The organism is Cystobacter fuscus (assembly GCF_044360685.1).
Lineage (GTDB): Bacteria > Myxococcota > Myxococcia > Myxococcales > Myxococcaceae > Cystobacter > Cystobacter fuscus_C.
In genome coordinates this window covers 4315098-4371762 of sequence record NZ_CP043491.1, presented here as the reverse complement: position 1 = coordinate 4371762, position 56665 = coordinate 4315098, and the positions used below count along the sequence as shown (strand labels likewise).

At 68.8% G+C, this 56665-nt stretch carries 51 protein-coding genes, 1 tRNA gene and 1 pseudogene (2 of these 53 only partly in view); 19 read left to right on the top strand and 34 right to left on the bottom strand.

All coding sequences use genetic code 11. The features are described 5' to 3' along the window. The 5 genes from F0U63_RS18030 to F0U63_RS18010 all read left to right on the top strand — a co-directional run. Positions 1-1268: the 3' portion of a sigma 54-interacting transcriptional regulator gene (locus tag F0U63_RS18030; protein ID WP_395847153.1), read on the top strand. The gene continues 73 nt to the left of window position 1, outside the view; only the last 1268 of its 1341 coding nucleotides appear in the window; the start codon falls outside the window, past its left edge; it ends in the stop codon at positions 1266-1268. A 43-nt stretch (positions 1269-1311) separates the two neighbouring features. Beyond that, entirely contained in the window at positions 1312-2820 is a 1509-nt protein-coding gene (locus tag F0U63_RS18025; RefSeq protein WP_395847152.1) for a serine/threonine-protein kinase, read from the top strand. Between the two features lie 7 nt (positions 2821-2827). Then, the gene (locus F0U63_RS18020; RefSeq protein ID WP_395847151.1) at positions 2828-3700 is read left to right on the top strand and encodes a PEGA domain-containing protein; all 873 of its coding nucleotides are present in this window, start codon (positions 2828-2830) and stop codon (positions 3698-3700) included. Position 3701: 1 nt separating this feature from the next. Next, entirely contained in the window at positions 3702-4790 is a 1089-nt protein-coding gene (locus F0U63_RS18015) for a hypothetical protein (protein WP_395847150.1), read from the top strand. Positions 4791-4939: 149 nt separating this feature from the next. Continuing rightward, a complete protein-coding gene (locus tag F0U63_RS18010; protein ID WP_395847149.1) occupies positions 4940-5926 on the top strand; it encodes a hypothetical protein in 987 nt (328 codons plus the stop codon). Between the two features lie 175 nt (positions 5927-6101). On the opposite strand, the gene F0U63_RS18005 is transcribed toward F0U63_RS18010, so the two are convergent. Together F0U63_RS18005 and F0U63_RS18000 are read right to left on the bottom strand one after the other, a co-directional pair. Continuing rightward, entirely contained in the window at positions 6102-6689 is a 588-nt protein-coding gene (locus tag F0U63_RS18005) for an imm11 family protein (RefSeq protein ID WP_395847148.1), read from the bottom strand. Between the two features lies 1 nt (position 6690). Beyond that, positions 6691-7995, bottom strand: a complete 1305-nt coding sequence (locus tag F0U63_RS18000; protein WP_395847147.1) for an AHH domain-containing protein — start codon at positions 7993-7995, stop codon at positions 6691-6693. 546 nt (positions 7996-8541) lie between these two features. Between F0U63_RS18000 and F0U63_RS17995 the strand changes: the two genes are divergently transcribed. From F0U63_RS17995 to F0U63_RS17985, 3 genes and pseudogenes are all read left to right on the top strand, one after another. Beyond that, on the top strand, positions 8542-8799 hold the full coding sequence (locus F0U63_RS17995) for an aldo/keto reductase (protein ID WP_395847146.1): 258 nt from the start codon (positions 8542-8544) through the stop codon (positions 8797-8799). 61 nt (positions 8800-8860) lie between these two features. After that, the gene (locus F0U63_RS17990; RefSeq protein ID WP_395847145.1) at positions 8861-9568 is read left to right on the top strand and encodes a putative quinol monooxygenase; all 708 of its coding nucleotides are present in this window, start codon (positions 8861-8863) and stop codon (positions 9566-9568) included. Between the two features lie 51 nt (positions 9569-9619). Further along, positions 9620-9787: pseudogene (locus tag F0U63_RS17985) on the top strand (DUF1330 domain-containing protein); the annotation flags it as partial. A 143-nt stretch (positions 9788-9930) separates the two neighbouring features. On the opposite strand, the gene F0U63_RS17980 reads toward F0U63_RS17985, so the two are convergent. Next, positions 9931-10006: transfer RNA gene (locus F0U63_RS17980), tRNA-Thr, on the bottom strand. A 297-nt stretch (positions 10007-10303) separates the two neighbouring features. Here F0U63_RS17980 and F0U63_RS17975 point away from each other — a divergent pair. Continuing rightward, the gene (locus tag F0U63_RS17975) at positions 10304-11854 is read left to right on the top strand and encodes a Glu/Leu/Phe/Val dehydrogenase (protein WP_395847144.1); all 1551 of its coding nucleotides are present in this window, start codon (positions 10304-10306) and stop codon (positions 11852-11854) included. Positions 11855-11958: 104 nt separating this feature from the next. Here the strand turns inward: F0U63_RS17975 and F0U63_RS17970 are convergent, their stop codons facing one another. Next, the gene (locus F0U63_RS17970) at positions 11959-12321 is read right to left on the bottom strand and encodes a PilZ domain-containing protein (protein WP_002626313.1); all 363 of its coding nucleotides are present in this window, start codon (positions 12319-12321) and stop codon (positions 11959-11961) included. 186 nt (positions 12322-12507) lie between these two features. Here F0U63_RS17970 and F0U63_RS17965 point away from each other — a divergent pair, with 186 nt between their 5' ends. Continuing rightward, entirely contained in the window at positions 12508-13146 is a 639-nt protein-coding gene (locus tag F0U63_RS17965; RefSeq protein WP_395847143.1) for a DUF6066 family protein, read from the top strand. Between the two features lie 12 nt (positions 13147-13158). Here F0U63_RS17965 and F0U63_RS17960 read toward each other — a convergent pair whose 3' ends face one another. The 7 genes from F0U63_RS17960 to F0U63_RS17930 all read right to left on the bottom strand — a co-directional run bounded on the left by F0U63_RS17960 (position 13159) and on the right by F0U63_RS17930 (position 20683). Then, positions 13159-14613, bottom strand: a complete 1455-nt coding sequence (locus tag F0U63_RS17960) for a trypsin-like peptidase domain-containing protein (RefSeq protein ID WP_395847142.1) — start codon at positions 14611-14613, stop codon at positions 13159-13161. Positions 14614-14744: 131 nt separating this feature from the next. Continuing rightward, positions 14745-15404 carry a nucleotide exchange factor GrpE gene (grpE, locus tag F0U63_RS17955; protein ID WP_395847141.1) on the bottom strand — a complete coding sequence of 220 codons (660 nt, stop codon included), beginning with the start codon at positions 15402-15404 and terminating at the stop codon, positions 14745-14747. A 51-nt stretch (positions 15405-15455) separates the two neighbouring features. Then, positions 15456-15701: a hypothetical protein gene (locus F0U63_RS17950; protein ID WP_395847140.1), complete on the bottom strand. Its 246-nt coding sequence runs from the start codon at positions 15699-15701 to the stop codon at positions 15456-15458. A 121-nt stretch (positions 15702-15822) separates the two neighbouring features. Next, entirely contained in the window at positions 15823-17886 is a 2064-nt protein-coding gene (gene ftsH / locus F0U63_RS17945) for an ATP-dependent zinc metalloprotease FtsH (RefSeq protein WP_395847139.1), read from the bottom strand. 207 nt (positions 17887-18093) lie between these two features. Next, positions 18094-19047: a hypothetical protein gene (locus tag F0U63_RS17940; RefSeq protein ID WP_395847138.1), complete on the bottom strand. Its 954-nt coding sequence runs from the start codon at positions 19045-19047 to the stop codon at positions 18094-18096. Position 19048: 1 nt separating this feature from the next. Then, positions 19049-19456 carry a (deoxy)nucleoside triphosphate pyrophosphohydrolase gene (locus tag F0U63_RS17935; protein WP_071904318.1) on the bottom strand — a complete coding sequence of 136 codons (408 nt, stop codon included), beginning with the start codon at positions 19454-19456 and terminating at the stop codon, positions 19049-19051. A 78-nt stretch (positions 19457-19534) separates the two neighbouring features. Beyond that, positions 19535-20683 (bottom strand): serine/threonine-protein kinase, encoded by a 1149-nt coding sequence (locus F0U63_RS17930; RefSeq protein WP_395847137.1) that lies wholly within the window; start codon positions 20681-20683, stop codon positions 19535-19537. A gap of 240 nt (positions 20684-20923) precedes the next feature. Between F0U63_RS17930 and F0U63_RS17925 the strand changes: the two genes are divergently transcribed. The 4 genes from F0U63_RS17925 to F0U63_RS17910 all read left to right on the top strand — a co-directional run bounded on the left by F0U63_RS17925 (position 20924) and on the right by F0U63_RS17910 (position 24614). Then, entirely contained in the window at positions 20924-21343 is a 420-nt protein-coding gene (locus F0U63_RS17925) for a helix-turn-helix transcriptional regulator (protein WP_395847136.1), read from the top strand. Between the two features lie 142 nt (positions 21344-21485). Next, positions 21486-21974, top strand: coding sequence for a cytochrome c-type biogenesis protein CcmH (locus F0U63_RS17920; protein WP_395847135.1), 489 nt, complete (start codon positions 21486-21488; stop codon positions 21972-21974). Continuing rightward, positions 21971-22906 (top strand): tetratricopeptide repeat protein, encoded by a 936-nt coding sequence (locus tag F0U63_RS17915; RefSeq protein WP_395847134.1) that lies wholly within the window; start codon positions 21971-21973, stop codon positions 22904-22906. Before F0U63_RS17920 ends, F0U63_RS17915 begins: the two co-directional genes overlap by 4 nt. Positions 22907-23024: 118 nt before the next feature. Next, positions 23025-24614: a chitinase gene (locus F0U63_RS17910; RefSeq protein WP_395847133.1), complete on the top strand. Its 1590-nt coding sequence runs from the start codon at positions 23025-23027 to the stop codon at positions 24612-24614. A 94-nt stretch (positions 24615-24708) separates the two neighbouring features. Here F0U63_RS17910 and F0U63_RS17905 read toward each other — a convergent pair whose 3' ends face one another. The 5 genes from F0U63_RS17905 to F0U63_RS17885 all read right to left on the bottom strand — a co-directional run bounded on the left by F0U63_RS17905 (position 24709) and on the right by F0U63_RS17885 (position 30469). Beyond that, complete coding sequence (locus tag F0U63_RS17905) at positions 24709-25965, bottom strand: imm11 family protein (RefSeq protein ID WP_395847132.1); 1257 nt, start codon at positions 25963-25965, stop codon at positions 24709-24711. 15 nt (positions 25966-25980) lie between these two features. Then, positions 25981-27321 (bottom strand): AHH domain-containing protein, encoded by a 1341-nt coding sequence (locus F0U63_RS17900; RefSeq protein ID WP_395847131.1) that lies wholly within the window; start codon positions 27319-27321, stop codon positions 25981-25983. A gap of 528 nt (positions 27322-27849) precedes the next feature. Then, positions 27850-28584, bottom strand: a complete 735-nt coding sequence (locus F0U63_RS17895; protein ID WP_395847130.1) for a hypothetical protein — start codon at positions 28582-28584, stop codon at positions 27850-27852. Positions 28585-28697: 113 nt separating this feature from the next. Beyond that, a complete protein-coding gene (locus F0U63_RS17890; protein WP_395847129.1) occupies positions 28698-29339 on the bottom strand; it encodes a response regulator in 642 nt (213 codons plus the stop codon). Then, positions 29336-30469 carry a sensor histidine kinase gene (locus tag F0U63_RS17885; protein WP_395847128.1) on the bottom strand — a complete coding sequence of 378 codons (1134 nt, stop codon included), beginning with the start codon at positions 30467-30469 and terminating at the stop codon, positions 29336-29338. The genes F0U63_RS17890 and F0U63_RS17885 overlap by 4 nt, the downstream gene beginning before the upstream one ends. 137 nt (positions 30470-30606) lie before the next feature. Here F0U63_RS17885 and F0U63_RS17880 point away from each other — a divergent pair, with 137 nt between their 5' ends. Together F0U63_RS17880 and F0U63_RS17875 are read left to right on the top strand one after the other, a co-directional pair. Then, a complete protein-coding gene (locus F0U63_RS17880) occupies positions 30607-32295 on the top strand; it encodes a GH3 auxin-responsive promoter family protein (RefSeq protein WP_395847127.1) in 1689 nt (562 codons plus the stop codon). Positions 32296-32412: 117 nt separating this feature from the next. After that, a complete protein-coding gene (locus F0U63_RS17875; protein WP_395847126.1) occupies positions 32413-34101 on the top strand; it encodes a GH3 auxin-responsive promoter family protein in 1689 nt (562 codons plus the stop codon). Positions 34102-34113: 12 nt separating this feature from the next. On the opposite strand, the gene F0U63_RS17870 is transcribed toward F0U63_RS17875, so the two are convergent. The 13 genes from F0U63_RS17870 to F0U63_RS17810 all read right to left on the bottom strand — a co-directional run bounded on the left by F0U63_RS17870 (position 34114) and on the right by F0U63_RS17810 (position 49912). Then, on the bottom strand, positions 34114-34758 hold the full coding sequence (locus tag F0U63_RS17870) for a hypothetical protein (protein ID WP_395847125.1): 645 nt from the start codon (positions 34756-34758) through the stop codon (positions 34114-34116). A 90-nt stretch (positions 34759-34848) separates the two neighbouring features. After that, complete coding sequence (locus F0U63_RS17865) at positions 34849-35484, bottom strand: hypothetical protein (RefSeq protein WP_395847124.1); 636 nt, start codon at positions 35482-35484, stop codon at positions 34849-34851. Between the two features lie 210 nt (positions 35485-35694). Then, positions 35695-36333 (bottom strand): hypothetical protein, encoded by a 639-nt coding sequence (locus F0U63_RS17860; protein WP_395847123.1) that lies wholly within the window; start codon positions 36331-36333, stop codon positions 35695-35697. A 158-nt stretch (positions 36334-36491) separates the two neighbouring features. Continuing rightward, complete coding sequence (locus F0U63_RS17855; protein WP_395847122.1) at positions 36492-39134, bottom strand: CARDB domain-containing protein; 2643 nt, start codon at positions 39132-39134, stop codon at positions 36492-36494. A gap of 409 nt (positions 39135-39543) precedes the next feature. Beyond that, positions 39544-40755, bottom strand: coding sequence for a GNAT family N-acetyltransferase (locus tag F0U63_RS17850; RefSeq protein WP_395847121.1), 1212 nt, complete (start codon positions 40753-40755; stop codon positions 39544-39546). Positions 40756-40786: 31 nt separating this feature from the next. Further along, entirely contained in the window at positions 40787-41962 is a 1176-nt protein-coding gene (locus tag F0U63_RS17845) for a DegT/DnrJ/EryC1/StrS family aminotransferase (protein ID WP_395847120.1), read from the bottom strand. Next, complete coding sequence (locus F0U63_RS17840) at positions 41950-43068, bottom strand: GNAT family N-acetyltransferase (protein ID WP_395847119.1); 1119 nt, start codon at positions 43066-43068, stop codon at positions 41950-41952. The genes F0U63_RS17845 and F0U63_RS17840 overlap by 13 nt, the downstream gene beginning before the upstream one ends. 141 nt (positions 43069-43209) lie before the next feature. Continuing rightward, positions 43210-44283, bottom strand: coding sequence for a uridine diphosphate-N-acetylglucosamine-binding protein YvcK (yvcK, locus tag F0U63_RS17835; protein ID WP_395847118.1), 1074 nt, complete (start codon positions 44281-44283; stop codon positions 43210-43212). 85 nt (positions 44284-44368) lie between these two features. Next, positions 44369-45754: a sugar transferase gene (locus tag F0U63_RS17830; protein ID WP_395847117.1), complete on the bottom strand. Its 1386-nt coding sequence runs from the start codon at positions 45752-45754 to the stop codon at positions 44369-44371. 98 nt (positions 45755-45852) lie between these two features. Then, positions 45853-46596, bottom strand: coding sequence for a CpsD/CapB family tyrosine-protein kinase (locus F0U63_RS17825; protein WP_395847116.1), 744 nt, complete (start codon positions 46594-46596; stop codon positions 45853-45855). A 41-nt stretch (positions 46597-46637) separates the two neighbouring features. Next, a complete protein-coding gene (locus tag F0U63_RS17820; protein ID WP_395847115.1) occupies positions 46638-48056 on the bottom strand; it encodes a GumC family protein in 1419 nt (472 codons plus the stop codon). A gap of 26 nt (positions 48057-48082) precedes the next feature. Then, positions 48083-49270 carry a hypothetical protein gene (locus F0U63_RS17815; protein ID WP_395847114.1) on the bottom strand — a complete coding sequence of 396 codons (1188 nt, stop codon included), beginning with the start codon at positions 49268-49270 and terminating at the stop codon, positions 48083-48085. A gap of 60 nt (positions 49271-49330) precedes the next feature. Then, on the bottom strand, positions 49331-49912 hold the full coding sequence (locus F0U63_RS17810) for a polysaccharide biosynthesis/export family protein (RefSeq protein WP_395847113.1): 582 nt from the start codon (positions 49910-49912) through the stop codon (positions 49331-49333). Positions 49913-50272: 360 nt separating this feature from the next. Between F0U63_RS17810 and F0U63_RS17805 the strand changes: the two genes are divergently transcribed. Then, positions 50273-50470 carry a hypothetical protein gene (locus tag F0U63_RS17805; RefSeq protein WP_395847112.1) on the top strand — a complete coding sequence of 66 codons (198 nt, stop codon included), beginning with the start codon at positions 50273-50275 and terminating at the stop codon, positions 50468-50470. Between the two features lie 263 nt (positions 50471-50733). Here F0U63_RS17805 and F0U63_RS17800 read toward each other — a convergent pair whose 3' ends face one another. The 5 genes from F0U63_RS17800 to F0U63_RS17780 form a co-directional block, all read right to left on the bottom strand. Next, complete coding sequence (locus F0U63_RS17800; RefSeq protein WP_395847111.1) at positions 50734-51204, bottom strand: NUDIX hydrolase; 471 nt, start codon at positions 51202-51204, stop codon at positions 50734-50736. 22 nt (positions 51205-51226) lie between these two features. Next, the gene (locus tag F0U63_RS17795) at positions 51227-51697 is read right to left on the bottom strand and encodes an NUDIX hydrolase (RefSeq protein WP_395847110.1); all 471 of its coding nucleotides are present in this window, start codon (positions 51695-51697) and stop codon (positions 51227-51229) included. 22 nt (positions 51698-51719) lie between these two features. Then, entirely contained in the window at positions 51720-52190 is a 471-nt protein-coding gene (locus F0U63_RS17790) for an NUDIX hydrolase (protein ID WP_395848381.1), read from the bottom strand. After that, a complete protein-coding gene (locus F0U63_RS17785) occupies positions 52190-53530 on the bottom strand; it encodes a DUF2380 domain-containing protein (RefSeq protein ID WP_395847109.1) in 1341 nt (446 codons plus the stop codon). Before F0U63_RS17785 ends, F0U63_RS17790 begins: the two co-directional genes overlap by 1 nt. A gap of 256 nt (positions 53531-53786) precedes the next feature. After that, positions 53787-54353, bottom strand: a complete 567-nt coding sequence (locus F0U63_RS17780) for a VOC family protein (RefSeq protein WP_395847108.1) — start codon at positions 54351-54353, stop codon at positions 53787-53789. A gap of 207 nt (positions 54354-54560) precedes the next feature. On the opposite strand from F0U63_RS17780, the gene F0U63_RS17775 reads away from it, so the two are divergent. Then, the gene (locus F0U63_RS17775) at positions 54561-55121 is read left to right on the top strand and encodes a TetR/AcrR family transcriptional regulator (protein WP_395847107.1); all 561 of its coding nucleotides are present in this window, start codon (positions 54561-54563) and stop codon (positions 55119-55121) included. A gap of 100 nt (positions 55122-55221) precedes the next feature. Then, positions 55222-56665 carry the 5' portion of an amylo-alpha-1,6-glucosidase gene (locus F0U63_RS17770; protein WP_395847106.1) on the top strand. The gene runs 593 nt beyond the window's last position, so the window shows 1444 of its 2037 coding nt (coding positions 1-1444); the start codon lies at positions 55222-55224; the stop codon falls past the right edge of the window.

The window sequence follows — 56665 nt, the reverse complement described above, 5'->3', positions numbered from 1 at the left end:
AGGTGTCGGCCGGCCCGGACGCGGGCACCACGGTGAGCAGCTCCGCCGAGAAGCTCACCCTCGGCACGGCCCCGGGCAATGATCTGGTGCTCACCGACACCACCGTGTCGCGCTTCCACGCCGAGCTGGTGCGCGAGCGCGGCGGCTACCGGGTGAAGGACCTGGGCAGCACCAACGGCACGCGGGTGGACCACGTGCGTGTGCAGGACGCCTATGTCGCGGACGGCTCCACGCTGACCTTCGGCGGCACCACGGTGCGCTTCTCCCTGGTGGCCACGCGGGACGTGTTGCCCCTGCACCCCGAGCCCCGCTTCGGCGGGCTGGTGGGCGAGAGCGCCGTGATGCGGGCCCTGTTCGCCCAGCTCGCGCGCCTGGCCGCCACGGACGCCACGGTGCTCATCGAGGGCGAGAGCGGCACCGGCAAGGAGCGGGTGGCCGAGGCGCTTCACCAGGCCAGCCCGCGGGCCCCGGGCCCCTTCGTGGTGGTGGACTGCGGCTCCATCCCCGCCGATCTGGTGGAGAGCGAGCTGTTCGGCCACGAGAAGGGCGCCTTCACCGGCGCCACCCACGAGCGCCGGGGTGCCTTCGAGGCCGCCCACGGGGGCACCCTCTTCCTGGACGAGCTGGGCGAGCTGCCCCTGGCCGTGCAGCCCAAGCTGCTGCGCGCGCTGGAGCGCCGACAGGTCAAGCGCGTGGGCGCGGATGGGTACCGGAGCGTGGACGTGCGCTTCGTGGCCGCCACGCACCGCGACCTGCGCGAGGCCGTCAACCGCGGGCAGTTCCGCGAGGATCTGTACTTCCGGCTCGCCGTGGGCATGGTGCGCGTGCCCCCGCTGCGCGCGCACCTGGAGGATCTGCCGCACCTGCTCGAGCACCTGTGGGCGGACACGTTCCGCTCGCTCGGCCTGCCGCCCCGCCCCTTCACCGCCCCCAGCCCCGAGACGATGCTCCAGCTGTCCACCCTGCCCTGGCGCGGCAACGTGCGCGAGCTGCGCAACTTCGTCGAGCGCAGCGTGGCCCTCTCCGGCGCGCTGGATGCCTCGTTCCTCCAGGCGGCCAGCGCCCCGGCGGCGCCGGGCGGGGCCCCCACCGTGCGCGTGGAGCTGCCCTACAAGGAGGCCAAGGAGGCCTGGCTCGCCCACTTCGAGGAGACGTACCTGCGCCAGCGCCTGGCGGCCTCGGGCGGCAACGTGAGCCAGATGGCGCGCGAGGCCGAGGTGGACCGGGCCCACGTCATCAAGCTGTTGCGCAAGCACGCGGTGCGCTGACGTCCATGCTCTCTCCTTCCCCCGTGCCATGAACCCAGCCTCCATGCCGCGCTGCCCGACGTGCCAGAGCGAGTACGCGGAGGACGTCTCGTACTGTCCCCGGGACGGCGCGGCGCTTTTGCCCGCCGTGCTCGAGGGCCGCTACCGGTTGCTGTCCCCGCTCGGCGCGGGAGGCATGGGCGTGGTGTACCTCGCCGAGCACCTGGGCCTGCGCAAGAGCGTGGCGGTGAAGCTCTTGCGCGGTGAGCTGTCGAGGGATCCCACCTTCGCCCGCCGCTTCGAGCAGGAGGCCATCGCCGCCAGCCAGATCGGCCACGAGCACATCGTCAACGTGACGGACCTGGGCCGCACCCCCACCGGGGAGCTCTTCTACGTCATGGAATTGCTGGAGGGAGAGAGCCTCGGGGCGCTGCTGCTGCGCGAGCACTTCCTCCCGCTGTGGCGCGCCGTGCCCATTGTCACGCAGGTGTGCCGGGCGCTCGAGGCGGCGCACGCGCGTGGCATCGTCCACCGGGACGTGAAGCCACAGAACGTGATGCTCCTGCGGCGCCAGGGGCAGGCGGACTTCGTCAAGGTGGTGGACTTCGGCATCTCCAAGGTGATGCAGGGGCAGCCGGGCAGCGGGCTCACCGAGGCGGGCGCCATCCTCGGCACCGCCAGCTACATGGCCCCGGAGCAGGCGGCGGGTGGGACGGTGGATGCCCGGGCGGATGTGTACTCGTTGGGGGTGCTCACCTACGAGGTCTGCACCGGCTCGCTCCCCTTCCGCGGGGACAACACCTTCACCACGATGCTGCAGCACCTGGAGGCCACCGCCGAGCCCCCCAGCCAGCGCCGTCCGGACCTCGGCCTGCCGCCGGAACTGGACGCGCTGGTGATGAGCACGCTCGTCAAGGATCCGGCTGCTCGCCCCACCCTGGAGACGTTCCGCGCCGGGCTGGAGGCCCTCAACTCGGGCCGCGTGCCCCTCCTGCTCACGCCGGCCATGGCCACCGGCCCCGTGTCCGCGCTCCCGCCCGCCGCACCGCTCGCGGCTCCGCCCGCCGTCGCCGAGCCCCTCGAGCCCACCGTGGTGTCCACCCGGAGCCTGGAGCCGGTCCACCCACGCAGGCGCGGTGGGCTCCTCGTGGGAGGCGTGGGCGCGCTGCTGCTCCTCGGCGGCGCGGGGCTGTGGGCATTCACCTCGCGCGGCCCGGCCGTGGAGCCTCCCGCCGGCCCGGCGCCGGTGGTGGCTCCCTCGCCGGTTCCCTCCGTGGAGCCCCCGAAGCAGTCCGCTCCCCCGCCGGCCCCGGCCCGTCCCCGCCTGTCCATCGCCTCGCGGCCCGAGGGCGCCACGGTGACGCTGGGCGGGCGGGTGCTGGGCGTCACGCCCCTGGAGCTGGAGCGTCCGGACGGAGACGCCGGTCCCCTGCGCCTCACCCTGAAGGGCCATGTCCCCGAGGTGCTCGAGCACCTACCCGAAGGCGAGCGGCTGGACGTCACGCTGAAGAAACCACAGTCGCGCGCGCAGCCCGACAAGCCCCGGACGGGCCTCAAGCCCAACCCCTTCTGAACCAACGATGACCACCCGTCACCGCCGTATGTCCTTCCCGGCGCTCCTCGTCGCGCTGCTGCTCGCCCTGGGCGGTACTGGGGCGAGCGCCAGCGATCCCGGAGCCGCCCGCGCCGCCGCTCGCAAGCATTTCGAGCGCGGCACCACCCTCTACCAGGAGGGCCACTACGCCGAGGCCGCCGCCGCCTTCGAGGCCGCCTACCAGACGCTCGCCAACGGCGTGGTCCTCTACAACCTGGGCCAGTGCTACGAGAAGCTCGGCGATCTCCAGCGGGCCATGGGCTACTACCGCGACTACCTGCGCATGGTGCCCAACGCCGAGGACCGGCCGCTCGTCGAGTCGCTCATCACCCGGCTGGAGAAGCGCTACGAAGAGGAGCGCCGTCCCCAGGTGACCCTCTCCAGCGAGCCCACGGGGGCGCGAGTCCAGGTGGATGGCAAGGCGCGGGGGGTGACGCCCTGGCGCGACAGGCTGGAGGTGGGCCCGCACCAGCTCGAGGTGACACGCGAGGGCTACCAGCCGCTGCGGCGCGACGTGGAGCTGCGGCCGGGCGAGCCGCTCAAGCTCCAGTTGATGCTCACGCCCCTGTCGAAGAGCGCGGGAGGGATTGATAGCCACCTGGGACAACCCCGGAAGCGCGTCTGGACGTGGGTGGCCGCGGGCGCGGCGGGGGTGGCGGCGGCGGGGGCGGTGACGCTCGGGCTACTGGCGCGCTCGGACTCGCGGGAGCTGCTGGCCCGGCCGCACGAGCGCGCCGAGGCGCAGCGGCTGCACGACTCGGCCCTGGGCCGGGCACGGGCCTCCAACGTCCTCACCGGCACCGCGGGCGTGGCCCTGCTGGCGGGCACGGCCCTGTTCTTCTTCGAGGGGAGCTTCTGACGTGCGCGCATGGCTGGTGGTGATGATGGCCCTGGTGGGCTGTGGCGTGCAGGTGACGGGCGCGCCGTGCCAGGACGACCTGCAGTGCCCGAGTGCCCAGCGCTGCACCTCCGAGGGGCGCTGTGTGGCGGGCGCCCGCTCCGGGGAGCACCTGCTGGAGTCCTGCCGCACGGCGATGGAGACGCTCGCCCGGCGCGCGGACCAGTGCCACGGAGGGAAGACACCGGAGAGCTACCATCGGCTGGCGGACACGGAGTCGGTGTGCGCCTCGATGGAGGTGAGCGTCCAGGCGGGCCGGCAGGCCTTCGTCCCGGAACGCTTCGGCGCGTGCGTCCGCCAGCTGAGAGACCTACCCTGCGGCGCGCTCACGCTCGACGACTTCAGCCAGGGCAACCTGCTGGCGCGCTGCGAGGCCCTGGAGCCCCAGGCGGCGGAAGGCGGCGCGTGTGGCGGCAACCTGGACTGTCGGGGCGGCTGGTGTGACACGAGCGCGGGCTGTCCCGGCGTGTGCAAGCGCTACGTGCCCGCGGGGAGCGCCTGCAACGGCTCCGTCCCGTGCCAGCCCGGCTCCACCTGCTCGCTCAACGTGTGCCGCGCGTACGCGAACCTGGGGGAGTCCTGCGCGTGGGGGGTGCGCTGCGCGCCCGAGGCCAATGCCGCGTGCGTGGGCAATGTGTGTGTCGCGCGCAAGGAGGCCGGCGCCTGCACGAGCGCCGACGAGTGCGCGCCCGGCCAGGCCTGCGTGAAGCTGACCGCGAACGGGGGGGCGAACACCCCGCGCGAGTGCCGCCCGGCCCGGAGCCTGGACGAGGCCTGCACGCCTGGGGCCCTCGAGTGCGGTGGCCCGCTCTACTGCGAGGCCGCCTCCGCGCGCTGCCGCCCGTGGAGGGAGCTCGGCCAGACGTGCTTCAACCCGGGCGGTACGGACGAGCTGGCCCTGTGCCTCGGCAGCCGATGCGCCTTCGGTCCCTTCGCCCAGCTCGTGTGCCAGCAGTACGTCGCCCCCGGAGCGGCCTGCGTGACCAACGGAGACTGCGGCCCCACGGGCGCCTGTCGCGACAACGTCTGCGTCACCACCTGGTGCCGGTGAGGGGTGTAGGGCGCGCCCTACAGCGCGAGGGCCCCCTATAGGGCGCGGCCTACAGGCGCGGCGGGGGCAGCCCGTGTTTTCGCGGGGTTGGCGTTGGTCCGTCCCTTGCTCATGGGGATGGCACAACTCTCCCCACCCGAGGAAACCCCATGAAGAAGATGTTCGGCGTCCTGGCTTCGCTCTCCCTTGTCGCTTGTGGCCCCCAGATCGAAACGGTGTCCTTCAAGGACGGCCTGCCCGCCCAGGAGATGGCGAAGCTGGAGGTCCCCACCGAGAGCGAGCAGCGCCTCGACGATGGCCTGGCCCGCGTGCAGCAGACGCTGCGGGGCGAGCTGTCCCGCACCTGGCTGGTGACCGGGAGCACGGTGGTCTTCGTCAACGGAGTCACCCTGTGGTCGCTCGGCGCGCTCAACTTCGTGGCGGGCTTCGAGCCGACGTCGGATGACGGCAACACCGCGGTGTGGGGTCCGCACAACAACGACTGGGAGGGCACCACCTGGAAGCTGACGGCCGTGCGCACCGCGCCCAATGCCTTCAAGTACACCCTGGAGGCCAAGCCCCGGGGCAGCGCCGACAGCGAGTACGCCGCCGTCATCACCGGCGCGCACACGGTGGCGGTGGATGACAAGGGCAAGGCCATCAAGGGCTACGGCGAGGGCCGCTTCGACATCGACTACGACAAGGCCGCGCGTCTGCCATTCCAGGACAGCAAGCGGGGCCGCATCAGCTTCCACTACGCCCGGCCGAGCCCCACGGCCGCGGCCACCGTGGACGTGGACCTCGAGCAGTTCGTCAACGACGCGACCGTGCCCGACACGGCCGCCTACCGCTACAGCCAGGTGCCCGGGGGCGAGGGCTCGTTCGAGTTCGCCGTCGACTCCAACATCCACTGGTTCGATCTGACCAAGGTGGCGCTGGAGCGCTGGAGCATCAAGAGCCGCTGGACGGCCACGGGCGAAGGCCGGGCGGACGTGCGGGCGACCGGAGGCGACCTGGCCAGTCCCGTGACGCTGAACGAGTGCTGGAACCGGGCCCGGCGCTCGACCTTCCTGGACGGCAACGGGGACTTCCAGCAGCGCTGGGGTCGCGAGTCCACGGACTGCGCCTTCATCGGCGCGTCCTACTCCACGCGCTGAGGCTTCTTCAGCCCTCGTTCGACGCGTGAGGCCCCGTTCAGTCATGCGAGCGGGCTCGTCACGCGCTCGGGAAGGCCGTGCGCCTCGCGTAGGTGCATGGCTCCGCCGCCCTTCAGCCAATCGCCCGGGTAGCAACGACGCGAACGGAGGACCGGTCCAGGTCTCGTCACAGCGACTACCTCGGGTCGTGAGGTCCCGTCACGCGCTCGAACGACAGTCCCAGATTCCCGACTCGTTCGAGTGCGATCTTGACCTCCTCCGACACGATGAACGCAACCTTGAACTTCTTCAGCCGAAAGACCTGGGCGCCTTCAGTCTTCGAGGGGTCGATTCGCAGTCCGTAGATCCAGTTGTACTCCCCTTCATAATACGGGGAGGGGTCGTCCTCGTCATAGTGATGCACCTCCCGGCACCGGGCCTCGTCTATGGCATCAACCACCTTGGTTGCGTTGACGACGAAATACCGCTCAGACTCTCCCTCCACCGTCACCGGAAAAAGCTGCACGTCACCGGGAGCCAGTGTTCGGAAGACGTTCGCGACTGCTTCGCTACCAATGGGAGTTTCCTCTACCCCCGCGAACACGAACGTGCGCTTCTCTCCAGGATGTGAGACCTGGGCCTTGATGGGGCCAGGGTCTGGAAGGACGCGACCATCCGCGAACATCCAGGGCTCAGCAAACGCCTCACCAGATTCCCGTGTCGGCGTCTCCAAGAGCCAGTGCGGCACATCAGCCAGGCCCACCGAGTAAAAGTGGCGTTCCACCTCACCCCTCCCCCTTCACGATGAGGCGCCGCAAGTCGGAGCCCTGCGTTAGAAGCTCGTTGGCGATCCTCGCAAGTTCCTTCATCAAACTGGCCCGGCAGGTCTCCGTTGTTTGGCAGCGCGCAACAGAACGCTCAAGGCGCCGAATCACTTCGCGGTGATAGCGCTCGGAGTGAGGCCCTTCATGGCCATTGAGCCGCACCTTGTTTGCAGCATCTTCGAGCGACATCCCGGCCTTCTTGAAAATCCTTTCGCACTCTGGCGTCCAAGGGCCGCCAGTGGCAGCGGAAATAGCGTTCTTGTTCGTGCAGATGTGATGAACCGGGCCTTCAGCGTCACCCGGAATACCGTTCGAGTACATCGCGACGGCAGCAGTAGCTCCCGGAGCCAGCACCACGTTGAGCACCCCGGCAGCAGGCAGCGAGATCGAGCCCACCCCACCATTCAGAGCAGCAGTGAGCTGGAAACCGCCCTCGGCCTGCGCGCGGATTGCGGCCTGGGAGAAGCCGGGCAACTTCGGGCCCTGGGCCGCCATCGCACTCTTCCCGCCAAGGGCCGCGGTGACGAGGAGCACCAGGACGCGCGCGCCGTTCGTTCCCAGCACGCGCCCGAACCGGAGCCCGATGTCCTGCAACTCGATGACGCTCGTCGCCTTCCCCGCCTCGTCCCACAGCCGGACGAATCCACGACCCATACGCCAGACCGGAATCACACCGAGGTAGGCCACCATGGCCGCCGTCAACGCGACCGCAAGGACTTTGGTGACGGGCTCGGGCAGGGTCATCGTGAGGAGCACGGACAGGGCAGCAGACGTCAACATCGCCTTGAGCGCTACCGGATTCAGCATCTTGCCGACCTCCGCCTCGACACTCTCCCAGACGGTATCGAGCGCGAAGGACAGGGCCATCAGCGTCCGGTCCTTCCGCCCGAACGACAACCCCGTCCCGCCTATCAGGGTCAGGCAGTCGTCCGCGTCGGGGCAGATGCGCGCATACAACGACTCGGGGGAGCTCTGTACCCCCGAATCAGCGAGACCCATCGAGGATGCGAGCAGAGTCCTGGACCGCACCCACCCTCGCTCATCCGCCTCTTCAATCTCCCGGAATGCAACGTCCATCCGCATGTCGAGCAGGAGCCGCGTGAGGGCCACCTTGAACTCGGCCTCGCTCACCTCGACCGGATCAACACCCACGGACGTGTAGGTGATGGGCTCCCCATGCCCGGTATCCAGATGGACAACACGAGTGGTCGCGCACCCCGACCCAAACCCAAGCAACAGTAGACCGACTACCGCGACGAGCCTCATGGCCTTCCCCCCGAAAGTCCAGATTCCAGAAAAGCAGGACCCGGACCCGCTTTGCGAGGCTCGTGGAGTCGCGGAGGGGCGCGTTCGTCATCCACTCGTCATCTCCCGTCCGAATCACCTCCCGCCCGGCTGCGTCCTTCGTCCAGGCGTAGAGAGTGGGACGTGACGCCCGACTCCTTGGAGATTTCGTGGACGCGTCTCCTTGACCACGCCGAAGTCATCGACGGGAGGCTCGTGTGCCGCCTTATTGCCCAAGCAAGGAAGACGCCCTTCGGACGTCGGCCCGAGGGCCTTCAACGCCGTCAAAGAAGGCCACGCCTTATTCTTAAGCAGGGATTTACAGGCCATTTGCTCCCTGGCGCCTAGTCCTCCGCGAGACGTGGATGTACCTCTGTTGCGTCGGCCAGGTTGTGAAGGCGGGCGGAGGTCGCCGTTCCAGGGGAGGAACAATGCAGAAGCGCGAACTTGGAAACAGCAACCTGGAGGTTTCCGCCATCGGCCTCGGCTGCATGGGCATGACAAAGGCTTTCTGACCGGCAAGATCGATTGGAGCTGCTCGCGCGGATCGCCAAGGAGAAGAACGCCACCCCCGGTCAGATCGCACTCGCGTGGGTGCTCGCGCAAAAGCCGTGGATCGTCCCGATCCCAGGGACGACGAAGCAGGCGCGCATGCTCGAGAACGCGGGCGCCGCCGACATCGTGCTCACGGCAAGCGACCTCCGCGAACTCGAGGACGGCGCCTCGCGTATCAAGCCGAGCGGAGACCGCTACCCGCCGCAACAGCAACGCCTGATCGATCGCTGAAGGGGTCGTGTAATCTGTGGCGCCAAGAATTGACGGCATCAATCTCTGGAAATGAACACACATGAACCTCAGGCAGTTCTTGATGGTGTGCGCGTCGGCGCTGGCGTTGTGCCTTGGCCCGCCCGCCCTGGCCCAGAAAGCGCAGGTCCCGTTCGTGCGACTGGAGGACCTGGAAATCGACCCCACTCAGTTGGAAGGCTTCAAGGCGGCGGCTCGCGAGCATGCGGTGGCGACGCTTCGGATGGAGCGGGGCGTACTGGCCCTCCATGCCGCGGCAGAGAAAGGCAACCCGGCCCGCATCCGTGTGTTCGAGATGTACGCGGGCGAAAGCGCGTATCAAGCGCATCTGCGGACGCCGCATTTCCAGAGGTTTCGCTCTAGCACGGCCAAGGGGGTGTTGGCCCGCAGAACGTACGACGCGGTGCCTGTCCTGCTCGGCGCAAAGCCGCGATTGCCTGCCAAAGCGCTCGTGCGTATCGCCGAACTGGAGATCGATCCGGCCCAGCTCGAAGCCTACAAGGCCGCCGTGACGGAGGAGATCGAAACCTCGATCCGCATCGAAGCCGGCGTGCTGGCCATCTACTCGGTGGCCTTGAAAGAGAACCCGACCCATCTGCGGTTCTTCGAGATCTACGCGGACGAGCAGGCATACCGTCAGCACCTCGAGTCGCCGCACTTCAAGAAGTACGTGGACGTCACCAGGTCCATGATCACGGCGCGCAGGCTTTTCGAGACGGAGCCGCTCTCCCTCAGCGCGAAACCACGGTGAAGCCGCTTTCACCCAAAGGAAGCGAGATGAAGACGAAAGCGAGGCGGCAAGGTCGCCTCGCTGGAAGGCGAGCCCACCAAGCGCATCGTCATGATCGCGTTTCCGAGCAGGGAACACGCTCACGCCTGGTACGACTCTCCCAAGTCCCGGGAGCTCGTGCCGATCCGGCACAGCTCGGCCTGCTCACGGAGCTTCATCGTGGAAGGCGTCGCCAGGTAACGCCCAGACGGTCTCGAGCGCGAAGGACCGCGCTTTGGAGGCCGCTCGGATGAAGGGCAATGGCCCAGGCAGCCGCCAGTCAGCGCCGCTCCACGGGGAAAAGAAAAAGGGCCGGTCACTCGCGTGACCGGCCCTTTATTTCCTGGAGCCGACACCCAGATTTGAACTGGGGACCTACTGATTACGAATCAGTTGCTCTACCGACTGAGCTATGTCGGCCCAACGAGGCCCTTCCGGCGTCACCGAAAGTGGGCGCGAAGTACCATGAGCATCCGGACACGGCAAGCACTTCTTTCGGGCCCCTCCCCGCCTCCTCCCGGAAATTTTCCAGGACCCCGCGAGCATACGGGCTCCAACGGTCCGTCCATGACACGCCGCGTTGGCTAACTACCTGAAAGTACTTGGGCTTTTACACCTTCACCGCGACGCCCCCTGATTGACCACCGCGAGCGCCTATGCGCATAAGGGCCTTGCTTCTCCCCACGATCGCCTCAACCCCAAGGAGCGATTTTTCCCATGGCCAGTGAAGAGAACTTCATGCGCGCCCCGGCGCCGACGCCCAAGCGCACCGTCTACACGGAGGCGATGGAGATCTTCCATCGCGCCGCCGACCTCATCGGGCTGGACAAGCGCGTCCGTCTCGAGCTCGAGGAGCCCGACTACGAGCACATCTTCTACGTCACCGCCAAGCTGAAGGACCGCCTGGTGCCGCTCGCCCCCGAGCAGGCACGTGACTTCGCGGACCTGCCGCCCACCCAGGTGCGCAACCCCGAGGGCCTCGAGCGCCTGGCCGACGGGAAGATCATCCTCAATGGCCGCGCCCTGCTCGGCTCGGACGTCTCCATCCGCCGCGGTCACCTGCGCCTTCCCGACGGCCACGTCTACCAGCTCGTTCCCGGCGAGTCCCAGCGCTTCAAGGCCTACCGCGTCCAGCACAACCAGGCGCGCGGCCCCTACAAGGGCGGCATCCGCTACCACCGCGAGGTGTCGCTGGACCTGTTCAAGGCGCTCGCCGCGGAGATGACCTGGAAGACGGCCATCTCCGAGGTGCCGTTCGGCGGTGGCAAGGGTGGCATCCAGATCGATCCGCGCTCGTACGGCCGGGAGGAGCTGGAGAACATCACCCTGCGCTTCATGTACAAGCTCAAGAGCATGATCGGCCCCAACATCGACATCCCCGCGCCGGACGTGGGGACCAACGGGGACATCATGGCGCTCATGTACCGGCAGTACTCGGACGGTGAGCGCGACCGCCACGGCATGCGCGGCATCGTCACGGGCAAGGACGTGCGCATCGGCGGCTCCGAGGGCCGCGCGGCCGCCACCGGCCAGGGCGTGGCGTTCTGCATCGAGGACTACTACGCCGAGAAGGGCGAGAACCTGCGCGGCAAGAGCTTCATCCTCCAGGGCTTCGGCAACGTGGGCAGCCACGGCGCCGCCATCCTCCAGCGCATGGGCGCGCGCCTGCTCGCGGTGAACGACGCCGACGGCACCATCTACAACGGTGACGGCATCGACGTGCCCGCCCTGCTCGCCTACGTCAACGACAGCAAGAACCTGCGCCGCAGCGTGGTGGGCTTCCCCGGCGCCCAGAAGATCGACAAGAAGGACTTCTGGGAGGTGCAGGCCGACATCTGCCTGCCCGCCGCCCTGGGTGGCGAAATCACCGCCGACGTGGCCGAGCGCCTCAAGGTCAAGCTCGTGGCCGAGGGCGCCAACGGCCCCACCACCCCGGACGCCGACCGCGTGCTGCAGAAGCGCGGCATCGACATGATCCCCGACATCATCGCCAACGCCGGCGGTGTGACGGTGAGCTACTACGAGTGGATCCAGAACAAGCGCATGGAGCGCTGGAGCGAGCCCGAGGTCAACCAGCGCCTCGAGCACGCCATGAAGCGCAACTACCGCATCATCCGCGACATCTCGCGCAACCAGGCGCGCCGCTCGGACACCCACGACAGCCGGCCGTTCTGCATCGGCAAGGAAGTGGACCCGCGCTGCGCCGCGATGATCCTCGCGCTCAAGCGCATCGAGGCCCACTACCTCCTCGAGGGCTTCTCCCAGTAGGCCCTCGCCTGACGCCGTGAAGCACGAAGGGCACGGTCCGCTCCCGACGCGGCCGTGCCCTTTGTCGTTTCCTCCCGGCGTGCTGTCCACCGGCCCTCCCGGGCTCAGTGCATGACGCGCTCGCGCGCCACCAGCAGCAGGGGCTGATCCTCCTGGACCTCATAGGCCACGATGCGCAGGCCCACGCCGCGGCTGTTGCCCTCGCGCCCATCCTTGCGCCCGTACGCCAGCGCCACCTGGTAGCGCACCTCGCACAGGCACGTCATCTCCGTGCCGTCCTCCCCCGCGAACGTCACCTTCACCCGCTCGCCCAGCGTCAACGGCTCGCGCGTCTCCACGAACAGGCCCTGCTGGCTGATGTTGCGGCCAATCCCCCGGCTCAACCCCCCCTCCGTGGAGAGGTAGATGGTGAAGACCTTGTCGAAACGCAGATGAGCACGGCGCTCTCGGACCTGAACCTGTGCCAACGGGTGTCTCCGGGGGAGGTGGAAGTGGGCGAGAAACTACATGGTGAGGACATGTAGTCAAAATCTCCACCGACCCGTACCACCACGTACTGCTACGTACCGACATACGGGTGTCCGGAGGTCCCCGAGAGTGGCAGCATCCACGCGCCCCCCATTTCCCGCCCCCTCTGCCTTGGAGATGCCCCCATGAATCGATTCATCCTGGCCGCCGCCCTGTTGCTGCCGTCGCTCGTCCTGGCGGACGCGGATCCCCGCTTCGCCCGGTTGAGGGATCAGGCCGAGCCCCTGGGGAGCCTGTCGGCGTTCCTGGACAAGTACGTGGGGGAGTGCAGTGGCCTGTTCGCGGGCCTGGGCTGCCGCGACGCCGCCGAGGCCTTCCGCAAGCAGTATGAGGGCAAACGGCTGTACATGATCGTCGGCGAGGACGTGGCGACGATGGTGCGCCCGGGCCCCTACCAGCCCGGCAGCGGCAACTACGCCATCGAGGTCACCCCCTCCTTCCCCGGAGGCACCTACGTGCTCACCCAGGGCACGCCCGGGCAGCTGACGGCGGACGACAAGCCCATGTTGCCCCCCCTGCGCGTCACCGGCACCACGCCGCCCGGGTGGAACGCCACCGACTTCATGCGCCTGTTCTCCTCGCGCCAGGTCCGGCTCCAGGTCATCTTCGCGCCGCAGACGATCTGGGGGCTGGAGCGCAAGCAGGGCAGCGGCAAGCAGTACGGCGTGTCCGCCCGCGTCGAGGCACTGCTCTTGACGAACGCGCGCACCGGCGAGCCGCTCGGCCTGTGGTTCGCCGACGAGGCGAAGGCGAAGAAGAAGTAGCCGCGGCGGCGCTCAGGGCTCCAGCGCGACGTACTGTTGCCGCTCGCCGCGCTGGATGCGCAGCAGCACGGCGGCGCCCGTGCCCCGCTCCAGCGCGCCCTTCACCGCCCCCACGTCCTTCACCTTGCGGCGGTTGACCTCCGTCACCACGTCCCCGGGCTGCAGGCCCGCGCGGGCCGCCGCGGAGCGCGGCACCACCCCCGACACCAGCACCCCCGCGTAGGGCTCCAGGCCCAGGGGCGCCGCCACCTCGGGGGACACGTCGCGCAGCACCAGGCCGAAGTCGCCCAGGTTGCCGGGGCCCGACAGCGCCGACAGCACCTCCTGCGCCGGGCGGGCCGTCAGCTTCACCACCACGTCCTGCGACTCGCCCTCGCGCAAGAGCGTGAGCTTCACCTGGGTCTGCGGCGCCAGCATGGTCACCTTGCGCAAGAGCTGCTGGTAGGAGTCCACGGGCTTGCCGTTCACCCCCACCAGTTGATCCCCCGCGCGGATGCCCGCCTGCGCCGCCGGGCTGTTGCGGTACACCTGCTTGACGACCGCGGCGCGGGTGCCCACCTGGGACTGCTCGTCGATCACCACCCCCAGCCACCCGCGCTGCAGCTGGCCGTTGCGGCTCAGGTTGGGCAGCAGATCCTTCACCATGTTGATGGGCACCGCGAAGCCAATGCCCTGCCCCTCACTGATGATGGCGGTGTTCACGCCCACCACCTCGCCGCGCATGTTGAAGAGCGGCCCGCCCGAATTGCCCGGGTTGATGAGGGCGTCCGTCTGGATGAAGTCATCGAAGGGGCCCACGCCGATCACCCGCTCCTTGGCGGAGATCATCCCGTGCGACACCGAGTGATCCAACCCGAACGGGTTGCCAATGGCCACCACCCAGTCCCCCACCTCCAGCCGGTCCGAGTCCCCCAGGTACACCGCCGGCAGCCCCCGCACGTCCTGGCCCAGCAGCCGCAGGAGCGCCACGTCCGTGGACGCATCCCGCCCCACCACCTCGGAGAGGAACTCCCGCCCGTCGGACAGGCGCACCACGATCTCACGCGCCTCCACGTCCCCGCGCGCCACCACGTGGTTGTTCGTCACCACCAGTCCCTCCGGGGTGAGCAGGAAGCCCGAGCCGGTCGCCGAGCGCGCCGCGCCCATGACCGGGTTGTCCGCCCCCGAGGCGCTGATGTTCACCACGCCCGCCTCCACGGCCCGGATGAGCGGCGCCAGGGAGCTGGGAGGCACGAAGCCCGGCAGCATCGGCTCGCGCGAGGTCCACTCGCGCCACAGGCCCGTGGCCCCCTCCTCTCCGCGGACCGTGTCTTGCGACCAGGCCGCGTGCTCGCGCGCCCGGGCCTCAAGCCAGGGCGCCAGCGGTCCCTGCTGCGCACCGGCCACCGACGCGGAGAGCATCAGCACCAGCAGGGCAGTCCACGAGGCATGCGGCGGGAAAGGGCGGAGGTTCACGGCTCGGGTCATGTCGGGAGGAGCGAACAACCACCCGCCCCGCGTCTTCCCGGTGGATCCGGACTCGCGCGGCGGGGGGACTCACCGCCCACCCTAGCCGCCCGCCCTCTCGGGAGGAACTCCTTCGAGGAACAGCTCCCGGCTCAGGCCTTCGCGGGAGCGACGTACTTGGCCACCTTCACCCGCGCCGGGCGGATGATGCGGTCCTTCATCCGGTAGCCCGCCCGGGCCTCCGCCACCACCCGCTGATCCTCCTCGGGATTGGGGGTGATCTCCATGTCCGTGGCCTCGGCCGTGTTGGGATCGTACGGCTGACCCACCAACTGCAGCCGCTCGACGCCCGCCTGCTGCAACTTGCCGAGCAGTCCGTCGCGGATCATCTTCACGCCCTTGGCCAGGCCGGAAGAAGCGTCGGCGCCGCCCATGGACAGGCAGAGATCCAGCTCGTCCACCGCCTCGAGGAGCATCGTGGCCACCTTGCCCCGCTCCACGTCGAGCATCCGCTCGCGCTCGCGCGACAGGCGCTGCTTGAACTCCTCGCGATCCTTCTCCAGCTCCTGGTAGGCGCGCGCCAGCTGATCCACGCGGCGCCGCGTCGAGGCCAGCTCCGCCTGGAGGCGCTCCACCTCGGCCGAGGCCTCGGCTGCCGCCTGCGGCGGGGATTCCGTCTGCGCGGACTGCGAGGGCTGCGCGGACGGAGAAGTCTGCGCGGTCGCGTCGGGAGCCGCCTCGGGCGAGGTCACGACGGGCTCCTGCGCCTGCGTCTCCTGGGAGCGGTCGTCTGTCCGGGAATTGCCATTCATGGGGCGAACGTAACCAGCCCCCGTCCCGAGTCAACGCCCGTTCAAGGGCTTCTAGTGTTCGGCGGGCATCGAGGGATGTTCGGCCATGAACCCATGGTCCACCTGGCCCGTCACCTCGTCGATGATCTCCACCTGGGCGGCCCGGAGCGAGTAGTAGAGCAGCCAGCGCTCGGCCGCCGTGAGGGTCCCCGCGGGCAGGGCCTCTTCAATCTCCTGGACCGTGAGCCGCCCATCCCGAAGGCCCCGGGCGAAGAGTGCCTTACGCGCCGTATAGCTTTTGCCGATTCTGTTTTCCACGGACGCTCCCTCCTTCCCATGCAACATAATTTCGCCCCTTCAACACCGCAGGCCGGCGGCGTGAAGGGGCGAAGGTCCGCTCAGGGGGCGGGCGAGTGAGCGCCCACCCTGTCCGTCCGAGCTACACGTCGGGGAGCGTGCCCCGGGCGTGCTGGGTGCCCGAAGGCGCCGGCTCGTCGGTGCCCACGGGATGGGCGGAGACCACCTGGTGGGCCTCGGGATGCAACAGGCCCCGCTCGGCGACGGCCTTGGGGCCGAGGATGGCGCGCAGCTCGTCCTCGTCCACCACCTCGGTGGCCAGGAGCCGGGCCGCCAGCGCCTCCACCTTGTCGCGGTGGTGGGTGAGCACCTGGCGCGCCCGCTCGAGCGCCTCGGTGACCATCTTGCGGATCTCCTCGTCCACCATGCGCGCCGTCTGCTCGGAGTAGGTGCGCGTCTCCGGCAGGCCCGCGCCGCGCAGGAAGCCCGGCCCCTGATCCGCGCCCAGTGCCACCGGGCCCAGCGAGCTCATGCCGTAGTCGCGCACCATGAGCTTGGCGACGTCGGTGGCCTGCTTCAGGTCGTTGGAGGCCCCCGTGGACACCTCGCCGATGAAGATCTCCTCGGCGGCGCGTCCGCCCATCATCGCGGCCATCTTGTCGCGCAGCTCGTCGAAGGACATGAGGTAGCGGTCCTCCAGCGGCATCGACATGGTGTAGCCCAGCGCGGCGATGCCCCGGGGGATGATGGAGACCTTCGTCACCCGCTCGGCGTGCGGCAGCATCCAGCCCACCACCGTGTGGCCCGCCTCGTGGTGCGCGACGATGTCCTTCTCGCGCTCGTTCATCCGGCGGTTCTTCTTCTGCAGGCCCGCCACCACGCGCTCGATGGCCTCCTCGAAGTCCGCCTTGAGCACCGCGTCGCGGTTCTTGCGCGCGGCGAGCAGCGCCGCCTCGTTCACCACGTTGGCCAGGTCCGCTCCCGCGAAGCCCGGGGTGCGCGAGGCGATGGACTTGAGGTCCACGTCCGGCCCCAGCTTCACGCCCTTGGAGTGGATCTCCAGCACCCGCTCGCGGCCACGCTTGTCCGGACGGTCCACCAGCACCTGCCGGTCGAAGCGGCCCGGACGCATGAGCGCGCTGTCGAGGATCTCCGGACGGTTGGTGGCCGCCAGGATGATGAGGCCCGCGCGGCTGTCGAAGCCGTCCATCTCGGCGAGCAGCTGGTTGAGCGTCTGCTCGCGCTCGTCATGGCCCCCGGCCACGCCCGAGTTGCGGCTCTTGCCGATGGCGTCCAGCTCGTCGATGAAGATGATGCAGGGCGCCTTGGCCGTGGCCTGGGCGAACAGGTCGCGCACCCGCGCGGCGCCCACGCCGACGAACATCTCCACGAACTCGGAGCCGGACAGGCTGAAGAAGGGCACCCCCGCCTCGCCCGCCACCGCGCGCGCCAGCAGCGTCTTGCCCGTGCCCGGAGGGCCCACCAGGAGCACGCCCTTGGGAATGCGCCCGCCCAGGCGGCGGAACTTCTCCGGCGTCTTGAGGAACTCGACGATCTCCCGCAGCTCGTCGACGGCCTCGTCCACGCCCGCCACGTCCTTGAAGCCCACGCCCGTGTCGGCCTCGGCCTGCACCTTGGCGCGCGTCTTTCCAAAGCTCATGACGCTCTGCGGCCCCTGGCCGATGCCCCCGGCCATGCGGCGCATCATGAAGCTCCAGAAGAAGAAGGCCAGGCCCAGCGGCACCAGCCACACCCACAGCACGTCGGAGAAATTCGACTGGGGCACCGCCTCGTACTGCACGCCCTTCTCCTCCAGGAGCGGCACGAGATCGTTGTCCCCCTGGACCCGGTAGGCCAGCCACGGCAGGGCGCCCGGCTCACTGCGCAGCGGTCCCGGCCCTCCCTGTCCCGAGGCGTCCGCCGCGGGCGCGGCCCCGTCCTTGAGGTAGCCCTTCACCCACTCCGGCGAGAGCTGCACGCGCGAGAACTTGCCTTCCGACAGCGACTCGCGGAACCGGCTGTAGGTCACCCGCTGCACGCCCGCGTCCTGGAAGACATTGCGGAAGAGCATGAAGCCCAGAACGAGCAGAAGGATGTAACCCAGCGGAGATCCAAACCGGAACCCCTTGGGAGTAGGAGCCGGTGACTTGTCCTGCTTCTTGCCGCGTGGGGTTCCACCCGGCGGTATCGTGTTCTCGGGCTTCATCAGTGGCGCACTCCCCGTCCCCCTGCCACGCACCCCTGTGGTACGCGGTACGACTTCCGTGTGGGGCAAAGATGGCCACAGCCGCCCGGCGGTCAACCCGGCATCCCGCGTACACCCCGCCAAGAAGGCTCCCGAGGTGTCACTTCCTGTCCCTTCCGCTGGGAACACTGCCGGGTAGTGGACAGTGTCCACCCCAGGACGCTCCGATCAGCGGCAGTCCACCCGGTACAGGCGTTGTCCGGCGAATTCGGAGCCAATCAGGTAGGAGCGCTCCGCGCCCGCGTCCCCGGGCAGCCAGGTGATGGCCTCGGACTGCGCCTGGCTCGCGCCGGGCACCTCGACGACCGGGCCCTGGAGCAGGTCCTCCATGCGCGAGGCCCCGGGGCGGCGCACCTCCCACACCCGGGTATAGGTGCGCAGCAGCAGGCGCTGCCCCGAGGAGTGGAGTGCCGCGGCGGTGGTGCGCCGGTCGACATTGCCCGGCGAGCGCAGCGTCCCCAGGTGCGAGGCCCTGGCCACCGAGCCCGGAGCGAGCCCCTGCAGCGCGAAGACCTCGCCCAGCGAGTCGCCCTCCTTGGTGATGAGCACCGGCCGGCCCGTGCCCGGCTCGATGACGAGGGCCTCACAGTCGTGCGCCCGGTCCGGCCAGGTGAAGGGCAGCTCCTCCACGGCCAGCGTGGCATCGGCCACCTGCTCCGGCTCGGGGAAGCGCAGGAGGCGCACCTGATCGCGGCGCTCGAAGTTGTCCCCCGTGTCGGCCAGGTACACGCACGAGCGCGCGTCTCCCGGGGCACACGGCCCCAGGGCGATGTCCTCGAGATCCATGCCCTCGGTATTGGCGCCGGTGAGCGTCAGCGTGGCGAGCGGCTTGCCCGTCTCGTCGATCGCGAAGACCTGGAACGCGTTGCCCGAGTCGTTGTGCGACCACAGCACGCCCGGATGCCGGACGCTCGCGGCGAGCCCGGACATCTCGGCGAGCACGAGCGGCACGCGGCCCACGGCCTGGGGCTCGCCATAGAGGCGGCACCCCGGCACGTCCTCGGCGGGGGCATAGCGCGAGGAGGGCGCGGCGCCGGACGCCTCCTCCAGGTTGGAGGGCTTGGGGGACCTGCAGGCCGCCAGCAGCCCCCCGAGCAGAACCAGGGCGAGGGCCCGGCGCACGTCAGGCTTCCAGACCCAGCAGCTTGGCCAGCGTCTTCGCGTCCGCGTCGGGGAACTGGTACTTCGACATGTCCTCGAGCTTCACCCAACAGTGATCATGCACGCGCAGGTGTTTGATCTCCGACTCGGGGCTGGCGAGCCGACAGCGGTACACCCGGAAGTCGATGTCATAGGAGGGATATTCGTGGTGGGTGTGCAGGGCCTGCTCCAGCACCTCCACCTCCACGCCCATCTCCTCGCGGATCTCCCGGGCGAGCGCCTCCTCGTCGGACTCGGCCTCCTCGACGCGGCCGCCAGGGAACTCCCACAACAGCGGCAGCGTCGCCTTGGGGGGACGCTGGGTGATGAGGTAGCGCCCCTCGGCGTTCTGCAGCATCGCGCCGACGACGCGGATGTGACGGCGAGCCATCTCCCGACTCCTTCTGACACCAGTAGATTAAAGAGGAAGGCGGCGGACTAGCACGGCCCGTGCCCCGGGGCCAAGGGCTCAGGGTCCTTTGGGGCCTCCCCCCCCCGGGCGCTCCTTCCCTCCCCCCCTCCCCCTGCGGGCCTCGTCCCCCGTTTCCTCCAGGTCGCCCGGTACGGGCCCCTCCAGGGCCGCCACCTCGGCCACCAGCTCGGGGCGCCCATAGCGCCATCCCTTGGACCACACATGATCCCTCATCACCCGGGCCAGCTCCGCCCCCGTGGCGAAGCGTTCCTCGCGCCGGGGGGCGAGCAGCCGGCGGAGGACGGCCCGGGGCAGCTCGGGCAGCCCCTGGATGGCGTCCTCCACCTGCTCGGAGCGCAGCTCGCGCATGCGCTTGAGCAGGTCCGCGGTGCGCGGCGCGCTCAGCTCCTCCAGGGAGCCCCAGCCCGACTCGCCCCGCGCGCGCAGCTGGCGGCCGAGCAGCTCCGCCTCGTGGCGTTGCTCGGCGTCCAGCAGGTGCCGGCCGGTGAGCAGCTGGAGGAAGACGAGCCCGAGGGAGAACAAATCCGAGCGCCCGTCGAGCTGATCCAGGTTGGCCCGCTCCGGCGAGCTGTAGGACACGTTGCCCAGGTCACTGTCACCCTCGGTGGAGATGCGCCCCTCCAGCCGGGACCAGGCCGCCCCGAAGTCCACCAGCTTCACCTCGCCCTCCCGGCCCAGGAGGATGCCCTGGGGCGTCACGTCCCGGTGGACGATGCCCAGGTGCCGCCCCCTGTCGTCCACCAGGGTGTGCGCGTAGTGCAGCCCCTCGGCGATCTCCGCCGTCACGTAGCAGGCGAACGCCTCGGAGAAGCCGCGGCCGGCGCGCTCGGCCCGGCGCATCACGTCCCCCAGGCGCTGGCCCTCGGTGTACTCCACGAAGAGCAGCGGCTCGGCCGCGCTGCCCCCGAGCATCTGCACCGCGAGGATGTTGGGGTGGCGCAGCTGCCCCGCCAGGCGCGCCTCCTCCACCAGCCGCTGGTAGTCCTCCTGGCGCACCACGCGGTTGAGCCGCTTGACCACCGTGTAGCCCCCCAGCCCCCCCGCGTAGCGCTGACGCGTGAGCAACAGCTCCCCATGGTGGCCCTGCCCCAGCGACCGCACGAGCTCGAAGCTCGCCATCCCCGTTTCGATCACCACCGGGGGGGATGGCTTGGGGGAGGGATCCGGATTCTGCCGACTCGACATGATGACGTGCTCCTTGGGGGTATCCGCCAGATGACTCCAAAGGTAAACATGCGGACCCCGAAGGACCAAGAACGATGACGCTTCCGGGGGAGCCGCCCCCCACCTACAGACCTCGAAAGTCGTACCTGACTCGCGGAATGACTCTTGAAGTCACTCTTTTTCCAGCTATCTTAGAAGTCACCCCTGGCCCGGATGCACCGGGCCGGACAGCTTCCACTCGTCTCATCAGGACCGCACGGCATGGCACTCCCACGAGGACTGGCATCGACCATCGGGACCGCGGCCCGGGCGGCTCGAGTCCGCGCCAATCTCACCCAGGAAGACGTCGCCGAGCGGGTGGGACTCGCCACCGAGGTCTACGGACGGCTGGAGCGCGGCGGGATGCTGCCGAGCGTGCCCACCTTGAAGAAGCTGTGTGAAATCCTCCGCATCCCCTCGGACGTGCTGCTGGGGCTGACGCCCGCCCAGGAGAACTTCTGGACGAAGGAGGCACCCGCCCGGCCCGCCGAGGAGCCCGTGGAGATCCGCCGTCTGGTGCGCACGGTGAAGAAGCTGGAGCCCGCCGAGTTCCGCCTGCTCAGCCTGATCGCCACCGGGCTGTTGCGCCTGCGACTCATGCGCCAGGGCCGCCCCGCCGCCGGTCCCCCCCGCCCCTCTTGAGAGGAAGAGGAGGGCGCTGACACCGGGGCTCGCGCCCGGGCAGCGGCCGGACGGCCGGGGGCCATGCCCGCCCGCCGTCCCCGGTTTCACTGGGCAACACCCGGTCCGGGACGATAGGTAGGCTCGGCCCCCAGGAATCGACATGACCGCCGCCCTCCTCTCCCTCACCCTGTTGCTCGCCGCGGGCCAGTACGCGCCCCAGCAGGCTGGAAGTGAACCCCTCGCGCCGCCCCTGGAGGCGCGCGTCCAGGTGCTCGGCAAGGAGCTGCGCTGCGCGGTGTGCCAGGGCCTGTCCGTCGCCGACAGCCCCTCCTCCATGGCGCGCGCCCAGCTCGACAAGATTCGCGAGCTGGTCACCGAGGGCAAGACGGACCAGGAGGTGCGCGACTACTTCGTCGCCCGCTATGGCGAGTGGGTGCTCCTGCAGCCCAAGGCCGAGGGCGTCAACCTGCTCGTGTGGCTGGGCCCCCTCGTGCTGCTGCTCGGCGGCGGCTTCGTCATCTACCGGCAGGTGCGGCACGCGCCCGCCCCGGCCCCCGCTCCCGCCGCGCCCACCCCCTCCAGCCCCGCCCCCTCCGACGACTCCGTGGACCCGTACCTCGCGGCCGTGCGCCGGGAGATGGATCAATGAACCCCCCCACCAACTGGACTCCTGGCCTCGCCGTGCTCGCGGTGGGTGTCATCGCCGCGGTGCTCTTCCTCCTCACCCAGCGCCGCAAGGGCGCGCCCTCCGCCCCCTCGCGCGATGACGTGCTCGAGGACCTGGAGCGGCGCTACCAGTCGCGCATCGAGCAGCTCAAGGAGCTCGCGGCGGACAAGCACGCCCTGGCGCCCGAGCGCTACGAGGCGGAGCGCTCCCGGCTGGAGCAGGAGGCCGTGGCCGCCCTGCGCGCTCGGGACGAGCACCTCAAGGCCCGCGACAAGGCGCCCGCCCCCTCCACGCCCGCCCCCGCCCCCACGGGCTTCCTGTCGCCGCAGTTCAAGGGCGCGCTGTGGGGCGGCGGCATCGTGCTGTTCTTCGGCGTGCTGGGCTACACGCTCGTGTCCGAGCAGCACCCGCGGGGCGAGAACGAGGCGGCCACGGGCCGCGTGCCTCCGGGGGCCATGGGCTCGGCGGACGCGCAGCAGCAGGGCGCGCCCCAGATGGACTCGGAGCTGCAGCAGGCTTGGGAGAAGCTGCAGAAGAATCCCGCGGACCTGGAGTCCGCGTCCATCGTGAGCCACGAGCTCATCCGCAATCAGATGTACGAGGAGGCCGAGCGCGTCACCCTGCGCGCCCTGGCGGTGGACCCGTTCAACGTGGAGCTGCGCGTGCACCAGGGCGTGCTCCTGGCCGTGCGGGGTGACGAGTCCGGCGCGCGGCGCGAGCTGCTGCGGCTGGCGGACACGTACCCGGACGCGCAGGAGGGACTGCTGTTCCTCGGCGCCCTCGCCATGAAGCAGGGCGACAAGGCCGCGGCCCTGGAGGCCTTCGAGCGCTTCGCGGTCGAGGTGCCCAGCAGCATGCACCCGCCGCCCCTGCTCGCCGCCATCCAGCAGCTGCGCTCCGAGCTGGGTCGCTAGGCTTGGCCCACGCCGGTCCGAGTCCCGACAGTCGGGACAAGGCCGAGAGTGGGCACTGACCCGAAAAAATGGGGGCCCGTCTCTCTCTCCTCGGTATTTCCATCCGAGGAGTGTGGACATGGCCGTTTCACCCCGGCAGAGCGCATCCCGCTCAGGGTTTCTTTGTCTCTTCGCCATCGCGGTGCTGGGTCTGGTGCCCGCGCTGGCCCAGGCCGCGGATCGCGGTGCCTGGGCGCCGAACGTCAGCTACGCGGTGAGCGACATCGTGACGTATGGCGGCAAGGGCTATGACTGCCGTCAAAACCATACGTCACTGATTGGCTGGGAGCCACCCAATGTCCCGGCCCTGTGGTTGGAGCGCACGGGCACCCCGCCGCCGACGGATACGCAGGCGCCCTCGGCGCCCACGGGACTGACCTCCCCGGGCAAGACGTCCAACAGCGTGTCGCTCACGTGGACGGGCTCCACGGACAACGTGGGCGTCACCGGCTACGAGGTGTCCTTCAGCGGCGGTGGCGTGTCCGGGGCCGCCACCAGCACCACGACGAGCGCGACGGTGTCCGGGCTCGCGGCCAACACCACGTACACCTTCACCGTGAAGGCCCGCGACGCCGCCGGCAACCGCTCCGCGGCCAGCTCCGCCTACAGCACCACCACGTCCCCGGTGACGGATCCCCCTCCGCCCCCTCCCCCGGGTGACGTCCCCAGCAAGATCCTCGTCGGCTACTGGCACAACTTCGACAACGGCTCGGGCTTCATCCGGCTGCGCAATGTCTCCACCAAGTGGGACGTCATCAACGTCTCCTTCGCCGAGCCGACCAATGGCTCCACCGGCGGCACCATCGGCTTCACGCCCTACGGCACCTCCGAGGCGGACTTCAAGGCGGACGTCGCCTACCTCAAGAGCCTGGGCAAGAAGGTCATCATCTCCATCGGCGGCGCCAACGGCCAGGTCCGCCTGGAGACGACCGCGGCGCGCGATGCCTTCGTCAACTCCATGCGCTCCATCATCGAGAAGTACGGCTTCGATGGCATGGACATCGACTTCGAGGGGCACTCGCTGTCCATCAACCCCGGGGACGCGGACTTCAAGAACCCGAAGACGCCCGTGGTGGTCAACCTCATCTCCGCCATCCGCAGCCTGCGCGCCCACTTCGGCACGAAGTTCCTGCTCACCATGGCGCCCGAGACGTTCTTCGTGCAGCTCGGCTACGCGTTCTACGGCGGCACCTGCTCCGGCTGTGACACCCGCGCTGGCGCCTACCTGCCCGTGCTCTACGCCGTGCGCGACATCCTGAGCTGGATCCAGGTCCAGGACTACAACTCCGGCCCCATCACCGGGCTCGACGACCAGTACCACAACATGGGCAACGCGGACTTCCACGTGGCCATGACGGACATGCTGCTCACGGGCTTCCCCGTGGGGCGCAACGCGAGCAATGTCTTCCCCGCGCTCCGTCCGGATCAGGTGGTCATCGGCCTGCCCGCCAATGGCAACGCGGGTGGCGGCTACACGACGCCCGCCGAGGTCCAGCGCGCCGTGGACGCCCTCGTCAAGGGCACCTCCATTGGCACGTACACCGTGCGCAGCTCGCCCGCCAACAACAAGAGCTTCCGCGGCCTCATGTCCTGGTCGGTGAACTGGGATGCCTTCGCCAACTACGAGTTCACCAACAGCCACCGCCCCTACCTGGACGCGCTGAAGTAGGCGTTGAAACCAGGGCGGGCCCGGCTCCGGGCCCGCCCTGAAGCAAAGACAGTCGCCGGGGTGCCCGCGCCCGAAGGTGCTTCCGGTGTACCGGCTACACCACCGCTTGCCGACTGGCGCGAGAGACGTGTTCTTCCCCGGTTTCGGCGAAGCGCCGCGCCAGCTCGTCCATGCCCTGGGTGCCGCGCTTCGACACGTATTCCAGCTCCGCGGGCAGCAGCGCCTTGACGGTGACGAGCCGCACGTCGCCAAACGGTGTGGGAAACTGCCTTGGCAATGTGAGTGACTCCAAGCCGAGCAGCACGCCCACGCACCCCTCCGTGGTCACGAGGGAGGAGGGCATGCCCGTCGCCGCCACCTCCAGCACGAGAAGGCCCGCCTTGGCCCTCTCCCGAAGGTGCTCGTGGGCCACCACCTCCTTGGAGACTCGCTTCAGCAGCAGGTAGGGCCAGCATTGCCCGATGGCGTCGCGGGGCACCTCGATTGCGTCCGTCTCCAAGGCGAGTTCCAGGCCAAATCCCACGGAGGGCTCCAAACGCGAGATGAAGGGGTCCGAGAGGCCCTCGGAGACGAGAAGCAGGCGCCCTGCCTCCCGATGGATGAGGCCCCAATCCTGCCGGTGTCCTGGCCATTCGTAGCAAATGGCCCCGGGGGCAACGGTCAGTTCGTCAAGAGCGCCGAGCGACTTCCAGGCCACGCGTCGGGCGGCAGGAGGGGGCTCCAGAAGCTCACGGCACTTCCGCTTATAAGCACGCTCCTCGTCGCTGATGGGACCGGGCCCGGTGACTTCCCTGAACTTCAGCCCCGTGGCGCCGGTGCGCTCGAGGGCGTCCTTCACTTCCTCGGCGACGAGCAGAGCGGCTGGATATCCCCAGGGCCGGAAGATCTTGGCATCACCCACTTTGGACGGGTCAATCCGCATGCCGTAAACGGACAGATAATATCCAAGCTTGTCGGGCAGGTTGTCTTCGGGTTCCCCGTAGCGCACTTCCTCCGAGGCGGCTTCATCAATGCACCTCACCAGACGCGCGGCATTGACGAGGAAGTACGGCTCTGGCCGCGTATCCACATCGACGGGGTAGAACTGGACGTCGCCAGGAGCCAATTCGGCCAGAGTACTGGCGACCTTTTCGGTGACCACGGGAAAATCCCCCGCGTCCGCCAACGAGTAATCCAATGGGCTGCCTGGATGGAGGATGGGAACCCGCAGGCGACCGTCGAAACGAATGGGGGCGTTGTTGAGGTACAGCCGCGGTCCCACCTTCTTTCCGTGGGCATCCAAGGTGTCGTGGAGCACCCAACGCTCCGGGCTGCTCATGTCTTCGTCCAGCGCGAAATACCTCTTCGACATATCGCTCTCCTAACCTCAATCGGTTCGGGTGACGAGCTTGTTGAGCTTGGAACCTGCCTCCTTGAGTTCCGTAGCCAGCCGCTTCAATTCCCGGGTGAGGGCCGTCCGACACTGCTCCGTAGTCTCGCAGCGCTTGACTGCCTTCCCAAGCCGTTGAAAGACCTCCTGATGGTACTCCTCGGGATGAGGGCCCTTGTGTCCCGGGATGGGTATTTTGTTGGCCGGGTCTTCCATGGACATGCCGGCCTTGTCGAAGAACTCCTTGAGCTTCGGCGTCCAGGGCCCGCCACGCGCGGGCGACTTCTCGTTCTCCACGGTGGCGATGTGGTGAACGGGGCCCTCCTCCTGCATGAAGAGGATGGCACCCGAGCCCGCGGGGAGAGTGAGCGCGAGCTTGCCTTCCACCACGGACACCGACGTCGCCTCGGAGGCCGCCACGGGCAGGCGGATGCGGCCCACCGTGGCGGCGTTCCGCACCGCCTGGGGGAAACCCGGCAGCCCGCTCCCCGTCATGGCCTCCTTGCCCTTGGCGCCCGCCTTCCAGGTGGCCAGGAGGATGAGGACACTCAGGGTGTTGGGTCCGAGCACCTGGGCGTACCGCTTGCTCGCATCGCGTAGCTCGTGGAACGTGCTGGCGGCCTTCGCCTCGTCCCAGAGGTCCTTCGTGGCGGAAATCAATCCCCAGAGTTCATGGCCCAGATAGCCCCAGAGGAAGAGGGTCATCGCCAGGGCGAGACCTTTAGAGATGGGCTCTGGTGCCATGAGCACCACGAGGTAAAGGGAGAGGCCCGTGAGGAGCGTCGTCATGGCGTGCGCGGAGAAGTCCTGGAGGACGCCCGTGGCCGCTTCCACCGCGGGAATAAGAGCGAGGCTGAGGGCCAGCGCGAACCTGTCCCGGTGACTCAAGGTGGTATCACCAGGCCCCTCTCCCATGAACCAGAAGCAGTCGCCCGGAGAGCCCCGCCGCTCGCACAGGCGCGCGTAGCCGCCTTCGACACTGGAGTCCGCCGCGCCACTCGGCGGCCAGGAGGCCAGTACCAGGCGGCCCGCCAACGGCCTGGTGGGGCGGGGGGCTACCCGCAGGGGAACCTCCAGAACGAGCTGGGTGAAGGCTGCGCGAAACTCCGTGTCCGACACCTGGACGGGCGCGAAGTCGCTGCTGGGTGCGAGGGTGACGGACTCCTTGGGGGCTGGTGGGGGCGTGAGCGAGCTGTAGCGGTAGCCCACGAGGAAGCCGCCCCGAGGGGCGCTCGTGGCGCAGGCGGATTGGAGGAAGAGGATGAGGAGAAACCAACCGCCCAACAGGGAGCGCAGCCAAGCGCCAGGGGGGCGCGAGCCAGCACGACGGGTGGACACGGCGCACCTCCGAGGCGACGTGGCCTGTAGTCCGTCGCTCTGGAACTACACGGAAACGCGGGTGCGCCCGTCAAGCCGACGGGTTGGGCAGATGTTGGAGAATGCAACAGGTAAGTTTCAGGCGCTGCACCACCAATCGCGAGGCAGTGCTACGGGAACGCCCTGTTGTCCAGGATACAAGACCGGAGTCCGCCCGACCCGCCCTACTCTGCCTCATGTCCTGGTCGGTGAACTGGGATGCCTTCGCCAACTACGAGTTCACCAACAGCCACCGCCCCTACCTGGACGCGCTGAAGTAGGCGTTGAAACCAGGGCGGGCCTGGCTCCGGGCCCGCCCTGCCTCAATGACACCCCAGCTCCATCCCGCGCAGAACGGCCTGGGTGTGGTCCCGGCCCCCCCCCATCTTGGCGCGGATACTGGGCCGCACTCACCGCGTTGCGAGCCCAGGTGCGGCAAACAACGCCATCCCGAACACGAGGAGCTGACCCCAGGAATCCAAGTCTTCACAAGACCACGCTCAGGTGCTGTCAGGAGGGCGGGGCACCGAGGGTCCGGAGGAAATCTTCCACCGTGGTGGAGGGATGGAGGATGAGGAAGTAGTTGTCGCCGGAGACGGAGACTTGCTCGGCCACCAGGATGGAGCGGCACCAGAGCGAGAATTCAGCGCAGTCGCGCGGCTCCCCTGTGAAGTCGAGGCCAGGTACCGGGCGGAAGAGGGAGCCGGTCAGGGTGGAGTGCTTCATCTGCACCTGGAAGGAAGCAGGCCTGGACTCGTCGCGCTCCGTCTTGAGTTGAACCTGAGCGCTGGGCCAACGAAGAAGCAGGAGTCGAGCGAACTCGTGGGCAGTCAGTGTCCATTGAGGCCTGGCGATGAGAGAATAGTTCTTCCACCCGGGGGGAGGAGGGACGTAGTCGAACAAGCGGAAGATGTCGGAAGACGAGGTGTCAGGCCGCAAGTCGAGCTGGCTGCTCCCCCCCTCGTCACAGAAGAGGAGGCGCTCGGCATCGGGGACAAAGGAGCGAACCCAAAGCGAGAACTCAGCGATGTCGCGAATGTCCGCGCTGAAGGGGATGCACTCACCATCCCGGTGCATGGCGCCGTGGAGCGTGGAATGAGCCATGGGCAGCTCGAACTCGAAGCAAGAGATGCTCTCGAGATTCGTCTCCTGGAAGATGGCGCCGGACCAACGTGCGAGCAGCCTCCGGGTGAGCTCCCCGGCGGAGAATCGCCAATCCGAAAGAATGATGAGGAAGTACTTCATGGAGCCGTCCCTCCCGTGATGAGGCGGACTCTTCCCGGAATGTCGAGCCGCTTCATACCCCCGCCAGCCCGAGAGCGAACGAGCGGCACAGCTTCTCCGAGGCAGCTCCCCCCTCAAAGACAGCCCAGCTCCATCCCGCGGAGCACGGCCTGGGTGCGATCCCGCACCCCCAGCTTGGCGAGGATGTTGGACGTCTGGTTCTTCACCGTGCCCTCGGCGGTGCCCAGCGCCTCGGCGATCTCCCGGTTGCTCAGGCCCCGGGCGATGAGGCGCAGCACCTCCAACTCCCGGCGGGTGAGCGCCTCCGGGTGCTCCGCCGAGGGGAAGTCCCGCGGCAGCTCCGCGACTCCACGCGACACCTGCCCGGGCAGCCCGGGCGGGGGCAACGTCTCCCCGTTCGCCACCCGATGGAGCGCCTCGGCGAGCTGATCGCGCGTCACGTCCTTGAGCAGGAAGCCCTGGACCCCCACGCGCAGCGCCTCCCGCAGCACCGCGTCCTCGTCGAACGTGGTGAGCAACACCACGCGCCGGTGCGGCTCCGTGCGCCGTAGCGCGCGCAGCGCCTCCAGTCCACTCATCCGCGGCATCCGCACGTCCATCAACACGATGTCCGGGTTCAGCTCGGCCACGAGCCGCAGGGCCTCGTTCCCATCGGCCGCCTCCCCGACAATCCGCAGGTCCGGGGTGAGATCCAACAGACTGCGAATGCCCTCGCGCACCAGCGCATGGTCATCCGCCAGGACGATGCGGATCATCCCTGGGCACCTCGCGTGGGCAGCCACGCCACCAGCTCCACGCCCCGCCGGGCCGCCAGACGCCACTCCAGGCTTCCGCCGAGCTGGGTGAAGCGCTCGCGCATGCCCGTGAGTCCCGCGCCGGGCTCGAGCGCCGTCGCGCCCACGCCGTCATCCCTCGCGTGAAGCCGGAGCGCGCCCTCCCGGGTGGAGACGACGTCGATCCACAGGTGGTGCGCGGAGGCATGGCGCAGCGTATTGGTGATGACCTCCTGGACACAGCGCATCAAGCAATGGGCCGCCGCGGGCTCGGTGACGGAGAGCCCCTCCGGTACCTGCAGATGCACCTCGAGCCCGGGCACCTCGCGCGCCAGATCGGCCAGCGCCGGTCCGAGCTGGAGCGGTCCCTCGCGCAGGGAGGACACCACCTCGCGCACCTCGCGCAGCAGCGTCCGGGAGACCTTCTGGGCCCGGCGCACGTGCTCGAGCCCCGGACCCTCCACGGAATGCGAGGCCGCCTCGATGTTGAGCGAGAGGGCCGTGAGGTGGTGGCCGAGCGAGTCGTGCAGCTCCCGCGCGATGCGCAGCCGCTCCTGTTCGCGCTCCCGCTCGGCGAGCAACGCCTGGGCGGCCTCGAGCCGCGCATGCAGCCGGGCCAGTTCCCGGCGCCCGTTCAGCTCGCGCTGCTGGATGTGGGCCGCGGTGGCGGTGAACACCAGCAGGCCCGCGTAGCCGGCCGCCGACGCCAGCGCATCCAGGGGCGGGTACAGCACGAGGTAGACGGCCAGGCTCGCGAGGACCAGCCCCGAGCACCCCAGGACGGTGGAGCGCGAGGACAGGAACATGGGCGCCTGTCCGGAGATGATGGAGAGCAGCGCCCCCTCGAAGCCCGAGGTGCCGGTGGCGATCACCGCCAGCGCCGCGACCGTCTGGGCACCCAGAAGCAGTACCGCATGACGGCCATCCCCTCGCACGTTGAGCCAGAACGCCGCGCCAAATGAGCCGAAGGCGACGAACCACACGAGCACGGCAGCGCTGGTCAGATGCTGGGGCGTGAAGTCCATCACCACGAGTCCCTGCGCTCCCACCACGCTCCAGGCGAGGAGCGCGGCGACGAACAAGAGTGGGTGGAAGACCGGGGGCGACCGCATGGGGGGCGCCCAGTCTACGAGCCCCGGCCCCCCAGGTCATCGCGAGAAGCCGCGTTCAGGATGTCAGGAGGCAACCAGGGCTCGTGGAGAAAGGCCAGGGTTGCTTCCGGGAGGGCGTCGTGGGTATCAGGCGCACCATGTCCTCCACCCCCTGGCTCCTCAGTCTCGCCAGCCACCTCACGAGGGCCGCGGGTCGTCGCGGTAAGCAGGACTTCGCCGAGCAGGCGCGCCACGCCGCGCGCGTGAACGCGGACACGCTGCGCGCCATCCTCCACCACAACCAGGACACGGACTTCGGCCGGCGCCATGGCTTCGCCTCGCTGCGCACCGTGGAGGACTTCCAGCGCGCCCTGCCCGTCAGCACCTACGAGCCCTTCCAGCCCTACATGGAGCGCATCGCCCGCGGCGAGCAGAACGTGCTCACCGCCGACCGGGTGGAATACCTGGGCATCACCTCGGGCACCACCGGCCAGAACAAGCTGCTCCCCGTGACCCAACCCCACCTGCGGCACCTGCAGCGCGCGAGCACGATCGGCCTCGCCGTGGTGGCCGAGCAGGTACCGGCCGCCCAGCATCCCCTGCGGGGCATGATCCTCATGAACGCCGAGCTCCACGAGCGCTCCGAGGGTGGACTGCTGATGGGCGCGCTCGCCGCCATCGCCACCCAGTCCCTGGGCCGCGCCGCGTCCTTCGCGCTCACCTCGCCATCAGATGCCTTCTCCATGCGCTCGCACGCCGATGCGCTCTACCTGCATCTGCTCTTCGGCCTGCGCGAGCGCAAGCTCGGCTACATCATGGCCCCCTTCGCCACGGGGCTGCTGGACATGGTGCACCTGCTGGAGCAGCGCTGGCAGGACCTGATGGAGGACCTCTCCCTCGGCGTGGTGCGCCCGGCACTCGACCTGGAGCCGAAGCAGCACCGCCGCCTCCAGTCCCGCCTGAGCCCCGACCCCGAGCGCGTCCGCGAGCTGACCCAGGCGCGCGAACAGGGTCCCCACGGCCTCTTGCGCCGGCTGTGGCCCGGGCTCGCCTTCGCCACCTCCATCACCGGGGCCAGCTTCTCCCTCTACACCCAGCAGCTCGCCCCCTACCTCGAGGGCGTGCCCCTCTACCCCGCCAACTACGTCAGCACCGAAGGGGTCCTGGGCGTGGCACTCGAGCTCGAGCGCGCCGTCTACTGCCTCCTGGTGGGCGCGGCCTTCTTCGAGTTCATCCCCGAGCAGGAGCTGGACGCGGAGTCGCCCCGGACCCTGCTGCCCGAACAGCTCGTGGAGGGCGAGGCCTACGAGCTGGTGCTCACGACCCAGGCGGGCTTGTACCGCTACCGCCTGGGGGACGTGGTGCGCATCGTGGGCCGCTACCATGAAGCGCCGTTGATGGAGTTCCTCTACCGGCGTGGCGCGCTGCTCAACCTCCTGGGGGAGAAGACCTCGGAGCACGCCGCGCGCCTCGCCCTGGAAGAGGCGCTGGCCACCGAGGGGCTCTTGCCCGCCGACTACAGCGTGGTGGAGGAGACCGAGTCCTTCCCCAGGCGCTATGCCTTCTTCGTCGAGCTCCAGGGCGCCGGGCGGCCCCATCAGGAGCCGGAGCGGCTGAACCGGGCGCTGGAAGAGGCGCTGTGCCGGACCAATCCCGCCTACGAGCTGAACCGCCGCACCGAGCGGCTGGGCCCTACCCTGCTGCACCGGGTGGAGTCCGGCACCTTCCAGGCCCTGCGCGACGTGCTCGTGCGGCGCGGCGCCTCGCCCACCCAGGTCAAGGTGCCCCGGGTGGTGCGGGACGCGGAGTTGCAGGGCCTGCTGCGCCAGCGCCGCGTCACGGGCTGAACGCCCGGGCGGCGCGCCCCCTCTTGAAGTAGTTGTTCAGGATGCCAGGAGCCCACCTGGGCTCGTGGAAAACGGCCAGGGTTGCCTCCGCGCATGCGCCATGGGATCAGGCGCCCCATGTCCTCCCTACCCTGGATTCCCAGTCTTTTCAGCCATTTCATGCGCGCCGCGGGTCATCGCGGCAAACAGCGGTTCATCGAGCAGACACGTCACGTCGCGCGAGTGAACGCGGACACGCTGCGGGCCATCCTCCACCACAACCGGGACACGGACTTCGGCCGACGCCATGGCTTCGCCTCGCTGCGCACCGTGGAGGACTTCCAGCGCGCCCTGCCGGTCAGCACCTACGAGCCCTTCCGGCCCTACATGGAGCGCATCGCCCGCGGCGAGCAGAACGTGCTCACCGCCGACCGGGTGGAGTACCTGGGCATCACCTCGGGCACCACCGGCCAGCGCAAGCTGCTCCCCGTGACCCGGCCCCACCTGGAGAACATGCGGCGCATCATGATGATTGGCCGCGCCGTGGTGACCGAGAAAGTACCGGCCGCCCAGCGTCCCGCTCGCGCCATGATCCTCATGAACGCCGTGCTCCGCGAGCGCTCCGAGGGAGGACTGCTGATGGGCGCGCTCACCGCCATCTCCACCCATTCGATGGGCCGCGCCGCGTCCTTCGCGTTCACCTCGCCGCCGGAGGCCTTCCGCCTGCGCAAGCACGCCGATGCGCTCTACCTGCACCTGCTCTTCGGCCTGCGCGAGCGGGAACTCGGCACCCTCATGGCCCCCTTCGCCTCGGGGCTGCTGGACCTGGTGCACCTGCTGGAGCGGCGCGGGCAGGATCTGGTGGACGACATCGCCCGCGGGGTGCTGCGCCCGGAACTCGATCTGGAGCCGGAGCAGCGCCGCCACATCCAGTCCCGCCTGCGCCCCGACCCCGAGCGCGCCCGCGAGGTCGCCCAGGTGCTCGAGCAGGGTCCTCACGGCCTCTTGCGCCGGCTGTGGCCCCGGCTCGCCTATGTCTCCTCCATCACCGGGGCCAGCTTCTCCCTCTACACCCGGCAGCTCACGCCCTACCTCGAGGGCGTGCCCTTGAATGCCGCCAGCTACGTCAGCACCGAAGGGGTCCTGGGCGTGCCACTCGAACTCGAGCAGGCCGTCTATTGCCTCCTGGTGGGCGCGGCCTTCTTCGAGTTCATCCCCGAGCAGGATCTGGACGCGGAGTCCCCCCGGACCCTGCTGCCCGAGCAGCTCGTGGAGGGCGAGGCCTACGAGCTGGTGCTCACGACCCAGGCGGGCCTCTACCGCTACCGCCTGGGAGACGTGGTGCGCATCGTGGGCCACTGCAATCAAGCGCCGTTGATGGAGTTCCTCTACCGGCGCGGCGCGCTGCTCAACCTCATGGGGGAGAAGACCTCGGAGCACGCCGCGCGCCTCTCGCTGGAGCAGGCGCTGGTCACCGAGGGGCTCTTGCCCGCCGACTACAGCGTGGTGGAGGAGACGGAGACCCTGCCCGGACGCTATGCCTTCTTCGTCGAGCTCCAGGAAGGCGCGCGGCCCCAGGGGGAGCCGGAGCAGCTGAACCGGGCGCTGGAAGAGGCGCTGTGCCGGACCAATCCCTTCTACGAGGTGATCCGCCGCTCCGAGCGCCTGGGCCCCGCCCAGTTGCACCGGGTGGAGTCCGGCACCTTCCAGGCCCTGCGTGACGTGCTCGTGCGGCGCGGGGCCTCGCCCACCCAGGTCAAGGTGCCCCGGGTGGTGCGGGACGCGGAGCTGCAGGGCCTGCTGCGGCAGCACCGCGTCACGGGCTGAAGCCCGCCCCACTCAGTAGGTGACGATCTGGGGCGGCTGCTGGGTCGAGCCGAAGAAGTCAGGGTAGGTGGCGACGAAGCGGCTGCCCTGCACGATCGGGTACGGCCAGGGAACGGTCGCGGGATCCTGCGTGATCGAGTTGCCAACCAAGGTGCCATTCACCTCGAGGTAGCCGGGGTAGAGGGTGAGTCCCTGCAGGTTGGCCTCGCCCGGGCCCCCGGCTCCACCATTCTCCGGCACGAAATTCGCCTGCAGACCCGCCACCCGCACGGAGCCCATCGTGCTCGGGTCCAGACGGTGGACGCGGAGGCGGATCGAGTTACCGTAGCCCCGGTAATACTCTCCAAAGGAATAGGCCGCCGCGAGTCCCTCGGCATTGGCCGAGATCGCGATCCGCGGCGAGAGCTTCGAGGTCGCCAACTGGACGGTCCTCGGCGTCAGCGAGCAGGTGCCAGGCGAAACCACCTCGCTCTGGACGGAGATTCTGTAGAGGGGCACCGGGTACGGATAGTCCGGATCCACGTCCTGCCGGACCTTGATCGAATAATCACAGCCCTGCCAGGACACCCGGGCCTCTTTGACGACGGGCAGCTCGGCCCGGGCCGGTGAAGCGAGCAGTGCGACAATCCCAACGGCAATCGTTCCAACCATGCGCATGAGTACGGCCTCCACTGGGGTAGGGCCGCGGACTCTACTCCTCCCGGCCGACTTGAGGAGAAACCGGCCGGGAGGAAGTGACGGGGAACCCTAGTAGGTGACGATCTGGGGCGGCTGCAGCGTCGCGCCAAAGAAGTCAGAATAGATGGCGACGAAGTGATTGCCCTGCGCGAGCGGGGGCGGCCAGCTGGTCGCGGGCACATTCGACGAGATCGCATTCGTCGACCCGTCCAAGAAGCCATGCACTTCGAGGGAGCCCGGGTAGAGGGTAAGCCAGTTCAGGGAGAAGGGGCTCGGGAACCACGGTCCAGTCCCCGACAGCCAAACCCCCTCCAGCTCCGCCACCTTCACGGAGCCCAAGGTGCTCGGGTTCAGATGGTGGATGCGGAGGAGATTCCGGCCCCACGAGAACCGGGCGTACTCTTCATAGGAGTAGGCAATCGCGAGCCCCTCGGCACTGGCCGCGATCGCGATCCGCGGCTCGCTCACCGAGTCCACCAACTCGACGGTCCTGGGCGTCAACGAACAGGTGGCAGGCGAATCCACCGCGCTCTGGAGCGAGACGCTGTAGCGAGTATCGGCGTACGGATCATCCCCCTCGAGTACCATGATCGTATAAGCACAGCCCTGCCAGTACACCCGCTCCCAGCTGATGACAGAATCGGCCCGGGCCGGTGAAGCGAGCAGTGCGACAATCCCAACGGCAATCGTTCCAACCATGCGCATGAGTGCGGCCTCCACTGGGGTAAGGCCACGGATTCTATGCGACTCGGGGTGAGAATCGCACGCGCCGGAAGTCACGTGGGCGTCACCCCCACGTGACTTCCTCCGGGAGCCCTCCCCGCGCACCGCGCCTCCCGGCCGACTCGAGGAGAAACCAGCCGGGAGGAAGTGACGGAGAGCCTCGGGGGGCGAGACGCCCGCCTGAAACAGCACCTAGTAGGTGACGATCTGGGGCGGCTGCTGCGTCGCGCCAAAGAAGTCAGGATAGATGGCTTCGAAGCGATTGCCCTGCGCGAGCGGGGGCGGCCAGCTGGTCGCGGGCGAATTCGACTTGATCGCATTCGTCCCCCCTTGCAAGTAGCCATACACTTCGAGGGAGCCCGGGTAGAGGGAGAGTTGGCTCAGGGACAAGGGGGACGGGTTCCACCATCCTCCGGTCGTCGACAGCGCAACCCCCTCCAGCTCCGCCACCCTCACGGAGCCCAAGGTGCTCGGGTTCAGATGGTGGATGCGGAGGAGATGCGAGCCAAACGAGAACCGTTCGTACACCTCATAGGAGTAGGCAATCGCGAGCCCCTCGGCACTGGCCGCGATCGCGATCCGCGGCTCGCTCACCGAGTCCACCAGATTGACGGTCTTGGGCGTCAGCGAACAGGTGTCAGGCGAAACCACCGCGCTCTGGAGCGAGACGCTGTAGGGAGTCTCGGCGTACGGATCATCCTCCCGGAGTACCTTGATCGTATAAGCACAGCCCTGCCAGGACACCTGCTTCGAGCTGATGACGGAATCGGCCTGGGCCGGTGAAGCGAGCAGTGCGACAATCCCAACGGCAATCGTTCCAACCATGCGCATGAGTGCGGCCTCCACTGGGGTAGGGCCGAGGATTCTATACGACTCGGGGTGAGAATCGCACGCGCTGGAAGTCACGTGGGCGTCACCCCCACGTGACTTCCTCCAGAAACCCTACCCGGATCGAGAAGAAGCCGGCCGGGAGGAGATGACGGGGAGCCTCAGGGGGAGATGTAGATCCACCCACCGAGCAGGCTGTTGTTGTCCGTGAACAGCTCGGGGTCACCCATCGGATTCACCACGGCCCCCACGTAGTAGAACCCTGGCATGTCCGGGTTCGCCGACGGCGGAGAGGCGTTCCCGGTGACGGACAGCGACTGGCACCAGCCGGGCTGGAGGACTTGCGTGCTCACCTCCCCCACGAGGACATCCTCGGACGGGCCCTGGGGCGAGGGAAGACCGAAGGTGGCGTTCGTGGACAGGAGCGCACGCACGCGGGTGCTCCCGGCCCGGGTGCCCTGGTTGCACACCTTCAGTTGGACCCCCAGGCTCTGACCACTTTTGACGAACACGGGACTCTCCAGCTCGGAGATGAAGAAGTCCGCCTCGAGGCCCACGCCCAGCCGGTAGCCCGAATGCACGTTGTTGTCCTCGATGAGTTCCGGAGTGGCGTTGTTCGGATCCACCACGGCGCCCAGGTAGAAGCCCCAGTCGCCCGGCCATCTCTGGGGCGAGCCAGAGGCCTGGCCGGAAATGGCCACCGTGACGCACTGGCCAGGGAGCACGGAGGGCACCGGCTGGTCCCCCACGACGACGTCCTCGGAAGAGCCAGACGAAGATGGGACACGGATGGACTCATCCTTGGACAGGAGCAGGAGCACGCGGGTGCTCTCGGCCCGGGTGCCCTGGTTGCACACCGCCACCTCGGCGGTGAGCGGCTGCCCGGGCTGCGCGCTGGCCGGGCCCTTCACCGAGGTGATGACGAAGTCCGCGCCAGCACCCACGCCCAGCCGGTAGCCCGAATGCGTGTTGTTGCCCTCGATGAATTCCGGGGTGACGTTGTCCGGATCCACCACGGCCCCCAGGTGGAAGGCCCGGACGTCCGGCCGACTCATGGGCGGGACCTGGGCGGGGCCGGAGAGGGAAACGGTGGCGCATTGGCCGGGGAAGAGCAGCTCCAGTTGTTTGGCATTGACGAGGGAGTCCTCGGAAGGCGCGGACGGCGAGGGGTAGCTGATGAATCCGTCCTCTGACAGCAACAGGGCGACGCGGGTGCTCTCGGCCACGGTGCCCTGGTTGCACACCGTCACCTGGGCGGTGAGTGGCTGCCCGGGTTCCACACTGGCCGGGCCCTTCACCGAGGTAATGACGAAGTCCGCGCCAGCGCCCACGCCCAGCCGGTAACCCGAGTGCGTGTTGTTGCCCTCGATGAGTTCCGGGGTGGTGTTGTCCGGATCCACCAGGGCCCCCAGGTGGAAGGCCCGTATGTCCGGCCCGCTCACCGGCGGAGGAGAAATGTTGCCGGAGAGGGACACCGTGGCGCACCGGCCCGGGCTCAAGGCGGGCACCTGCGCGACTCCCACGAGGACATCCCCGGAAGGCGCGGACGGAGACGGGACTTGAATGGACGCATCCTCGGACAGGAGCAGGGCCACGCGGGTGCCGCCGGCCTGGGTGCCCTGGTTGCACACCGCCACCTGGGCGGTGAGCGGCTGCCCGGGTCCCACGCTGGCCGGACCCTTCACCGAGGTGATGACGAAGTCCGCGCCACGGCCCACGCCCAGCAGGTAGCCCGGGTGCGTGTTGTTGTCCTCGATGAGCTCCGGGGTAGCGCTGACCCGTTCCACCACGGCGCCCAGGTGGAAGGCCCGCACGTCGGGCGAGTTCGTGGCCGGGGGCTGGGCCTGGCCAGGGACGAACACCGTGGAGCACTGGCCGGGAGCGAGTAGAGCCACCGGCGCATCACCCACGAGGGAGTCCCCGGAAGGCGCGGACGGAGACGGGATTCGAATGGACGCGTCCTCGGACAGGAGCAAGGACACGCGGCTGAAGTCGGCCTGGGTGCCCTGGTTGCACACCGTCACCTCGGAGGTGAACGACTGCCCGGGCAGCACGCTGGCCGGACCCTTCACCGAGGTGATGAAGAAGTCCGCGCCACGGCCCACGCCCAGCAGGTAGCCCGGGTGCGTGTTGTTGTCCTCGAAGAACTCCGGGATGGCGTTGTTCGGATCCACCACGGCGCCCAGGTGGAAGGCCCGGATGTCCGGCCGACTCGGGGGCGGAGGCTGAGCCAGACCGGAAACGGAGACCGTCGTGCACTGACCGGAGAAGAGCGGAGGCACCGCGGCCTCACCCACCAGGACATCCTCCAGAGGAGGACCGGCGGGAGACGGAAGACGGATGTTCGCGTCCTCGGACAGGAGCAGGGCCACGCGGGTGCCGCCAGCCTGGGTGCTCAGGTTGCACACCGTCACCTGGGCGGAGAGGGATTGTCCGGGCTGCACACTGGCCGGGCCCTTCACCGAGGTGATGACGAAGTCCGGTTGGAACCCGATTCCCATCGGAGCGCTGATGCGCGTGTCATTGCTCGGGTTTCCATCCTCGGGGGTCGAGATGCGTGCACCCACGTACCAGATGCCCTCGGAAGGAACCTGGGCGAACACAGTCGCCTTCTGCTTCCTGCATTCTCCGGGCGCCAGGATCGGGTCGAACTGCCCCACCCGCCTGTCCGTCTCCTCGGAGATGACGGTGTCCGAGGACAGGAACAACCCACCCCGCGCGGAGCCTGGCATGCCCCCCTGGTTGCAGATCGTGGCCGTGACCTCGAAGGAGAGTCCTGGATGGACACTGTGAGGAGTGCTCAACTCCGTCACCACGAAATCAGGTCCGGTGAGCAGTTGTTTCGCGGTCTCGTGTCCACCGCCAGGGAGCGGCTCCGGCGCTCCGCATCCCCAAATAGCCATCAAGGCAAGGGCACCAAGCCCCGCATTCATCCTGCGTTCATCCATGGGTCTTCACTCGTTCGGGAGGGGTTGAAGTGCGGCGGCGAACAACGTCGCGCCACGAGGCTCCCAGACGTGGATGATCACTGAGTATTTTATGGGAATTTTATTGAAAGCAAGACGCATGAGGCAACGCCTCAGCGCACTTCGCTCCCGCGGACTCAGATTACACGTTCACCTTCACGGGCACATGTGCCGGAAGTCATATGAGGAAGGGAAGGCCACGGACCCAACGCGCCTTCCCTTGCCCCCTGAACCCGCTCCGGGTGCCCTACCCGCGCACCGCGGACAACCGGCGCCGCAGCCGGCGCACGCGCTCGACGGCGTCCTGGGGCAACAGGCGCTTGGCCACTTCACGCACCTGCCGCATCCCCTGCTCGCGCCGCACGAACCACTCGCCATCCCCGCCGGGCGAGAGAATCCGCAGGGACACGGTTCTCCGCTGCTTCGTCGTCCAGTCCGACTTGTACGTCTCGGTGCCGCGCAGGAAGTCGTAATCGGTGAGCCCGGCCTCGAGGGCGTCGCGGAACGTCTCCCCCACGAGCACCAGCCCCACGCTGCGGTTGCGCCACGCCGGGTCATACCCCGACTGGAAATAGATGAACGAGCCGCCGTGGACAATGCCATACACCGAGGCCACCGCCTGGCCTCCCACCTTCATCGTGTACAGGCGCAGGCGCCCGCGCTCGGCGAGCAATTGCGTGGCATCCCGGTGGAAGGCCTCGACGCCCCGGCCGCGAATGCCCTGGGAGCCTCCGTCCGACTCCCAGCGCATGGCGTGCAACCGGAAGAAGTCCGTCAGCGGCGCGGCGAGCGCGCCCGGCGCCTCCGTCTTCTCGATGCGGTAGCCGTCCTGCTTCTCCAGCCACTTCTTGCGCCGCAGGTAGTTGTCCCGCCGGCTCGTGCGCTTGAGGAAGTCATCGAAGGACTCGCCCCGCCCCAGGGACTCGTAAGGGCAGACATAGCGCTCGGTCAGCGTCGTGCCCACGCCGTGCTTGCCAAAGGTCTCGCGCAGCACGCGCACCGTCACCGAGTCCTCGCGCAGGTCCGTCAGGTCGAGCACGTCCCACTGCTCCTTCAGCTCCCACAGGGCGGAGGCGAAGGTGCGCGCCACCTCCTCCTCCCGGCCGCGCCGCGCCACCACGTCCAGGTAGTCGCTGCCCACGTGCGACTCGCCCAGGAAGGCCAGCCGCCGGATGGGACGCCCCATCACCCAGTGGTAGTCGAAGCCCAGCGGCAGGAGCCCCACCAGCGCCCCGCTCCGGTCCCTCGCCTGCAACACGAAGGGCTGGCGATCGGTGCCGATCCGCCGGCACCACGGGTACAACCACTCCCACGCGTTGAAGGGTCCCGCCTGGCTGTCGTCCAGGAGCGCGTTCCACTCGGCGCGCATCCCGGCGAGTCCGGACGCGGTCCTCACGGTGGAGACCTCCAGCCACCGCGCGGGGCTGGGAGAGGGCATCAATTCCGCTTCGCGAATCACGGTGTCGACCTCATGTCTCGAGCCTGGGGCCTCAGCCCACGTTCTTTCGCTCGGGGCGCTCCAGCACCAGCGCGCCCCGCACCACGGTGGCCACCTCCGCCATGACCTCGGGCGTGAGATCCTGGTGGCAGGGCACCTCGACGATGGAGCGCCGCAGCTTCGCCACCTCGGGGAAGGCGGACGCGTCACACGCGGGATGGAAGTGCTTCCAGAAGTCGATGGCCTCGATGCCCCGCGCGCGCAGCCGCTCGAGCACATGCTCCTTGTTGTCCACCACCACCGGGTAGAACAGGGGGCAGACGCCCGGGGCGAGCTGGTTGAAGAGCGGCGCGGACACGTCGCGCAGCCGGCCGAGCAGGAAGAAGTAGTTGCGCCGCCGCCGCTCCACCACGGCCTCCAGGTCCTGCGCCTGGGCGATGCGGTGGGCGAAGGGGCTCATGCCCAGGTCCACGTGCCGCCGGTCGAAGTGCTGGGTGCCGGTGGCCACGCGCTCGATGTCCGCGGCCTTCACCGCGCCCTTGCCGAGCCCGCGCACCATGCCGCGCACGCTGCGACCGAAGGCCCCGCCGCGCAGCTCCAGGTTCTGCAGGAGCGAGGACACGGTATGGCTGAAGGTGGACGAGGTGGGAGGCAGGGGCGGCTCGGGCAGGCTGTACTGCCGGGCGCCGTTGACGGTGAGCGCCCCGCCGTGCGGCATGGGCAGCGTCTTGTACAGGCAGAAGATGCCAATGTCGCCCGTGGTGCCGAGCGGCACCGAGCCGTCCGCGCTCAGCAGCGATAGGGCGCAGTCCTCGATGAGCGGCAGGCCGTGCTTGTCGGCGATGCGGCGCATCTCCTCGACGGGGCCGGGAAAGCCCGCGTAGTGGATGAGGTAGAGCGCCTTCGTCTTCGGACCGATGCGCTTCTCCACGTCCTCCAGGTCCACGTCCCAGCGGCTGCCCACCCGGTAGAAGCGCGGCGTGGCGCCGGCGTCCACCACGGCCTCCACCTCCACGCCGTGGTGGTAGGCGGGCATGAGCACCTCGCCCGCGTCCAGCCCCAGCATCTTCACCGTCGTCCAGATGGCGTTGCGGGCGAAGTAGAAGTAGCGCACGTTGCGCGCGCTGAAGGGCATGAAGTGGCTCGGGGCCTTGCGCCCCGTCAACATGCTCGGCCACAGCGTGGGCAAGGCGGGAACGAACAGCTTGTCGATCTTCACCGCTTCCATCGCGCCATCACCTCCCGGGCCGCGGGGGCCCAGCGGAACTTGGCCGCGCACAACGCGCGGCCGAAAGCCGAGTCATTGAAAACGTAGAGCCAGGTGTGCCGGCGCACCTGGTCCGTCCAGTCGCGCTTCCACGACATGTCCGGTCCGAGGAAGTCGAACTCGCGCAGGCCGCGGCCGATGCACTCGCGCAGCACCTCCTCCATGAGGAGCTGCCCCGGGCTGCAATCCCCCAGCGTCTCGTCGTAGCCGGGCTTGAGCAGGAAGTAGCGCCCGCCGTACTCCAGCGAGTACTGGAAGGCGACCGCGCGCCCGTCCAGCCGCAGGTAGTACAGCGCCAGCCGGCCGTCATACGCCGCGGTGCGCGCCAGCTCCGAGTAGAAGCCCCGCGTGCGCCCGTCCTGCGCCATGGCCGTGCCACGCTGGCCCTTCCAGCCGCTCGCCTCCAGCGCGAAGCCCTCCTCCAGCTTCGCCTCCAGGTCGAGCCCGCCTTCCACGCGCTCCACCGTGACGCGGCCCTTCTCCTCCAGCTTGCGGCGCCGGCGGCGGCAGTTGGCCTTGAACTTGGACGACAGGCTCGCCTGGTACGCCTCCCACGTGGCCGGCAGCGGGATGTAGGGCGACTGCAGGGACTCCCACGTCCCCACGGGCATCCCCGCCCCCTTGGCCGCCTCGTACAGGTGCCAGCCCGCGCCCCCCTCGGGCACGTCGGTGAGCCGCAGCACGTCCCAGCCCTTGTCCGCCCGCAGGTGCGCGAAGAAAGCGGCGGCGGCCTCGGCGGGCTCGCGCGCCACCAGATCAAAGCGGCACGAGTGCGGGTTGGCCGTGGCGGAGAGCTGCCGCGCCGGCACCCCGTACAAGGAGGCGCGCTCGGCCATGAGCGGCAGCACCGCCGTGAGCCGCCCCTCCCCGTCGCGCAGCGTGAGCACGCGCAGGCGGGCCTCGGGGGCGAAGTCGTCGATCCAGATGCGGAAGAACTCGTGCCGGTAGAAGGGCTCGTCGGCCGTGGCCTGCACGAGCGCGTTCCACTCCGGCTCCAGCGCCATGAAGGCGGCGCGATCCGTCACCTCGACGACGCGGGGCGAGGGAGTGAGCTGTCTGGCTTCCATGGGATTATCCGGCTCCTGACACGGCGCGGCCCGAGGCCTCGTGCGCCGCAAGTTGGTAATGGACGCGGCGGCCCACAAGCCACGCGCGCCTGATTCATCCAGTCGTGGCCGGGCGAACACAGAGCTGCCCGGCGGTCTCTCTCAGATTCCCGAGCGGGCCATCTTCAGCAGGCAGCGCGTCACCTTGCGGCCGTCATGCCGGATGCGCGAGCCTTCCTTGAGCAGGTCCGCCTCCACGGGAATGACGCCGACGTCGATGAGGGCGCGGCGATCCACCCGGACGGGCGTGGAGCCCTTACGGGCGTAGCGGCGCACGGCCTCCTCGCAGGGGGTGGTGCCGTTGACGAGCACCGCGTCGAGCACCGGCCCCACATGGTCGAGGACGGCGCGCACGTGGTCCAGGCAGTCCATGCCGTCCGTCTCGCCCGGCTGGGTCATGAGGTTGGCCACCATGACCTTGAGCGCGCGCGTCTCGCGCAGGGCCTGGGCCACCCCGTCCACCAGCAGGTTGGGCATGACGCTGGAGTACAGCGAGCCCGGCCCGATGACGATCATGTCCGCGGTGCGGATGGACTCGAGCAGCCCGTCCACCGGCGCCGGGGCGCTGGGGCTCAGCTGCACCTTGCGGATGCGGCCCCGGGCGCGGCAGATGTTGCTCTCGCCCACCACCTCGGTGGAGTCCTCCATCTGGGCCACCAGGTGCACGGGGGCCAGGGTGCTCGGCAGCACACGGCCCTTGGCGCCCAGGAGCGTGCCGGACACGCGCACCGCCTCCATGAAGTCGCCCTTGAGCTCGGCGAGCGCGGAGATGAGCAGGTTGCCCACCGCGTGGCCCGCGAGCCCCTTCTTGCCGGCGAAGCGGTATTGGAACACCTCGCTCAGCGGGCCCTTGCCCTCGGCGAGCGCCACGAGGCAGTTGCGCACGTCCCCGGGAGGCAGCGCGCCGCGCGTGCGGCGCAGGCGGCCGGAGCTGCCTCCGTCGTCGCTCATGGCCACCACCGCGGTGAGATCCAACCCGGGCTCGCCTGGCTTCGGCGTCGCGCGCCGGGCCAGGCCCTTGAGCACCATGGGCAGTCCCGTTCCACCCCCCATGGCCACGATGCGCGTGGGCCTCAGCTCGAGCGCCTGCCGCAACTCGTTCTGCTCACCCGCCTGCTTCGCCGCGTCCGACCGCGTGCTCCACGTCTCGTCGAGAACCGAATCCGACTCGATCATGTCCCTACCCCCTTCGACGCCCATCCAAGAAAAACGAGCCGCCGGGCCCCCCGGCGGCGCTCCAGCCCGTACCACTCCGCTCGCTCTACCGCGCTCCTCGCGCGAGCAGTACGTGCCTCACGGTGTGGAAGATGATGCTCATGTCCAGGAAAAGCGAGCCGTTCTTCACGTAGTACAGATCGAATTCCAACTTGTTGCGCGCGTCCTCCACCGAGGCCCCATAGGGGTAGCGGATCTGCGCCCACCCGGTGAGGCCCGGCTTGACGGCCTCGCGCAGCGCGTAGAACGGAATCTGCTGCTTGAGTTGCTCGATGAACACCGGACGCTCGGGCCGCGGGCCCACGAAGCTCATGTCGCCGGTGAGGATGTTGAGCACCTGGGGAATCTCGTCGATGCGCGTCTTGCGGATGAAGCGGCCCACGCGGGTGACGCGATCGTCGTTGGTGCGCGCCCACACCGCGCCGTCCTTCTCCGCGTCGGTGCGCATGCTGCGGAACTTCCACAGCCAGTAGGACTTGCCGTTGAGGCCCGTGCGCTCCTGCCGGTAGAAGAGCGGCCCCTTGGAGTCGAGCTTGATGGCGGCCATGACGATGAGCAGGAAGGGCGCCGCGCAGATGAGCAGCGTGCTGGCCACGAGGATGTCGAAGACGCGCTTGGCGGCGCGCCGGGCACCCGACACTGTCAGCTCGTCGGCGAAGGCGAAGTCGCTGGTGCGCAGGTGCGTCACCGGAATCCGGCGCAGCACGCGCTCGCAGAAGCCGGCGGCCTCGTACACCCGGCGCCCGTCCAGACGGCAGCGCAGGAGCGCGTCCATCCAGTTGGCCCCGCGCATGTCGTCCGCGGCCTGCACCACGAAGTCCGCCTTGAGCCGCTCGGCCGTGACGTTGACGGGCTCGAGCTCCTGGGAGCCCATGCGCGGCCGGCGGGGATCCACCATGGCCACCACGTGGAAGCTGTCCTCGCCGCCCTGCTCGATGGCGGTGGCGAGCGCGCGCGCCTTGAGGCCGTCGCCCACGATGAGCACCCGGCTGGGTCCGCCCACCACGGCGCGCAGCGAGTAGCGCACCAGGCCCGTTCCCACCAGCGCGCCCACGGCCCCGCCCAGGAGCGCCCCGGGAGGCAGATGGATGGGCAGCACCGCCGGCGCCACCAGCATCAGCAGCCCGACCACGGCCGTGGTCACCCCGGCCGCCTTGAGCAGCCGGGCGCCCCGGCCCCGGTCCTCCGCCGCCACCCTCAGGTCATACAAATCCATGAGGTAGAGCGAGAACTGGAACGTGGGGACGAACGTCACCCCCAGCAGCATCAGCCCCGTCATGGAGCGGGCCAGCGCGAGGCTACCGTCCGCCGGTGCCAGCATCCGCGCACACGCCATCGCGCCGAGAACACAGGCCAGGGCGATCGCGGCTCCCTCGATGAGGAACAGGGTCAGCTTCCTGGCTGAAAAATAGTGATGGAATACCCGAAGCACGTATCTCCTCCGTCCGCCCACGCCAACGCAGTCCACACACCTCACGCACTTCTGGCCACGGGGGATACCTGCTCCCCCGTGGCCGGATGTCCGTGGCGCTACTTCTTGTTGCTGCTGTATTCCTTCAGGTAGGGCGCGGCGCTCATCTCCGCGCCGTTGAGCACGCAACCCAACACTGGCGCCCCGCCCAGCTGCTCCATGGCCTGGGTGACCGTCTTGGCCTGGGAGTGGTGGGCGCGCACCACCATGAGCAGGCCGTCCGTCTGGTGACCGAGGATGGACGCGTCCGCGAAGGGCAGCGTCGGCGGCAGGTCCACGTAGATCTCATCGAAGTGGTCGCGCACCAGCTTGAGGAACTGCTTCATCCGGGCGCTGGCCAGCGCCTGGGTGGGCTCCTCGGGCGTGCCACCCGCGGTGATGACCGCCATGCGCGTGGCGTGGAAGCGGCGCACCAGCTCGCGCACCTCGCACTCGCCGGAGAGCAGCTCGGAGAGCCCGGGGCGGCCCCGGATGCCGAGCACCTGGGCCACCTGGCCCCGGCGCAGGTCCGCGTCGATGAGCAGGATGCGGCGCTCGGGGTTGGCCCGGGCGGCGGCCAGGGCGAGGTTCACCGTCGTCACCGTCTTGCCCTCGCCGGGCATGGCCGAGGTGACCCCCACCACCTTCAGGGGGCGCAGCTCGCGCATGCGCTCCAGCCTGTAATAAAGACTGCGGTACTGCTCGGCCGCGATCGAGGCGGGCGCCGTGAGCGACACCACCCGATTGTCCACCGCGTTCGGCGAACCCGCGGACTCATCCACGCGGGGAAGGAAGTTCCCCGCCCGTTCCATGGTCTTTTCCATCTTGTTTCCCTCGGAGCCCGTGTTGTTCATCCGAAAATCCCCTAGTTGAGAGTCGAGTCCGTCGAGTTGGGAGGCACCACGTTGCGAGCCCCGGTCGCGGGCATCAGCACCCGCTTCTCCACCTTCCCTTGCATGTTCGGGACCACCGCCAGGACAGGCAGGGGCAGACGGTCACGCAGCTCCTGGGTGTCGCGGATGCTGTCGTCGCGCATCTCGAGCACCACACCGGTGAGGAGTCCCAGGCCCAGCGCCACCAGCAGGGCGATGAGCAGGCCGCTCACCCGGTCGGGCCTGGCGGCGATGGCCGGCACGGAGGCCGGGGAGACGACGTGGAAGAGGTCCTCGGCGCCGCGCAGCTCCAGCTCTTGCGCCAGCTCGGCCTCCACCCGGCGCGACACCACGCTCTGGTACTTCGTGCGGGCGATCTCGTAGTCGCGCTGCAGGACACCCAGCTCATGGGCCCACTTCGGGGTGCGGTCCAGGCGCTCCTGGTAGGACTTCGCCTGCTGGTGCAGCTCCTCGATGTCCTTCTGGATGGCGGCGATGAGGCTCGTCACCCGGGTGCGCTCCTGGCGCTCGGCCCACTGGCGGCCCTCGGCGTCCTTGCGCTTGGCCGTCATGGAGGAGAGCTCCTGGTCCAGACGCTTCACCTCGGGGTGATCCGCCGTCCAGGACGTGCGGGCGGCCACCAGCTCACGGGTGAGGCCACTCTCGGCGGCCTCGAGCCGGCCCGCCTCGCTGTCCGCGGCATTGCGAGCCCGGGCCAGGTCGGAGCGGCGGGCCTCGGCGACACGCAGCTCCTCGGACTTGGTCTGCAGGAGGGCACCCACGCGCTCGAGGCCCCGCATGTTCATCTCCAGCTGCTCGGGCAGCTCCCCGATGTGGGCCACCTTGAACTGGGCGATCTTCTTCTCCCAGCCCGTCACCGTGGCGGACAGGGCGGTGATCTCGTCCTCGAAGAGCTTGGTGGCGCGCGCCGCCTGGGTCTGACGCGACTTGAGCGTCTCCTCGGCGAAGAGCTGCGGCAGGCGGTTGGCCACCTGGGCCGCCACGTTGGGATCCGTGCTGGCGTAGACCAGCTCGAAGGCGCTCTCCCCCTCCACGCGCACGGTGATGTCCTTGCGCATGCGGACGATGGCCGCCTCCATGCCCTTCTCCGACACGATGTCCGGATAGAGGTTCATCTCCTCGATGGCCTTCTGAAGCACCGGCCGGGACATCAGCTCCTGACGCACGGTGAGCAGCCGCTGCTCGACGAGCTCGCTCACGGTGCGCTGCACCATCTCCTCACCGGGGCGCTGCGGCTGCACACGCACCACCGCCGTCGCCTCGTACACATTGGGCTGCACCATCACGATCGCAGCGCCCACCGCGAAGACCGCCAACACAATGGCCCCGACCAACACCTTGCGGCGCCACAGTGCCTTCAGCACCTGGTCTGCCGTCATCCCACGCTCCATGTGCGCTCCTCCTGATTCCATTGGTGTCACCACGCCGTCATGTGCAAGCGAAGCGCCGCCACATTCCGGGAAAGGTTCACATCCGCCGCGGCCTCACCCATACCCACCTGTGCGATGCGATCCACGGCGGCCTGCACCGACACGTACCGATTCACCTCGAACTCGAACCCCGCGCTCAGCGTGTAGCCCTGAGACACGTTGGTGCCCACATCCCACCGGAAGGCGTCCTCTCCCGGGGCCCTGCCATTGCGGAAGAAGCTGGCGGCCGCGAACATCTGCGCCCGCTGGCTGAAATGCTTGTTGAACGTCAGTCCCGCGTAGTCCGCCCACAGCGTGTTGGAGAAACCACTGGCGCCCACCAGGTCGTGGCCGAGGATGAGGCCCAGATCGAAGGTGCCGCGCTCGTGCAGCACCTCCAGCTTCATCCGCGGCATCCACCCCCGGGTTCCGTCCTCACCGCGGAAGGCCACCGGTCCGCCGCGCAGCGTGGCGGTGGTATGGCGCGCCAGCCGATAGCGCAAGGCGCCGAAGAGGCCGTGCGCCTGATCCATGCTGTCGCCGTAGAGGAACGCCTGGTAGCGGTACTCCGCGCCCAGCCACAACCGCGGCGCGGTGCGCACCCAGGTCTCCAGATAGGGCGTGTGGACGAAACCCGCCACACTTCCCGGAGAGAGCACCCGCACTCCCTCGAAGGCATACCCCGCCGCCACGTCCACGCGCCGGCTCACCCGGTTGGTCACCGACAGCTTGGACGCGCCGTAGAGGACGGGCTGGTTGGTGCGCGCCACGCTCTCGCGCGGCAGGGACCGGGGATCCGTCACCCGGAAGATGCTCCCGGAGGCCTCCACCCGCAGGCGGCGCGAGAGCAGCTTGCGCACCGTCAATCCGGCGCGGTGATCCAACGACACCGTTCCGCTGCCGTGGCGCAGCAGGAGATCCGCCGCGTAGAAGCTCTCGAGCTTCAGGGTGCGATCCTTCACGTCCAGCCCCACGCGCGGCGTGACCTTCGACATGAGCTGGCCCGTGGGCGTGGTGCCCAGGGCGCCGCCAGTGGGAGCATCGGGAGCCACCACCGGGTTCAGGCGGAAGTCATCGTCGTAGCGCTCCTCCAACGACACCCGGAGCCGAGGCTCCACCAGCGTGGCGCCGAGCGCCGCCGGGGAGGTCCCCGCCACCGCCACCGCCGCCAGCCATTTCTTCCATCCTCCGCTCATGGCACCCCTCCGTCCCCTCACTCCGACCCGACCGCTTCCCACGCTCCACCGTCCCCTCGCCTACGGCACGACGATGGTGTCGCCAGGGCGCAGATCCAGCGGCTCGTTGTTCTTCGCGTCCTCCACCAGCTCGCTGTAGCTCACCGGAATGGGCTCGCCCTCGGCGCCCTGGCGGCGCAGCACCACGATGCCGTCGCGATCCGCGAAGTCCGTGAAGCCGCCGGCCAGCGCGATCGCCTGGAGCACCGACACCCGGCCGCGCAGCGGATAGGCCCCGGGATGTGCCACCTCACCGGTGATGAAGACGCGGGTGCTGTTGACCTCGCGGACGATCACCGTCACGCGCGGATCCTGCACGTAGGGCTTGAGCGACTCGCGGATCTGATCCGACAGCTCGACGGGCGTGCGCCCCTCGGCCCTCACCTCACCCACCATCGGCAGGGAGATGAAACCATCCGGCCTCACCGGCAGCGTGCGCGACAAGTCCCCATCGCGCCACACCGCCACATCCAACACATCCTCCCGGCCGATGCGGTACGGCTGGTCCGAGTTGTTCACCGGCCGCGTGGCCTGGTGAGCACAGCCCGACGACAGGAGGAGCATCCCCACCACCGCCCACGATTTCGCGCCCATCATTCCCATGCTCGCCTCTCCCCGAAGTTCCCGGCCCGTTCTGTTCAGGGGCCTTGTGTTCGGGAAGGGCCATAAGCAGGGGCTGTGCCAAGGACCGTGGGGAAGGAAAGTCCCCGGATCCTCATGGGTTACGCGCTACCCCCTTGGGGAAAGGTTTGGGATGTCCGGGAAAAAATTCCGACCTCGGCCTTCAGGACGTACCAGATTCAGGGCGTGCTTGCTGCCCGGACAGGGAAAACCCTTTCCCATTCAGTTCGGGACTTTTTCCCTTCCCCTGGGAGCGACGCGTGGCACGCCGATTGAAGTGACCTTGGGCGCGGAACACAGACCTGGAAGGGTCCAGGCTGAAGAACACCGGCGGGGGCAACAATGAGCAAGGCGGCGGCGGGAGCGGTGATCGCGATGTTCACGGTGGGCGCGGGCGTGATGACGATGTTGGGCTCGGTGCTGGGCGCGTATGCGGAGCCGGCCACGGTGGCGATGCTGGGCGCGGGCCTGTTCGCGGGCAGCTCCATCCTCAATGGCTTCAAGGACACGGCCTCGGCGGGCGTGGCGAAGGAGGCCTGAGAAGGCTGTAGAGCGGGAAAAATTTCTGCCCCCTGGTACAGGGGGAATGCAGGAAAGCGAAGACACGGGCCCCTTACCCGGTCCGTGGCCACCCCGGGAGAAGACGCGCCGTGCTTCGCGGCGTGCCTCCTGGGACGGATAGCAGGCGAGCGGACGGCACATCGCTCGACGGCTCGCCCCTATGAGAGGGGGCTGAGCTGTCGTTGCGGCCGAGGGCTTCGCGGAGCGAGGACCTACGTACAAAGGCTTCGCGCGTGGCGAGCTCAGACTTCCTCGTCAGGGAGCAGCGTACGCAGCAATTCGTCGTCGGGCCCGAGGGGACGCCAACCGGGGGGCGGTGGGGTGGCGAGAAGTGCGTCGCCGACCTTCTTCGCGCGCTCCTCATGGGTTTTTGGCGTGTAGGTACTCCAACGAGCGAGTGCCACGGCAACCTTGAGGCGGTTTGCGTCGTCAAGAACAGCTGGCCAACCGTTCGGGAGACGTTGAGACAATTCGCGCACGAGTTGCCCGCGTACCAACCACGTGACCTTGTGGCTTTGCTCCGCCTCGGCAACCAACCCGCTGAACACCTGCACTGCCGCGATGTCCTCCTCGCCAAGCTCATCCGCCAGTGCCACCAGCGAAGCGGTGGGGCGCGCCTCAGCGAAGGCGGTGAGGGACTCATAACCACGTTCGCGAACCCGCTCATACAGGCGCGCCTTCACATTGCCATGCCAGGCACGTCCGTCGCTCATGGTCCTCTCCAGGAGGTGAAGTTCAAACTTCCTCGTCGGGCAGGAGCGTGCGCAGCAATTCGTCGTCAGGTCCGAGGGGGCTCCAACCCGGGGGCGGTGGGTTAGCGAGAAGCGCGTCGCTGACCTTCTTGGCGCGCTCCTCATGGGTTTCTGGGGTGAAGGCGATCCACACGCCAAGTGCATGGGCGACATCGAAACGATTTGCGTCGTCCAGCACAGTCGGCCAGCCCTTGGGGAGACACGCGCGCAATTCGCGCACGAGTTGTCCGCGCACAAGGCGTGTGACCTGATGGTTCCGCTCTGCTTCGGCCACCAATCCACTAAACACCTGCACTCCGGCGACGTCGTCCGGACCGAGCTCCTCGGCCAGCTCCACCAGCGAAGCTGTAGGGCGGGCCTCTGCGAAGGCGGTAAGCGAATCATAACCGCGCTCGCGAACCCGCTCATACAGGCGCGCTTTCACATTGCCCTCCCAGGAACGGTCCTTGCTCATCTTCCACTCCAAGGGGTGAAGTTCAGCATTCCTCGTCAGGCAGGATCGTGCGCAGCAATTCATCGTCGGGCCCGAGGGGGCGCCAGCCAGGCGGCGGTGGCGTAGCTCGGAGAGCTGCACGGGCCTGCTTGACGCGCTCTTTATGCGTTTCTGGGGTGTAGGCGGTCCATGTGCCAAGCGCCATGGCAACCTCTCCAAGGCTTGCGTCGTCAAGCACAGCCGGCCAGCCCTTGGGGAGACTGTCGGACAATTCACGCACAAGCACGTCGCGAACAAAGCGCGTCACCTGCTTGCGCTGCTCGGCTTCAGCAAGCAATCCGCTCAACACCTGCACGGCTGCAACGTCGTCCTTTCCAAGCTCTTCGGCCAGCAAGTACAACGGGACGGCAGGGCGCGCCTCGGCGAAGGCGGTGAGGGAATCGTAACCTCGTTCGCGAGCCCGCTCGTACAGGCGCGCCTTCACGTTGCCCTGCCAAGCACGTCCGTCGCTCATCATCCTCTCCAGCGGGTGAAGTTCATCGGGACCTTATAGTCCCGCATACGCCTCGCGACGTTCTTCAGGATCTCGTTCCGCGTCAACATCCGGCCAGCTTCGGCCTCTGCCTCGTACAGCGACTCCATGATCATCCGGTTCCATTCGCCGGGCCATTGGCGGCCCAGCTTCCAGTGTCCACCGCCGTGGATGGCCTCGTGGTGAGCCTGCTCCAGCTTGACGCAGAATTCGTCGATATCCATCTCGCCGGTGAAGCCGCGCCTCTCGAACCACGCGCGGAACTCCTTGGGCATGACGTGGTGCCGCGGCGGCTCGGCCATGCCAGCCCCCGTCTTGCCCGTCTCGTGCATGGCCCCCACCTCGGGCCCATCTCCCAGCGCGTCGCGCACACCCCTCGGCAGCTCGCCGTGCGCCCGCGCCAACATCACCTGGCCCGCCTGAATCCGCACGGCGGCGCTGACGACGGGCAGTGAGAGGACGCCCGCGCGCACCAGGTGCCGCATCATCTCCACCCACTCGGCGGAGACCACCATCCGCGTGCCCATCATCACGCCGTCGCCGCCCACCGCCAGGCCGATGCCGGCCAGGGCGGGAGCGGACGGAGGCACCGAGGGCAGCGCGAACCTCATCGTCGAGAGCATCGTGGCCGTCTCGATGGCGTCCTTGAGCACCAGCGCTTTCTGGAAGTTCTCCGCCGCCACGCGCATTCTCTCCACGGTGGCCGCGAATTCCTCCGTGAGGTGGCCTACCAGCGGGGGCACGTCTCGAGCCGCGGCCTCCACCTGACCGTGCTCCCGGGAGGAGAGTGCCGTCATGGCGGGCTCGAGCATCTCCTGCCAGCGCCACATGTCCACGAACATCATCTCCACGCTGTAGAAGTGCTGGGTGAGCACGGCGTCGGCGAGGTGGAGGAAGTCGACCCAGGCGGCGAGCAGGAGCGAGCCGAGCATGGCGGCCTCGAGCCGTGGGCCGGCGAGGCGCAGCAGGGCGAGCTGCATGTCCGGGTCCTCCACCTCCGAAGCGGAGTTGGCCAGCCGGGTGGCGTCGGCGAGCTGGGCGTCCATCCACCGCAGTTGCCCGACGCCGAAGTCCACGTAGCGGACGAAGGCGCCGTTGCCGTCGCCAATACCGCGTCCACGGGCCTTGAGCCTGGAGAACTCGCCGGAGATGCGGCGGGTGGCGCCAGACACTTCGCGAAGGGCACCGCGAAACGCCAGTTGAGCCGCGAGGGCCCTCTGCCGCACCTCCCTCCCCGCGCTGTCCGGGCCCGCTGCCACCTCCTCACGGGAGGCCAGCTGGACAGGCCCCGTGGCCTCACCCGGCGTATAGCGAAAGCTCATCCCCATGCCGGACGATGCGGAGAGTGACCCGCAGCCGGTGGACAACAGGGCCAGAGTGAGCAGAAGGCCCACCCACCGTGCCCACGAAGGCGAATGCCCCCGGGTGCGGCACGCCCACGCCTTCCGCATGCGGTACTGGGAGGCCATTGGATACCCCGTTGTCAGCGCTTCGGTTCACGACCTGATCGCGACGCAGAGGAAGTATGCACGCTCCCCCACCCAAGAACTCGACCACTTCAGCCTCGGGTTCTGTCCCTCAGCGGAAGAATTCCGCGGGCACGGTCTCGAAGCCGCGCGGCTCGGCGCTCGAGTGCGCCTTCGCCAGGTCCGAAGCACTCTCCCCCGCGCGCAGGCGGCGGAGCAGCTCGCGAGGCTCGATGTCGACACCGATTGGATTGCTCCCGTAGACCTCCGACTTCATGAAGCGCGCCGCGTCTTCCATTCGCGCGAAGTTGTCGACCTGCAGCTCGATGTGATTGCCATCCGGATCGCGGTAATAGAGCGACGTCGTCGGGCCATGATTGACGCTCCAGAACGGAGTGATACCGGCGTGCTCGAGGCGCTCGTACGTGGTGAGCAGCCCGGCAAGGTCCGCGTAGGTGAAAGCGACGTGCTCCAGGCCGCGCGTCTTCGGCCCGGGCTGCTCGGTGGCTCCCGTATTCACGATGCCGATGCGGTGGTGCTCGTCGTCGTAGGCGATGAAACACACCTGGCCATTGTCGTAGGACACGCTCGCTTCGAGCACCTCGAGGTACCAGTCCCGCATCTGCTGGAAGCGGCCGGTCTTCAGGACGATGTGGGCAAGCTTCGAGGGTGAACTCATCGTATTGGTCTCCTGGGAAAAGCAACGTCACCGTTGCCTTTTCCGATGTAACCGGGAGGTGGGCGCATCGCAACGGTAGCGTTGCGATTTTTCCGGAGGCCGGGTACCTTCAAATCCATGAGGAGGAGGGACAAAGAGGAGTCCAGGCCCCCAGCCCGGCCCAAACAGCTTCGCGGAGAGGACCTCGAGGAGAAGGTGCTCGGGGTCGTGTTGAGCGAGCTGGACCGGGTGGGCCACGAGAAGCTCGCCTTCGAGCAGGTCGCCGCGCGAGCGGGCGTGAACAAGGTCACGCTCTACCGGCACTGGCCCACGAAACTGGAGCTCATCCGGGCCGCGGTGCTGCGCGTCGCGGACGAGACACCGTCCCGGCCCGATACCGGGACGCTCCGGGGTGACCTCCTCGAGCAGTTCCGCGTCCTGCGCGCCCAGGCTCGCGAGCCCTCACGCCGCGCGGTCTTCCGGTTGCTGTTCAATGCGAGACCGGGAGATCCCATCGGAGAACTCATCCACGAACTCCGGAGAGAGAGGGATGCCCGGGCAATGCTCCTCTACGAGCGCGCCATCGAGCGCGGCGAGCTGCGGCCGGACACTGACCCCCGGCTCCTCCACGGCCTGCTCTTTGGCTCCGTGCTCAGCCTCGAGATGCTCCGCTGGGGTGACGAGGAGAGCGCGCCCCTGGAAGCCGTCATCGATCTCGTGCTCTCCGGCGCACAGCCTCCCGCCAAGGCAGGGCAGCGCCGCCCGGCGCGCGATACGCACGCTCGCTGATCCGCTACGGTGGCATGGCAAGTCCCCCGTTCGCGGAGGACGTCCACATCCGAATTCCCGGACAGCTGGCGCTCGTGCTCACGAGCGGGGAGGACAAGAAGTGACCGCCGCGACTCAAAGCCCCACCCTGCCCCGGTTGTCCTTCTCCTGGCCCGAGGGCGCGGACTTCACGGAACTGCTGACGCGCGAGTGGCTGGTGACCAACGGGCGCGGCGGCTACGCCTCGGGCACGCTGCCGGGGTGCAACACGCGGCGCTACCACGGGCTGTTCATTCCCGGCCTGGAGAAGAAGGGCCGCACGGTGATGCTGGCACGCCTCAACGAGGAAGCGCTCGTGCGGGGCCAGACGTACCGCCTGGACACGGAGCAGCGCGCGGACGGGAGCCAGGTGACGGGGGGCGCGCGGCTGCTGCGCGGCTTCCACCTGGAGGGCCTGGTGCCGCACTGGCTCTATCAGCTGGGCGAGACGCGCCTGCAACGCAAGCTGACGCTCGTGCATGGCGAGAACACGCTCGTCGTGGTGTGGGAACACCTGGCGGGGCCCGAGGTGGGACTGCGGCTGAGGCCCTTCCCCGCCCTGCGCATGCACGACGAGAAGCTGCACACCGCCCCGATGAATCCCTCGGTGTCCCTGTCCCACGCGCGGGTGGAGCTCCGCGCGAACGAGGGCGCACCACCCCTGCGCCTGCGCCTCTCCTCGTCCGCGCCGGTGCCCTTCGTGGGGTCGCGCGAGACGAGCGCGCCCCTGCTGTGCGCGGAGGAGAAGGCGCGCGGGTATGACCACGTGGAGACACTGGTGAGCCCGGGCTACTTCGAGTGCACGTTGCGCCCGGGCGAGCGCCTGGCGATGTGCGTCACCACGGAAGACGCCGCGGTGCTGGAGCGAGACCCCCACGAGACGTTCTCGCTGGAGTACGAGCGCGAGCGGCGGCTGCTCGTCCAGGTGCCCCCGTCCGCGCGCACGGGGGTGTCGGCGCGGCTGGTGCTCGCGGCGGATCAATTCATCATCGCGCCCACGCGCTCCACGGACGAGGCCTGGGCGCGCGCGGGGGGTCAGGACATGCGCTCGGTGATCGCCGGCTACCACTGGTTCACCGACTGGGGCCGCGACACGATGATCTCCCTGGAGGGGTTGACGTTGAGCACGGGCCGCCATGGCACGGCGGCGGCCATCCTGCGCACCTTCCATCACCACGTGCGCGACGGCCTGTTGCCCAACCTCTTCCCCGAGGGCGAGTCCGAGGGCCTGTACCACACCGCGGACGCGACGCTGTGGTTCTTCCACGCCGTGGACCGCTACCTCCAGGTGACGAAGGACGAGCAGTTGCTGCGCGACTTCCATCCGACGCTGGCGGGCATCATCGCGCACCACCAGAAGGGCACGCGCCACAACATCCGCGTGGACCCCAAGGATGGGCTGTTGAGCCAGGGCGAGGAGGGCTACCAGCTCACGTGGATGGACGCGAAGGTGGACGGCTGGGTGGTGACGCCCCGGCGGGGCAAGGCGGTGGAGCTCAACGCGCTGTGGTTCAACGCCTTGCGGC

Excerpts from the sequence above, each read along its gene's own strand:
- F0U63_RS17965 (WP_395847143.1), top strand. The coding sequence starts at position 12,508 with ATGAATCGATTCATCCTGGCCGCCGCCCTGTTGCTGCCGTCGCTCGTC.
- yvcK (WP_395847118.1), bottom strand. The coding sequence starts at position 44,283 with ATGATCGAGTCGGATTCGGTTCTCGACGAGACGTGGAGCACGCGGTCG.
- F0U63_RS18025 (WP_395847152.1), top strand. The coding sequence starts at position 1,312 with ATGCCGCGCTGCCCGACGTGCCAGAGCGAGTACGCGGAGGACGTCTCG.
- F0U63_RS17820 (WP_395847115.1), bottom strand. The coding sequence starts at position 48,056 with ATGGAGCGTGGGATGACGGCAGACCAGGTGCTGAAGGCACTGTGGCGC.
- F0U63_RS17915 (WP_395847134.1), top strand. The coding sequence starts at position 21,971 with ATGAACCCCCCCACCAACTGGACTCCTGGCCTCGCCGTGCTCGCGGTG.
- F0U63_RS17920 (WP_395847135.1), top strand. The coding sequence starts at position 21,486 with ATGACCGCCGCCCTCCTCTCCCTCACCCTGTTGCTCGCCGCGGGCCAG.
- F0U63_RS18000 (WP_395847147.1), bottom strand. The coding sequence starts at position 7,995 with ATGAGGCTCGTCGCGGTAGTCGGTCTACTGTTGCTTGGGTTTGGGTCG.
- F0U63_RS17990 (WP_395847145.1), top strand. The coding sequence starts at position 8,861 with ATGAACCTCAGGCAGTTCTTGATGGTGTGCGCGTCGGCGCTGGCGTTG.
- F0U63_RS18020 (WP_395847151.1), top strand. The coding sequence starts at position 2,828 with ATGACCACCCGTCACCGCCGTATGTCCTTCCCGGCGCTCCTCGTCGCG.
- F0U63_RS17880 (WP_395847127.1), top strand. The coding sequence starts at position 30,607 with ATGTCCTCCACCCCCTGGCTCCTCAGTCTCGCCAGCCACCTCACGAGG.
- F0U63_RS17840 (WP_395847119.1), bottom strand. The coding sequence starts at position 43,068 with ATGGAAGCCAGACAGCTCACTCCCTCGCCCCGCGTCGTCGAGGTGACG.
- F0U63_RS17925 (WP_395847136.1), top strand. The coding sequence starts at position 20,924 with ATGGCACTCCCACGAGGACTGGCATCGACCATCGGGACCGCGGCCCGG.
- F0U63_RS17810 (WP_395847113.1), bottom strand. The coding sequence starts at position 49,912 with ATGGGAATGATGGGCGCGAAATCGTGGGCGGTGGTGGGGATGCTCCTC.
- F0U63_RS17785 (WP_395847109.1), bottom strand. The coding sequence starts at position 53,530 with ATGAGCTTTCGCTATACGCCGGGTGAGGCCACGGGGCCTGTCCAGCTG.
- F0U63_RS17790 (WP_395848381.1), bottom strand. The coding sequence starts at position 52,190 with ATGAGCGACGGACGTGCTTGGCAGGGCAACGTGAAGGCGCGCCTGTAC.
- ftsH (WP_395847139.1), bottom strand. The coding sequence starts at position 17,886 with ATGAAGCCCGAGAACACGATACCGCCGGGTGGAACCCCACGCGGCAAG.
- grpE (WP_395847141.1), bottom strand. The coding sequence starts at position 15,404 with ATGAATGGCAATTCCCGGACAGACGACCGCTCCCAGGAGACGCAGGCG.
- F0U63_RS17885 (WP_395847128.1), bottom strand. The coding sequence starts at position 30,469 with ATGCGGTCGCCCCCGGTCTTCCACCCACTCTTGTTCGTCGCCGCGCTC.
- F0U63_RS17870 (WP_395847125.1), bottom strand. The coding sequence starts at position 34,758 with ATGCGCATGGTTGGAACGATTGCCGTTGGGATTGTCGCACTGCTCGCT.
- F0U63_RS17895 (WP_395847130.1), bottom strand. The coding sequence starts at position 28,584 with ATGAAGTACTTCCTCATCATTCTTTCGGATTGGCGATTCTCCGCCGGG.
- F0U63_RS17930 (WP_395847137.1), bottom strand. The coding sequence starts at position 20,683 with ATGTCGAGTCGGCAGAATCCGGATCCCTCCCCCAAGCCATCCCCCCCG.
- F0U63_RS17935 (WP_071904318.1), bottom strand. The coding sequence starts at position 19,456 with ATGGCTCGCCGTCACATCCGCGTCGTCGGCGCGATGCTGCAGAACGCC.
- F0U63_RS17825 (WP_395847116.1), bottom strand. The coding sequence starts at position 46,596 with ATGGAAAAGACCATGGAACGGGCGGGGAACTTCCTTCCCCGCGTGGAT.
- F0U63_RS17815 (WP_395847114.1), bottom strand. The coding sequence starts at position 49,270 with ATGAGCGGAGGATGGAAGAAATGGCTGGCGGCGGTGGCGGTGGCGGGG.
- F0U63_RS17865 (WP_395847124.1), bottom strand. The coding sequence starts at position 35,484 with ATGCGCATGGTTGGAACGATTGCCGTTGGGATTGTCGCACTGCTCGCT.
- F0U63_RS17875 (WP_395847126.1), top strand. The coding sequence starts at position 32,413 with ATGTCCTCCCTACCCTGGATTCCCAGTCTTTTCAGCCATTTCATGCGC.
- F0U63_RS17795 (WP_395847110.1), bottom strand. The coding sequence starts at position 51,697 with ATGAGCAAGGACCGTTCCTGGGAGGGCAATGTGAAAGCGCGCCTGTAT.
- F0U63_RS17910 (WP_395847133.1), top strand. The coding sequence starts at position 23,025 with ATGGCCGTTTCACCCCGGCAGAGCGCATCCCGCTCAGGGTTTCTTTGT.
- F0U63_RS17975 (WP_395847144.1), top strand. The coding sequence starts at position 10,304 with ATGGCCAGTGAAGAGAACTTCATGCGCGCCCCGGCGCCGACGCCCAAG.
- F0U63_RS17905 (WP_395847132.1), bottom strand. The coding sequence starts at position 25,965 with ATGTCGAAGAGGTATTTCGCGCTGGACGAAGACATGAGCAGCCCGGAG.
- F0U63_RS17960 (WP_395847142.1), bottom strand. The coding sequence starts at position 14,613 with ATGACCCGAGCCGTGAACCTCCGCCCTTTCCCGCCGCATGCCTCGTGG.
- F0U63_RS17860 (WP_395847123.1), bottom strand. The coding sequence starts at position 36,333 with ATGCGCATGGTTGGAACGATTGCCGTTGGGATTGTCGCACTGCTCGCT.
- F0U63_RS17780 (WP_395847108.1), bottom strand. The coding sequence starts at position 54,353 with ATGAGTTCACCCTCGAAGCTTGCCCACATCGTCCTGAAGACCGGCCGC.
- F0U63_RS17805 (WP_395847112.1), top strand. The coding sequence starts at position 50,273 with ATGAGCAAGGCGGCGGCGGGAGCGGTGATCGCGATGTTCACGGTGGGC.
- F0U63_RS17845 (WP_395847120.1), bottom strand. The coding sequence starts at position 41,962 with ATGGAAGCGGTGAAGATCGACAAGCTGTTCGTTCCCGCCTTGCCCACG.
- F0U63_RS17800 (WP_395847111.1), bottom strand. The coding sequence starts at position 51,204 with ATGAGCGACGGACGTGCCTGGCATGGCAATGTGAAGGCGCGCCTGTAT.
- F0U63_RS17890 (WP_395847129.1), bottom strand. The coding sequence starts at position 29,339 with ATGATCCGCATCGTCCTGGCGGATGACCATGCGCTGGTGCGCGAGGGC.
- F0U63_RS18010 (WP_395847149.1), top strand. The coding sequence starts at position 4,940 with ATGAAGAAGATGTTCGGCGTCCTGGCTTCGCTCTCCCTTGTCGCTTGT.